This is a genomic window from Pararhizobium sp. (assembly GCF_035497515.1).
GTDB lineage: Bacteria > Pseudomonadota > Alphaproteobacteria > Rhizobiales > Rhizobiaceae > Pararhizobium.
The window spans coordinates 1-51,469 of sequence record NZ_DATJDJ010000126.1 but is presented as its reverse complement, the minus strand read 5'-3'; the positions used below and the strand labels follow the sequence as shown (position 1 = coordinate 51,469).

Genomic DNA, 51,469 nt, shown 5'->3' with positions numbered 1-51,469 from the left:
GAAGTCCGATGGCGGGGTAGCTCAGGTGGTTAGAGCAGCGGAATCATAATCCGCGTGTCGGGGGTTCGAGTCCCTCTCCCGCTACCAACATTCTCTCAGTTGAATGCATTCAAATGATCGGGCGAGCGGCTATTTCAGCCTTGCCCGCCGCTATTGTTTGTCCGACATTGTCGGCATGATCGACTGGACCTATTTCCAATCACATTTCGACTGGCTCGGCCATATCGCTGAAGCTCTCGTCATGGCGGGGCTTGTCGGGCTGGCGGCGATGCTGCTGTATGAACGACGCGTTGCGATCCTGGTCGGGCTTGCGTTTGCGGGCGGCCATTTTCATGGGCGTGAAAAGCGGGATTACGAAATCAGTGTCGATATGCCACCGCCGCATCTGGATGGATATGCGATGTGGCGATGGTCATGGGATCAGATGACGGATTTCTGGCCGGCTGCCTTTGTGGTTCTCGTGCTTTCAGTCCTGCTTTACAGGCGGTGGTTCCCGGTGCGCTAGACGGTCAGAATTCCTTTCTTCGGGAACATCTTTCTCCTTGGTGCGTTGCAGTGCAACCAACGAAGGAGAAAGACATGGCCGAAGCCACGACCAACAAGGATATCGAATCTCTGCGCGCCGAGGTCTCGCGTTTGACCAAGATCGTCACCGCGCAGGGGGCCCAGGCTTTTTCGGATGTACGCCATGGCGCCGCCAATGCCGTCGATGCGGCAGCGCCGGCCGCCAAGAAGGCGGCTGACGTTGCCAGGGCCGAAGGAAACGCGATCGCGCAAACGGCGCGCGAGCATCCGGCGGCGACCGGCAGCGTGCTGTTCGTGGCCGCTGCGATCGGGCTTGGGATCGGCTATATTCTCGGCGCCGCTTCCCAGCCTGAGCCGATCATCCGCCGGCGCTACTGGTAATGTCTCATGACGGAACCCAGGCTGAAACCCAGGCAAAAACGCGGTGAGCCTTATTCTCTCGAGGAGTTCCGGCGGAAATACGATTTGAGCGAAGAGGAGGCCCGTACGCTCCATGAGCGCTTCGGCCCCTCATCGATCGAACTCGACCTGCTGATGCTGGCAAAAGGCAAGCCGCCTGTTCAGTGACGGGAACCAAACCGTCACTCGCGTGTTTACCACCTGTCGAAGCGAAGCCCCCTCAGCGCTTCGACGTTACTGATGCCATTCCCCCATGCGCGTCGGTTTAAAGCCAAGATCTCTCTCAGAGATTTTGGCTTTTCTTTTGGCCTCAACCGCATCACCCATGCGGAACATTTCGCCCGTTCGGGTGTTCGTGCCAATGGCCGGATGATGAAAAGGACAGACTCATGTCAGATCGTGAAACCAGGATCAGGGAGCGGGCGCACAGCCTATGGCAGGAGGCGGGCTCGCCGGATGGGCGGGAGAATGCGCATTGGCTTCAGGCGGAGCATGAGATCGATCATGGCACCGTCGATGGCGGCGGGATCGAGCCGGACGAACGGCCGAACCTCGATGCGATGCGGGAGGCCGCCCGGCAGCGTAGCGACGGTTATGTCGTGGATGCGGATCTGGAGGATGCCGACCAGCGCGAGGCGGCGCCGGGGACGCGCGAGCAGCCGTGATTGATCCAGGGTGGCCGAAGGACGAGGGATGGACCCGCAAAATGCCAGGGTTCCTGGAGGACCGTTGCTACCGCGTGAAGAAATAGAACACGGCGCCCCAGAACATCAGGCAGAGAAGAAAGGCAACAATGAGAGCCTTCAGTCGCAGCGTTGGCGAGAAGGGACGCTTTTCTGCTCCCAGTTCCCGGTGGTCTTCCGCGAATGCCGAATAGGCGTTTCTTGACTGGTCCCGCATCATGCGTTCCTCTCATGGTTCGCAAAAAGCATACCGCGAGCCGGTTAAGTCGCGGTCGAGAAAAAGCTTAAAGTTTGAAACATCGACATTGCCGGCGGTTCGATGCTCGCCGGCAGCGTTCGGAAAATTCAGGCGAAACGCTAAGAATGCAGGATCTTTTCGATCATCGTGGTGAAATCGCCGCGTATGCCGCCAAGCTCATAGACGCCGGTTTCCTCCACCTGCCGGCAGACGAAATTAACACGGGCTTCATCGTAATCGAGCGCCTTGAGCAGCGTTTCCCGCAGGCCGACCGTCGTCAGCAAAGTCGGTTCGCGCAGCAGTTCTCCCTGCCGCCAGGCGCTCATTTTGACGGTGACTGGCATCATGTGGTGATTCTCCCCGTTCCCCGGCGCTTATGGCCAAGGAAAAACGCACCGTCGATCCCCAGGATTCGGGATGCCGCCCCCTGGAAAAGCGGGTTTTCGGTCGGGTCTTGTTTGCAGCGTTAGCCTTCGCTCAGCAACTCCATCCCGCCGGTCAGCCGGTCCATCAGGCTGCGGCGCACGCGGCCGACATCGCGCAGCGGCGGCTCGCCGAATTGACGGGCATATTCGCGGCTGAATTGGGATTGGCTTTCATAACCGACCTGATGACCGGCCGAACCGGCGTCCAGCATGTCCTCCAGCATCAGTCGGCGCGCCTCCTGCAGCCGTAGCTGCTTCTGGTACTGCATCGGGCTCATGGCGGTGATCGCCTTGAAGTGATGATGCAGCGAGGAGACGCTCATGCTCACCCGGCTCGCCAGGTCCTCGATCTTCAGCGGCAGGGCGTAATGCTCTTTCAGCCAGACGCAGGCACGGCTGATCTGGTGCGACTGGCTTTCGGTTACCGCCATCTGGCGCAGGCGACCGCTTTGCGGCCCAGTCAGAAGCCGGTAGATCATTTCCTGCTCGATCAGCGGCAACAGCGCGGGGATATCGTCTGGCCGGTCGAGTAGCCGCAACAGCCGGATGGCGGTATCCTCGAGTTCGGGCGTCACAGTGCTCACTGCCATGCCGCGCGCCGCGGTGGTGCTGTTTCCGTCCGTCGCATGGTCGAGCATGCCGGCGATCCGGTTGGTGTCGATCTGGAAGGTCATGCTGAGGTAGGGTTTGTTGTCCGATGCTTCGACGATCTGGGTGGTGACCGGCAGGTCGATCGAGGTCAAAAGATAGTCCGTACCGCCATAGCGCAAGACGTCGTTGCCCAGAACCACCTGTTTCGCACCCTGCGCGATCAGCGCCAGGCTCGGCTTGTAGGCGCTACAGGCTTTCATGCCGATTGCCGAACGCCGATGGACACTGAGGCCGGGGATAGCGGTCGGATGATCGCCATCTTCCGTGGCGTAACGGGCAATGAGGCCGATCAGTTCCTGACTGCGATAGGTTCTTGAATTCGTCATAATCGAAAGCCTTTCCAGTCATTTAGAATTCATTTGGCGTTTCCGGATTTAGTCATTCGATGCAGGATTTCAAAATGCGATTTCTCTCTTTTGCAGGATTGTACAAGAATCTTGCAGGATCGCTCTAACGCCTTTTCTGCTGCTGTTGCATAGTGCACTCGGGGCGAGGCCGATCGTGCTTCCACGTCAAACCCCGTTTCACAGAATTAAAGGAGTAACCCATGGCCCTGGCAAGAGGATATGCGGCGACGGATGCGTCGAAACCGCTTCAGCCCTTCAGTTTCGAGCGGCGCGAACCCAATGATGACGATATCGTCATCGACATCAAGTTCTCCGGCATCTGCCATTCCGACATTCATCAGGTCCGAAACGAATGGGGCAATTCCAGCTACCCCATGGTGCCGGGTCATGAGATTGCCGGCATCGTCACCGCTGTCGGTTCCAAGGTAACGAAGTTCAAGGTCGGCGACCGCGCCGGCGTCGGCTGCTTCGTCAACAGCTGCACCCAGTGCGCGACCCGCGATCTCGATCTCGAGCATTACATGCCCGGCCTGATCGGCACGTATAACGCCTTCGAGGCGGATGGCGTGACGCCGACCTATGGCGGTTATTCCGACAGTATCGTCGTCAAGGAAGGCTATGCGCTGTCGATTCCGGAGAACCTGCCGCTCGACGCTTCCGCGCCGCTGCTCTGCGCCGGCATCACCCTCTATTCGCCGCTGGTCCACTGGAAGGCCGGTCCCGGCAAGAAGGTTGCCATCGTCGGCATGGGCGGTCTCGGTCATATGGGCGTCAAGCTTGCCCATGCGATGGGCGCTGACGTCACCGTGCTCAGCCAGTCGCTCTCCAAAAAGGAAGACGGCCTCAAGCTCGGCGCCGATCACTATTACGCCACCAGCGATGCGGAAACCTTCAAGACGCTGGCCGGCACGTTCGATCTGATCCTGTGCACGGTGTCGGCCGAAATCGATTGGAACGCCTATCTCGGTCTGCTGAAGGTCGACGGCTCGCTGGTCCTGCTCGGCATTCCTGAAAATGCCGTTCCGGTTCACGCCTTCTCGCTGGTTCCGGGCCGCAAGAACATTTCCGGCTCGATGATCGGCTCGATCAAGGAAACCCAGGAAATGCTGGATTTCTGTGGCAAGCACAATATCGTCTCGGAAATCGAGTTGATCCGCATGGACCAGGTCAACGAAGCCTATGAGCGCGTCATCAAGAGCGACGTGCGCTATCGCTTCGTCATCGACATGGCGACGCTGTAAGAGCGAAGGCCTGATAGCGATCCTCCCCCGGAAAGCGGGGGAGGATTTTTGCCTTGTGGACCGCGCGATTGCGGTGATCCCGACGGATATCAGTTGGCTTCCGTCAGCACTTCGGTGCCGGAGCCATCCTTGCCGGTAATGGTCCATTTGCCATCAAGCGTGCCGTCGCCGTTGACCTTGTAGACGACGAGACCAATCGCGTCGCCGAGCATATAGGCGGCTGCGAACGCATCGCCGTTCAGCATGCAGACGCCGGATGATTTCGAGCCGCCCGTATCCCATTCGATGACGCAGGTCGTGTCGCTCGCCAGCGTGATTTCCACCGTGCCCTTATAAGGCGATCCGTCCAGGTTGGTGCCCTCAAGAGTATATTTCCCGGCATTGACGGTCTGTGCGTTCGCAGTCGAGACGGCCGCGAACGAAAGCATGGCGGCAATCATGAATTTCCGCATTGAACCCCTCCCCAAAAGCGCCCTATCATCGAGCAGCGGCGGGACCCTAAGCGGAATTCTGGTGGTTTGAAAGGGGTGTTGGACATACAGCCCAACATTGGTGCAAAAGCATTTTCGACTGTCAAGCCAGCGGCAGCGGCCCGTCGTTCTTGATCTCTTCCATCACCGCGTAGGTTCTCGTTTCCTTGACGCCCGGCAGCGCCCAGAGCACGTGGCCGAGGAAGTTGCGATAGGCGGCCATGTCCTCGAAACGGGTCTTGACGAGATAGTCGAAGCCGCCGGCCACCATGTGGCATTCGAGCACGGAGGGGGCCTGCTTGATGGCGGCGGCGAACTTGTCGAAGACCTCGGCCGTCGTCTTGTCGAGCATGACCTCGATGAAGACGAGCAGGCCGAAGCCCAGCTTGTGCGGATCGAGCCGCGCACCGAAGCCGGAGACGTAACCTTCCTTCAGCAACCGGCGCAGCCGTTCGCTGGTGGCCGTCGGCGAAAGGCCGATGCGGTCGGCCAGTTCCAGGTTGGTGATGCGCCCGTCAGCCTGGAGAATGTTGAGGATCCGCCGGTCGATCTTGTCTATCTCGTGCATGGCGCGATCCTCATCTCATCCGTCGGTCTGCGGGATCAGGCGGCCAGCCGCGTTTCGGCGAGCTTCACCCAGTACGAGATGCCGTGCGGGATCGCTTCGTCGTTGAAGTCGTAGGCCGGGTTGTGCAGGCCGGCGCTTTCGCCATTGCCGATGAAGATGAAGGCGCCGGGGCGGGCAAGCAGCATGTAGGAAAAATCCTCGCCGCCCATCATCGGATCGAGATCGCCCGAAACCTGGTTTTCGCCGGCGATATCGGCGGCAGCCGCCAGTGCATAGGTTGTCTCCTGGCGGTGATTGACGGTGACGGGATAGTTGCGGCCGTAGTGGACCCTGGCCTTGGCACCGTAGGCGGCGGCAAGGCTTTCGGTGATCTGCTTGATGCGCTGTTCGGCAAGATCGCGCACTTCCGGCATCAGCGTGCGCACGGTGCCGGCCAGAATGGCCTGTTCCGGGATGATGTTATGGGCAAAGCCGGCATTGAACTTCGTCACCGACACGACGACGGACGCCAATGGGTCAACGGTGCGCGCGGCGATGGTTTGCAGAGCATTGACGATCTGCGAACCGATAACGATCGGGTCCACAGTCTTATGCGGCTGGGCGGCGTGGCCGCCGCGGCCATCGATGGTGATGGAAAATTCGTCGGTCGATGCCATGATCGGGCCGGGGCGCGTGCCGAACGCGCCGAGCGGCATGCCCGGCATGTTGTGCATGCCGTAGACTTCGGCGATCGAGAAACGCTCCATCATGCCGTCCTTGACCATCTCGTTGCCGCCACCGCCACCTTCCTCGGCCGGCTGGAAGATCACAGCGACCGAGCCCTTGAAGTTGCGGGTTTCCGAAAGATATTTTGCCGCCCCCAGCAGCATCGCTGTGTGACCGTCATGGCCGCAGGCGTGCATCTTGCCGGCCGTTTTCGACGCCCAGGGCTTGCCGCTGGTTTCCGTCATCGGCAGCGCATCCATGTCGGCGCGCAGGCCGATGGTGCGGCCTTCGCCCAGATTGCCCCTGATCAGTCCGACGACGCCGGTGCGGCCCAAGCCCGTCACGATTTCGTCAACGCCGAATTCCTGCAGTTTCTTTTCGACGAAAGCTGCCGTATTTTCGACGGCGAACAGCAGTTCCGGATTCGTGTGGATGTGGCGGCGCCATTCGGTCACTTCGTTTTGAAGTTCGGCTGCGCGGTTCAGAATGGGCATTGTTCGTTCCTGTCGGTCCATTGCGGGCATGGGATACGGGATCTTTGGCATCGACATGTTAAGAATGGTCTTTGCCATCACCTCGCCATATAGGTTAAATAGCCGGACGATACGAGGCAATTCCCGAAATTTCGAGGTTTGATTGTGGTGACAACTGGAATTCGTATGGGTGGCAAGGTGAAACTCCTGGCCGTTCTGGCAGGTGCGGGAGCGTCGCTTCTGGCTACTGTCCTGCCGGCGTCTGCCAACCCGAAACTGGTTGTCGACGTCAATTCGCTGAAGGTCTTCGAGCAGCAGGAAATCTACCAGAAATGGTATCCGGCCTCGCTCACCAAGCTGATGACCGCCTATACGACGTTTCGTGCGCTTAAATCCGGCCAACTGACGCTGGAATCACCGGTGGTGATGTCGAAGAACGCGGCCGGTGAACCGCCGAGCAAGATGTTCTACAAGCCGGGCCAGGCCCTGACGCTCGACAGCGCGCTGAAGATGATGCTGATCAAGTCGGCCAACGATATCGCTGTGGCGATCGGCGAAACCGTCGCAGGCTCGGAGCCGGCATTCATCAACATGATGAATGCCGAGGCCCAGCGCATCGGCATGTCGTCCTCGCATTTCGTCAATCCGAACGGCCTGCCGGCGCCGGGCCAGTATACGACGGCTCGGGACCTGGCTGTTCTGGCGATCACCATCAAGCGTGAATTTCCGCAATACGCGCCATATTTTGCCTATGAAGGTTTTACCACCGGGAAAAAGAACTACCCCAACCTCAACATGCTGATCGGCCGTTTTGACGGCGCCGACGGCATGAAGACCGGCTTCATCTGCGCCTCCGGTTTCAACCAGGTCTCTTCCGCCACCCGTGGTGGCCGCAGTGTCGTTTCAATCGTTCTCGGCGCCGACAGCCTCGGTGGGCGCGCGGATGAATCGGCCCGTCTCCTGCAACTCGGCCTGACCTCCAGCGGCGGCGGCAAGCCCGGCCTCGGGCAGATCGCTCCCTATGGTGAAGGCCGCGAGATCGTCGCCGATGTCAGCAAGGAAATCTGTAATCCGAAGGCCGCCAAGATACGCTCGGAAAACAAGGACGAGGTCGGCCGCCAGAAACTGCAGTCACCCTATATTCACGAGATCAACCGGCCGCTGAACCTCGTTGCCGCAGGTCTCATTCCCGGTACCGCGAAGGATAAGGCCGCGACAGGACAGGGCGAAGTCGCCAATGTGCCGATCCCGGTTCCCCGCCCCGTATTCTAAACCCAGCATGATCCGATCGGATAGTCCATGAGCCCTGTTCTCAATGCCGTGCCGGTATCGATCCTCACCGGCTTCCTGGGGGCTGGAAAGACCTCGCTTCTCAACCGGCTGCTGAAGGACCCGGACCTCACCGATACCGCCGTGATCATCAACGAATTCGGCGCTGTCTCGCTTGACCACCTTTTGGTGGAAGCCTCCAGCGACGGCATTATCGAACTGTCCGATGGCTGCCTGTGCTGCACGGTGCGGGGCGAACTGGTGGATACGCTGGCCGATCTGATGGACCGGATGCAGACCGGCAAGATCAGGCCGCTGAAGCGCGTCGTCATCGAAACCACCGGCCTTGCCGATCCGGCACCCGTGCTGCAATCGGTCATGGGCAATCCCATCATTGCACAGAGCTTCCGGCTGGATGGGGTTGTCACCGTCGTCGATGCGGTCAACGGTCTTTCGACGCTTGATCATCACGAGGAGGCGGTCAAGCAGGTTGCCATGGCCGACCGGCTGGTAATCAGCAAGATCTCGCTGGCGACGCCGGATGCCGTCATCTCGCTGAAGGCGCGTCTGCGCGAACTCAATCCGCGTGCGCCGATGATCGATGGCGACCTGCCGGAAGCGGGCAAGGCCGAACTCTTCCATTGCGGCCTCTACGATCCCGCCACCAAGATCGCCGATGTCGGCCGCTGGCTGCAGGACGAGGCGGCCGCTGATCAAGACCACGATGACCACCACCATCATCACGACCATGATTGCGGCCACGATCATCATGGCGATCACCACCATCACGACGCCAACCGCCACGGCGCGGATATCCGTTCCTTCAGCATCGTGCACGATAGGCCGATCGATCCGATGGCGCTGGACATGTTCATTGATCTCCTGCGCTCCGCCCATGGTGAAAAGCTGCTGCGGATGAAGGCGATCATATCGATGTCCGACAATCCCGACAAGCCGCTGATCCTGCACGGGGTGCAAACTGTCTTTCATGCACCGCAGCGCATGGCGGCCTGGCCGGATCCGTCCGACCGCCGCACGCGCATGGTATTGATCACCAAGGACCTGCCCGAAGCCTTTGTCCGCGACCTGTTCGACGCCTTCACCGGCAAGCCGAGCATCGACCGCCCGGACCGGCAGGCGCTGGAGGACAATCCCCTGGCGGTGCCGGGACTGCGGATGTAGCCAGCCGGAACCGGCGCGGGCATGGTTTTCTGATCGGGAGAGGGCAGCTATGCTGTCTTCAGTCTATGCCTTGCGAATGACGAAGCGGTGTCCGGTGGCGAGCGTTTCGGATCGCTCCAGGCTGTGGCCGTCTTCGTTGCAAAAATGCGGGATGTCGATGATCGCCAGAGGATCAGTCGTTTCCACGGTGATCAGCGTGCCGGGGGACAGCGTCAGCATGCGCTTGCGCGTCCTCAGCACCGGCAAGGGACATTTCAGCCCCTTGAGGTCATAGATCAGGCTGGTTTCCTCGGGCATCAATTGCCCCAGATTTTCCAGAACGGACGTTTCTTCGGCTGTTCGGTCACGCCCTGCTCCAATGCGGGCGCGGCTTCCGTTGCGGCAACGTCCTGGGCCGCTGCGGCGGTGGCCGGCTTCGTGGCCGTTTCGGTCTTTGCCTTGGCCGTCGCGACGGGGTTCTGTTCCACGCTCTGCTGTCGAGCGGCCGTATCTACTGGCGCAACGGCTACCGGTGTGGTCGTCGGCGAAGCCTTGTCCTTGGAAAACAGGCTTCCCCAGAAGCCCTTCTTCGCCGGCGGGGCCCGTTCAACGGATGCCTGCTCAACCGCTGCGGCGTCCTGTGCTGCTGCGGCCGGTTTCGCATCCGCTTCGGCGGCCACGGGCCTGCCCTTGGCTACTGTCACCGGCTGTTGCGCGGCTGTTCCATCAATATTCTGACCGGCGGGGTTCAATTCTTCCGGGGTTGCTGGCTCCAATCTCTGGACCTGTGAGCCATTTTTGGAGAACAGGCTCCAGAAGCCGGTCTTCGCCGTGGTCACCTGCTCGGTGGAGGCCTGCTCGATCGGACGCGGCAGCGGGTTCTGAACCGGAACCGGCACACTCTTGCCACCACGCGTGCTTTTTTCCAGTTCTGCGGTCTGGAGTTCGATCGCCTTCTTGGCTTCAGCGAGTTCCGCGCGACGGGCTTCGAGTTTCGCGAGGTCCTCGGCCTTCATCAGCTTGCCGGCGTCGATGGAGCGGCCGGTCGGCGCATAGGCGAGCTCCTTGCCGACACGATCCTTGGCGACGATCGCCTTGCGCTCGCCTTCGCTCGGTTCGTACCACACCATGCCGTCATATTTCTTCAGGGCCTTGGTGTAGTCGTCATCGTATTTCTTGTTGTAGTTCGCCAGTGCCACCTGCATCGTCGATGGCGTCGACATGGCGGGGCACTGTCCGGCGGGGGTGAACTTGCCATCCGTCTGCTGGTTGAAGACATACTTCTTCTCGCAGATATTCACTTCCGGCGGCCGCTTGGTGATCTCGAACTGGTCATAGCCGGTCTTCAGCATCTTCCAGAATTCGATATGCGGGCTGTTCTTGTGGCGGGCCATGTTTTCGGCTGTCATGCGGAAGGGCAAGGCCTGCAACTGGATCGACTGCTGGCCGCCCTTGTAGGCGTCACGCGCCAGCGCGAAAATTTCCTGCATCTGCTCGTCGGTCATCGAGTAGCAGCCGGACGACGAGCAGGCGCCGTGAATCATCAGGTTCGTGCCACGGCGACTGTTCGCCTGGTCGTAGCGGTTGGGATAACCGGTGTTGATGGCGAGATAGTAGCTGGAGTTCGGGTTCATCTGCCCGGGGGTGATCGGATAGAAGCCTTCCGGCGCCTGCCGGTCTCCTTCCTTGATCTTCGGACCGAGTTTGCCGGACCAGGCGCAGATCTTGTATTCGCGCAGCTTGGCAAAGCGATTGGTCGCATCGGCTTTCCAGATTTCGAGCGCGCCTTCCTCCTTGAAGATGCGGATCATGATCGGCGACGTCTTCGGCATGTTGGCCGAATGCATGTTCGCGACGATCCTGCCGGAAAGCTCGTAGGTCGTCTTGTTCCTGACGCTCCTGATATCGACTTCGGCCTTGTCGAACGTGTCGAGTGTCTCGTTCGTGCAGCCCGAGAGCATTGCGGCAAAGGCGGCGGTGGCAACGAGATGTGTCAGACGCATCAGCAAAGGCCCATCAAGAAAACGATCGAACGCGGAATTTCCCCGAAGGCGGACCGCAGGGAATCAATACGTCCTTATACTTCACAAAATATTAACCTTGCAGAGCCGCCTTGTCCCAGTCGTTCCAGAGCGCAGGAATATGGCCAAGGTTGGACGTGCCGTGCAGTTTGCAGCGTCCAACCGGTGGAATCCGTAGAATATGTTTAAAGCTGGCGGCCTATGTTCAGATATTTCTGCCGGCGATCGGAGCGCAACTGCTCGCCCGTCCGACCGGAAAGCTCTTTCAGTGCGTCGGCGATGACCGTGCCGGTCTTCTCGATGACGGCTTCGGGGTCACGGTGGGCGCCGCCGACGGGCTCGGTGATGATGCCGTCGATGATCCCCAGCGACTTCAGGTCTTCCGCCGTGATCTTCATGTTGGTCGCGGCTTCCTTGGCGCGGGTCGAGTCGCGCCAGAGGATGGAGGCAGCGCCTTCCGGCGAGATGACGCTATAGATCGCATGTTCCAGCATGTAGACGCGGCTGCCGGTCGCAATCGCGATGGCGCCGCCCGAGCCACCTTCGCCGATGACGACGGAAACGATCGGAACCTTCATGTTGAGGCACATTTCCGTCGAGCGGGCGATGGCTTCCGCCTGGCCGCGCTCTTCCGCGCCGATGCCGGGATAGGCGCCGGCTGTGTCGATCAGCGTGATCAGCGGCAAGCCGAAGCGATCGGCCATTTCCATGACGCGGATCGCCTTGCGGTAGCCTTCCGGACGGGCGCTGCCGAAATTGTGCTTGATGCGCGACTTGGTGTCGTTGCCCTTTTCCTGGCCGATGACGGCGACCGGTGTGCCGCGGAACCGCGCCAGACCGGCCTGGATCGCCTCGTCATTGGCAAACTTGCGGTCGCCAGCCAGCGGCGTGAATTCCGTGAGAAGGCTGGCTGCATATTCCTGGAAATGCGGGCGCTGCGGATGGCGCGCAACCTGCGTCTTCTGCCAGGGGTTCAGCTTGGAATAGATTTCGGCCATCGCCTCGCGGGCGCGCACTTCCAACCGCTCGACCTCGTCTTTGGTGTCGATACTCTCGTCTTCGCTGGCAATCTTCTTCAGCTCGTGAATCTTGCCTTCGAGATCGGAGATGGGTTTTTCGAAATCGAGATAATTGTGCATGTGATGCGTTTCCGATCATATTGCGCTAGTGTTCGCGGACATGATGAGCCAAGTCGACGCGAAGGGTTCTGGCGCTCCTAATCCTGTTTTTTCGCCTGTTTGGCAAGGGGGTGATGGTTCTGGACCAGCTGATGCAGCCGCTCTTCCAGTACATGTGTATAGATTTGTGTCGTTGAAATGTCCGAATGTCCAAGAAGTTCCTGGACCGCGCGCAGGTCCGCGCCATTGGCGAGCAGGTGGCTGGCGAAGGCATGGCGCAGGACATGCGGTGAGATTGCCGCCACACGGATGCCGGCGCGGGCGGCCAGATCCTTGAGATCGCGGGCAAAGACCTGGCGTGGCAGATAGCCGGCCTTGCCGGACGACGGGAAAAGCCAGGGGCTTTCCGGCGGCGGTGCCTTCTGCGCGGCATTGTCGCGCGCCATCGCCGCTCCGTAGGCCTGCAACGCCCGGATCGCCGAATGCGACAGCGGCACCAGCCGTTCCTTGTTGCCCTTGCCCTTGATGACGAGGAAACGTCCGTTCTGCACCAGCACCGAGGCCGGCAGGGAGACCAGTTCGCTGACCCGCATGCCGGTCGCATAGAGAAGCTCGATCAGCGCCTGCATGCGCAGCCGCGCCACGGGATCGGGACCACCGGCCGCCGCCTCCTGTTCCGCTTGGCCGATCAGCTTCGACACATCGTCGATGCCGAGAATCTTTGGCAGGGTGCGCGCTTTTTTCGGTGCATCGAGAATGCCGGTGGGATCGTCGGTGCGCAGGCCTTCGGCATAGAGAAACTTGTAGAATTGCCGGAGCGCCGACAGGCGGCGCGCCTGCGATGATGCCTTGAAGCCCCGTTGCGCCAGATGCGAGAGATAGGCGCGCAGATCGTCCGATCCCGCCTCGGTCGGCTTGATGCCGCGCTGCTTGAGAAACGAGTAGGCGTCTTCCAGATCGCGCTCATAGGACAAAAGCGTGTTGTTGGCCGCGCCGCGTTCGGCGCTCATCATCTCCAGGAAGGATTCCATATGGGCGGCGGAAAGGTCGATCATGGCGTCTTGTTGACCCTTTCCGAGGGGATGCGGATCGTCACGTCGCGCTCGACGGGATCGACGAACGTCACCAGTGCCACCATGGTTCCGTAAATCACCCCGGCAACAAGGACACAGATGAACAGGAACCGGAATAGGGTGGGCATTTTCAAATCCTCGACTGGTCGTCACTATGACCACGGCCGTTTGCAAGTGCAAGAACGGCGGTTTTGCGGCAGGCTTCCATGTCTCATCTATGCGGCTATGTCTTGACGCTTCCCGCTGATTTGTCGATACCGGAACAGAATGGGGAAATTGTAACTGCATGAGCGACGTGATCGAATCGGTTTCGGAGGCGCTGATCAGCCAGGCGAAGGCCGCGCTGGGGCGACGGAACCTCGTCTTCGTCGGTCTGATGGGGGCCGGCAAATCGGCGATCGGCCGGTTGACCGCGACGGCGCTCGGCGTTCCCTTCGTCGATTCCGACCATGAGATCGAGCGCGTCTCGCGCATGACGATCAGCGAACTCTTCGCGGCCTATGGCGAAGACGAATTTCGCGCGCTGGAAGCGCGGGTGATCAAGCGGCTGCTGCATTCCGGCCCGCGCATCGTCTCCACCGGCGGCGGCGCCTATATCAACGAGCGTACCCGCAAGCATATCAAGCGCCATGGCCTGTCCGTCTGGCTGAATGCCGAACTCGACGTCCTGTGGGAACGGGTCAACAAGCGCGATACAAGGCCACTGCTGAAGACCGAAAACCCCAAGCAGACGCTCGAAAACCTCATGCACGCCCGCTATCCCGTCTATGCGGAAGCGGATCTCACCGTGCTGTCCCGTGACGTCAAGAAAGAAGTGATGGTGGAAGAGGTTCTCGCCGCCCTCGTCAACATGCCGAAGAAGTGAAGCCATGACCGCTGCCAGCCCGTCCGCCGCCCAGAAAACCGTTCGGGTCGACCTGGGGGATCGTTCCTACGACATCCTGATCGGCCCGGGGCTGATCGCCACCGCTGCCGCCGAGATCGCCGGCCGGCTGAAAGGCCGCCGGATGGCTGTCATCACCGATGAGAATGTTGCGCCGCTCTACCTCCATCCGCTGATGGCGAGCCTCAAGGCAAAGGGTATCGACGCGGTCTCGCTCGTCCTTCCCGCCGGTGAAAAGACCAAGAGTTTCGAACATCTTATCCCGGTCTGCGAAGCGATCCTCGGCGCGCGCATCGAGCGCAACGACGCCGTGATTGCGCTGGGCGGTGGCGTCATCGGTGACCTCACGGGCTTTGCCGCCGGCATTGCCCGGCGCGGCTCGCGCTTCATCCAGATCCCGACCTCGCTTCTGGCGCAGGTGGATTCCTCCGTCGGAGGCAAGACCGGCATCAACTCGCCGCATGGCAAGAATCTGATCGGTGTCTTCCACCAGCCGGACCTCGTGCTGGCCGATACCGACGTACTCGACACGCTGAGCCCGCGCGAATTCAGGGCCGGTTATGCGGAAGTCGCCAAATACGGACTGATCGACAAGCCGGACTTCTTCGCCTGGCTGGAAAAGAACTGGCGGGCGGTGTTCGCGGGCGGAGACGCCCGCATCGAGGCGATCGCCATCAGCTGCCAGGCGAAAGCCGATGTGGTCGCCGCCGACGAGCGTGAAAACGGCCGCCGCGCCCTCCTCAATCTCGGTCATACCTTCGGTCATGCTCTGGAAGCGGCCACACAGTACGATGGCGCGCGGCTGGTGCACGGGGAGGGCGTGTCGATCGGCATGGTGCTGGCGCATCAGTTCTCTGCGCGCATGAACCTCGCGAGCCCCGACGACGCGACGCGGGTCGAGGCCCATTTAAAGACCGTTGGCCTGCCGACGCGGATGAACGATATTCCGGGTGGCCTGCCACCGGCTGAAAAGCTGATGGATGCGATCGCCCAGGACAAGAAGGTGAAAAGCGGCAAGCTGACCTTCATCCTGACGCGCGGGATCGGCCAGTCCTTCGTCGCCGACGATGTGCCGGCCAATGAGGTGTTGCGGTTTCTGGAGGAAAAGCATCCGGGATGACCAACGAGACATTTGCGGTTTTCATGGCGGATTATGCGCCGGGTGTTCTGGTCATCCTGCTGATGATCGTGTTGTCGGCTTTCTTTTCCGGTTCAGAAACAGCACTGACGGCGGCATCGCGGACGCGCATGCATACGCTGGAGGGCAACGGTGATGAACGCGCCGGTCTCGTCAATCGCCTCATCGAACGCCGCGACCGGCTCATCGGCGCGCTTCTGATCGGCAACAACCTTGCCAATATTCTTTCGTCGTCGATCGCCACCAGTCTCTTCCTGCATTTCTTCGGTGATTCCGGCGTCGCCTATGCGACATTGGCGATGACGGTGGTCCTTGTCATCTTTGCCGAGGTGCTGCCCAAAAGCTGGGCGATCGCGTCACCAGACCGATTTGCCCTTGCGGTCGCGCGCGCGGTGAATGTGGTCGTTCTGGTCGTCGGCCCGGTTTCGAGCCTCGTCAATTGGATCGTCAGGAAGATTCTCGGTCTGTTCGGGATCAATCTTTCGTCGGAAACCTCGATGCTGACTGCGCATGAGGAATTGCGCGGCGCGGTCGATCTGCTGCATCGTGAGGGCTCGGTGATCAAGGCGGACCGCGACCGGCTCGGCGGCGTTCTCGATCTCGGCGAACTCGAAGTTTCCGACATCATGATCCATCGAACCTCGATGCGCGGCCTCAATGCGGATGACCCGCCCGAGGTCAATGTTCGCGCGGTTCTTGAAAGCCCCTATACCCGCATGCCGGTCTGGCGCGGATCGACCGACAACATCATTGGCGTCGTGCATGCCAAGGACCTGCTGCGCGCGCTGGCCGAGCCGGATGTCGAGCCGGAAAATCTCGATATCAGCCGAATCACCCAAAAGCCCTGGTTCGTGCCCGAGACAACCAATCTCAAGGACCAGTTGAACGCCTTCCTGCGCCGCAAGGCGCATTTCGCCGTTGTGGTGGATGAGTATGGCGAGGTGCAGGGACTGGTGACGCTGGAGGATATTATCGAGGAGATCGTCGGCGACATCTCCGACGAACACGACCTTGAAATCCAGGGTGTGCGGCAGGAAGCCGATGGTTCGATCGTCGTCGATGGGAGCGTACCGATCCGCGATCTCAACAGGGCGCTGGACTGGAACCTGCCGGATGAGGAAGCGACCACGGTCGCCGGCCTCGTCATCCACGAATCGAAGACGATCCCGGAGGAACGTCAGGCCTTCACCTTCTATGGCAAGCGCTTCACCGTCATGAAACGTGTGAAGAACCGCATCACGCAGCTTCGGATCAGGCCGGCGGAAGATGTGGTGATGCCTCCGCCCCCCAAGAGAGGCGAAGGCATGTGAGGCAGGCGGCAGTTTAGTGTTCAGCGGCTGCCGATAATGCCGCCCAGCGCGCCGCCGAGCAGGCCGCCGGCGAAGGCCGCACCCGCCGGGTCCATGCCTCCGCCATTGTTTTGGCGCTCGACCGGACCTTCCAGAACCGCACCATCATCGGCCTGCTGATGACGCTTGACGCGCTGCTGGCTGGCCGCTTTCTGGCGGATTTGGGCCTTGCGCAGGGACGCTGCGAGAGCGGCGGCCTTGTCGGCTTCGTATTGCGCCCTGATCTGCGGCATCATCGGATCCGTCTGGACGACGAGGAAAAGATGCTGCTGCTGGGTCAGGTAGGACGTCTCGATCAGACCGTTTTGTTTCTGCCAAGCGCCGATGGCAAGGCGGGATCTCGCACCAAGCGCACCATCGGCGCCGCCGGTGACGTGGCCGAGCGCGCCCAACCGCAGCTGAAGGTCGACCCGGCCTTCCTTGTCGAGATCGAGTGCTGCTTCCGTTTCAGGGGTGCCGACGCTCGTCTTGACGTCATCCGGCATCGCCACGGCGGTGCGGACCTGCGAGGCCGAGGCCGTTGCCTCGCCGACCGGGGCGATGGAAGCGACTTCGGTGGTTGCCTCGGTCTTCAACTGGTCGAGATTGAGCTTGGCGAGCGTGGCGAAATTGCCGCTCGGATATTGCTGCAGGTAGAGTTCGTAATGCGCCACCGTATTGCGCTTGGAGGCTTCATCCCAAAGCTTCTGCTCCACCGTCCAGTTGACGTCGTTACCGCCGGTCGCGGCGACTTCCGACGTCGGCGTGACCGTGTTCTGCTCGATGGCGATACCGCGATCCCCCGCGTTGCCGCCGATAAAGACTTCGCGGGAGAGCGAGGCATTGTGCCAGGGATGCTGGGTGCCGCCGGTCGCTTCGGAGACATCGGCACGCACCCGGGTCAGCGCGCTCTGGATTTCGAGACCTGGCGTCGTCAGGTGCTTGGCAAGAGCCGTTGTATAGGGGCTGTTGACGCCCTTTCCGTCCAGCGCCACGGCGCCAGGATCGGTGGAATAGGCAATCAGCAGGCCGCCGGAGTTCGAAGTCTGGCCGTTCGTCTGGACCGGTGCCAGGCCGCCTGTCGCGCCCGAGCGGCTGGCCGGCAACGCCTTGGCCAGCGAACGGGCCAGCGGATTGTCGCGGCAGGCGTCGAGAATGACGATGCTGACGGCCGGGTCCGGCGGCAGGGCTGCGAGCAGCTTGTCGATCTGGATCGTGCGGGTCTTCAGTTGTGCCGCCGTTTCGAGCTGCCCGTCGATCGGCACGATATAATTCTGCCCATCGACCTGAAGGCCGTGGCCGGCATAATAGATGAGGGCGATCTCGGCGTCGTAGGCCGCTTCCGTGAACTGGTCGACCAGATTGGCCATGCCGTTCTTGTCGAGGTCCTCGCCCTCGATCACGGTGAAGCCCGCCGTGCGCAACGTTTCCGCCATCAGCTTGGCATCGTTCTTTGGATTGGGCAGCTCGACTGCGTGCTGATAAGCACTGTTGCCCATGACCAGCGCGACTTTCTTGGGCGTCGCTGCCGATGCCTGATCGAATGATAGAAACGCGGTGATCAATACCGCGACAAGCCCAAACCTCCTGAGCATATCCTTGACCCCAAAAAACAGGGCGGCCTGACAACCTGTAGTCGGCATCGCCCGAAAGATGAAAATTTTCTGTATGTCGTATTATTTGACGGACCATGCGATCCGATTATTCTCCGCCTGCCTAAATTGTAGTTGCAGCAGTAAAAATCGTCAATTCTGCAACGCAGCAAGTACTGGCAGGTTCAGTTCAGTAGTGGCAGATTATTACCACTGTTGTTCACCATCGGGTTGTTTCCCCGGGAACAGCCGGCTCGACGGCCAGCGCATGCAGTCCTTCGTCGAATTCGGCCTTCAGGAGATCGTTGATGGCCCGGTGGCGGGCAACCCGGCTCATGCCGGTGAAGGCGCTGGAAACGATGCGCACCCGCATATGGGTTTCGCCGGTGCCGTTCATGTCGGGATGGTGCCCGGCATGCAGATGGCTTTCGTTGATGACGACCAGGCGCTCGGGGGAGAAGGCTGTGTTGAGTTTTGTTTCGATCCGGCTTTGAAGCGACATGTTTTGGCCCCGTTTCTCTGGCTTTTCCGCGGAGCTTGATCTGTTAACCGAGACCTGTCCGCGGATGACTTTTTGCGCGGTGCAAAATAGCCCCACAAAGCCTGCAACATTCTGATTTGTCAATTCTTGTCGTGGCGCCTGCCACGCCCCATAATTAGCGCCATGAAACTTGATTCAAAATATTTCGACGGGATCCGGACGCGCCGTAAGGTGAGCCAGAAACCCGAGCCGATGGCACCCAAATGCCAGTGGGACGGGTGCGAGGAGAATGCCGTCCATCGCGCGCCGGTGGGGCGCAACGCGGAAAATGAATTCTTCATGTTCTGCTTCGAGCACGTCAAGGAATACAACAAGGGCTACAACTACTTTTCGGGGCTTTCCGACACGGAGATCGCGCGCTACCAGAAGGAAGCGATCACCGGCCATCGTCCGACCTGGACGGTGGGTGTCAACAAGAATGCCAAGAATGCGCCGCAGCAGTCGCAGCAGCGCTCCGGTTCGGCCGGCGCCCAGGCCCGCATGCGCGACCCCTTCGGCTTCGTCGAGCAGGCACGCGCCCGCACCTCCCGCCAGGAGCCGCGGCTGCGCAAGCTGAAGACGCTTGAGGCCAAGGCCTTCGAGACGCTCGGCCTGCATGCCAATGCGACGCCCGCCGACGTGAAGTCGGCCTACAAGGAGCTTGTAAAAAAGCATCACCCGGATGCAAATGGCGGAGACAGGGGATCGGAAGAGCGTTTTCGCGCCGTGATCCAGGCATATCAATTGTTAAAACAGGCTGGCTTCTGCTAGGAACCCGTTTTATTACGGTCACACATTTATAAAGGCATAGACGGGATGCCCGCCGCCAGGCGAAAGAGGGCTTCCGTGCTGGAGACATGATGAGCAAGGTAGACCTCGATATTTCCAACCTTCCCGATACGACAGTTTCCGTCCGTGACGTCTTCGGGATCGATACCGATCTGCGCGTGCCGGCCTATTCCAAGGCCGATGCCTATGTGCCGGATCTCGACCCGGACTACCTCTTCGACCGCGAAACGACGCTCGCCATTCTTGCCGGCTTTGCGCATAACCGCCGTGTCATGGTGTCGGGCTATCACGGCACCGGCAAATCGACCCATATCGAGCAGGTCGCGGCCCGCCTCAACTGGCCGTGCGTGCGCGTCAATCTCGACAGCCATGTCAGCCGTATCGATCTCGTCGGCAAGGACGCCATCGTCGTCAAGGACGGCATGCAGGTCACCGAATTCAAGGACGGCATCCTGCCCTGGGCCTACCAGCACAATGTCGCTCTGGTCTTCGACGAATATGACGCCGGCCGACCGGACGTGATGTTCGTCATCCAGCGCGTGCTGGAATCTTCCGGCCGCCTGACCCTGCTCGACCAGAGCCGCGTCATCCGCCCGCACCCGGCCTTCCGCCTGTTCGCGACGGCCAACACCGTTGGCCTCGGCGATACGACCGGCCTCTATCACGGCACGCAACAGATCAACCAGGCGCAGATGGACCGCTGGTCGATCGTCACCACGCTGAACTACCTGCCGCATGACAACGAAGTCGATATCGTTGCCGCCAAGGTCAAGGGCTTCACCCAGGCGCGCGGCCGCGACACCGTCTCGAAGATGGTCCGCGTCGCCGACCTGACGCGCGCTGCCTTCATCAATGGCGACCTGTCGACCGTCATGAGCCCGCGCACGGTGATCACCTGGGCCGAAAACGCCCATATTTTCGGTGATATCGCCTTTGCCTTCCGCGTCACATTCCTCAACAAGTGCGATGAACTCGAGCGGGCACTGGTGGCGGAACACTATCAGCGCGCCTTCGGTGTCGAGCTGAAGGAAAGTGCCGCCAATATCGTGCTCGAAGCCACGGCCTGATCCATGGCAGGCCGGGGCGACAATTCGAAAGCAAGGCCTGCGGGGATCGTCGATGTCGAGCCGTTCCGCCGGGCGCTCACCGGCTGCATCCGCTCGATCGCCGGTGATTCCGAAATCGAGGTGACCTTCGCCAACGAGCGTCCGGGCATGACCGGTGAGCGCATGCGCCTGCCGGAAATCTCCAAGCGCCCGACGCGCCACGAGCTTTCGGTGACCCGCGGGCTCGGCGATTCGATGGCGCTGCGCAAGGCCTGCCATGATGCCCGCATCCATGCCACCATGTCGCCGCAGGGCGCCGAGGCGCGGGTAATGTTCGACGCGGTCGAGCAGGCGCGCGTCGAAGCGGTCGGATCGCTGCGGATGAGCGGTGTGGCCGACAATCTGAATTCGATGCTGCACGACAAATATGCGCGGGCGAATTTCGGCAATATCGACCGGCAATCGGATGCTCCGCTGGAAGAGGCGCTCGCGCTCATCGTGCGCGAAAAACTGACCGGCCAGAAGCCGCCGGCATCGGCCGGCAAGGTTCTCGATTTCTGGCGCGATTTCATCGAGGAAAAAGCCGCCAGAGACATGCAGAACCTCTCGGCTGCCGTCAACGACCAGCAGGCTTTCGCCCGCGTCGTCCGCGACATGCTGACCTCGATGGAGGTCGCCGAGAAATATGGTGACGACGAGGTCGAGCCTGACGACCAGGACACCCAGACCGACGAAGACCAGCCGCGCAGCCAGGAAGAGGACGAAAACAGCTCCGACGAAGATGCCGGTGCCGACGCTGCTCCCGCCGACGAAAACGAATCGGCGCAGGAGCAGATGGAAGACGGCGAGATGGATGGCGCCGAGATTTCCGAGGAGGAAATGTCGGATGATGGCGAGGACGACAGCGAGACGCCGGGCGAGGTCAAGCGCCCCCATCACCCCTTCGACGATTTCAACGAGAAGGTCGATTACGGCGTCTTCACTGAGGAGTTCGACGAGACCATCACGGCCGAAGAGCTTTGTGACGATGTCGAACTCGATAGGCTGCGGGCGTTTCTTGACAAGCAATTGGCCCACCTGCAGGGCGCGGTTGGCCGCCTTGCCAACCGGCTGCAACGCCGGCTGATGGCGCAGCAGAACCGGTCGTGGGAATTCGACCTCGAAGAGGGCTATCTCGACCCGGCGCGGCTGACGCGCTTGATCATCGACCCGATGCAGCCGCTGTCCTTCAAGCGTGAGAAGGATACCAACTTCCGCGATACGGTCGTGACGCTTTTGATCGACAATTCCGGCTCGATGCGCGGCCGGCCGATCACGGTTGCCGCCACCTGCGCGGATATTCTGGCCCGCACGCTCGAGCGCTGCGGCGTCAAGGTCGAGATCCTCGGCTTCACCACCAAGGCCTGGAAGGGCGGGCAGGCGCGCGAGCGCTGGCTTGCCCGCGGCAAGCCGCAGACGCCGGGCCGTCTCAACGACCTGCGTCACATCATCTACAAGTCGGCCGACGCTCCCTGGCGCCGGGCGCGCCGCAATCTCGGCCTGATGATGCGCGAGGGCCTGCTCAAGGAAAATATCGACGGCGAAGCGCTGATCTGGGCGCACAACCGCCTGCTGGCTCGGTCCGAGCAGCGGCGCATCCTGATGATGATTTCGGATGGTGCGCCGGTCGATGATTCGACGCTGTCGGTCAATCCGGGCAATTATCTGGAACGCCATCTGCGCGCCGTCATCGAGCAGATCGAGACCCGCTCGCCGGTCGAACTGCTCGCCATCGGCATCGGTCATGACGTGACGCGCTACTATCGCCGCGCCGTGACCATCGTCGATGCCGATGAACTGGCAGGCGCCATGACCGAGCAACTGGCCTCGCTGTTCGACGACGCGAGTTCGCTGCGGGGGGCTGCCTCCGCGCGGCTGCGTGCCGGCCGAAGGGTTTCCTGAACGGGGCGGCGGCTTTTGCCCCGATTCGGTTTTGACAGTGTTATTTCCCTTTTCCGGAAGCGGCTCCTTGCCGTTCCATCCACACCCGGTCGGCCGGAAGGAATGCGTTTGAAAGCGACCTCGATTCTCGCCTCCGTCCTGATGCTGCTCTGGGCACCCCTGCCTGCCACGGCCGCATCCCCAGCGCATCAGGAAATCGCTCCAGTGAAGAGCCGGCAGATCGAGAGCTTCAAGTTCTCGTCTCAACAGAAGCGGTTCGGAAAGCTGGAATTCATCGGCGGCATCGAAATGTCCTCGACCAATCCCTTGCTCGGTGCGATCTCCTCCATCCGCTTTCGGCCGGACCGGAAGTCCTTCCTTGCAGTGATGGATACCGGCCATTGGGTGGAAGGGGCTATCGAGCGCGACGGCAAGGGCCGCCTGTCAGGCGTCACCGACCTGACGATCACCTCGATGATCGATCACAAGGGTCGCTCGGAACAGGTCAAGGAGCGCATGGACTGCGAGGGGCTCGCACTGCGCGACGGACAGGTTCTGGCCTCCTACGAGCGGATCCACCGCGTGGAGGCTTATCCGGATCCGGGATTTGCGCAGTCGCGTCCGGTGGCGAAACTGCCGATCCTCATTCCCCTGAACGAGTTGCGCAGCAATCGCGGGCTTGAGACCATCGCCGTCTCGCCGAAAGACAGCCCGCTCGCCGGCGGAACGGTGGTCGTGTCAGAACTCAGTTTCGACAGTGCCGATCATATCCTCGCAGCCGTGCTCGATGGGCCGCGCAAGGGCATTTTCGGTGTCGTGCAGAAGGACCCCTTTGCCATCACCGACGGTGCTTTTCTGCCGAACGGCGACCTGTTGCTGCTGGAGCGCCGCTTCTCCTTCGCTGAGGGTATCGGCATGCAGATCCGCCGCTTCAACGCCGATGACATCAAGCCGGGCGCTGCCATCGATGGCGAGGTCTTGATGAAAGCGGATATGGGCTACCAGATCGACAATATGGAAGGCATGGACGTCATCGTTCAGCCGAACGGCGACATCCATGTCATCGTCGTGTCCGACGACAACCACTCGATCCTCGAGCGCAACCTGATGCTGGAATTCAAGCTGGTGGAGTGAAGTGCGGGCTTAGCAGGCCATTTGCCTGGAATAAGCTCGCTTCCTCTGTCACTCCGTGACGTCTCCCCCACAAGGGGGGAGATTGGCCGAAACGCCGCACTCTCATCAAAAAGATAAAGCCGCCTAACGGGTGTCGTGAGGAAAAAGAATGATCTCCCCACCTGTGGGGGAGATGTCAGCGCAGCTGACAAAGGGGAGCGAGTTTGCTCTGCCCCCCTAAGAGCCGCTTCAAACGCTGGCCTTCACACCCGGCATCGGACGGATGATGCTCATCAGTGCGCCGTAGGGCAGCAGCATGACCAGGCCGACGATGATCTTGACGCCGAGGTCTCCGAGCGCCCAGGAGATCCAGCGTGGTGCTTCCGTTGCCATGACGCCGAAGATCGGCGCGTTCTCCAGCGCAAAGCCGTCATTCGGGCCGAAGAAGACGAAAAACGGCGCGAAGGCGAAGGAGAAGAAGATCATCGTGTCGAGAGCCGAGCCGAACAGCGAGCCGATCAGCGGTGCGCGCCACCAGCTCTGGGTGCGCAGCTTGTTGAACACCGAGATATCGAGCAACTGGCCGAGCAGGAAGGCGGAGCCCGACGCGATGGCGATGCGCGGCGTGGCGACGAGAACCGACAGCACGATGGCGACGGCGAAGCCGGCGATCACCACTTTGCGGGCAGTACGCGGTCCGAACTGGCGGTTGGTGAGGTCTGTCACCAGGAAGGCGATGGGATAGCTGAAGGCGCCCCAGGTCAGGAGATCACCCAGTTGCATGCCGGCGATCGAGCCGGGCAGGGGATACTGGACGAGGACATTGGAAGCGACGACCACGAGGGTCATCAGCGCGACATAGAGAAGGAAAGTACGATTCGTCAGCATTTTTTTATCCTGGGGTATGCCACCAGTTGGAGGGATCGGGTTCGCGGTATGTCCGCGAGCGGTTTATTGAAAGCACACGAGAAAAAGGCTCGCCGGTTGCCCAGGCAAGCCTTTCAAATCGCATTTCGCAAGCTCGCTGATTAAGCGGCGACTGCGGTTTCAGCCGTCTTCTTGACGATCTGGCGACGCAGCAGGCGGGCGCGCATCGACAGTTCGACTTCGCTGGCCTTGATCAGGAATGCGTCGAGACCACCGCGATGTTCGACCGAGCGCAGGGCAGCAGCCGAAACGCGCAGGCGATAACGCTGGCCGAGCACGTCGGAGATCAACGTCACCTGGCACAGGTTCGGAAGGAACTTGCGCTTGGTCTTGTTGTTCGCGTGGCTCACATTGTTGCCCGACTGGACGCCCTTGCCGGTCAATTCACAACTACGGGACATGATGCACCTATTTTTTCTTTTCGCCTTCGGTCCATGCGTTGGCGGACTATCAAGCCCAGGCCGCATTCCGTTGGCCATGATTGGAAAGTTGCGGTTCTATAGTCAGCGAGAGCCGCGCAGTCAAGCCAAACCTTCATTTTCCGGGAAAACTCTTGGGTGCCACGGGCATTCCTTGAGCCGGATCCATCGATTTGATCTGATCTTGCCGCCACCTATACATCTTGCGCGCAAGCAATTCCACTTTGTTTCGCATTGGTTTAAGGCTTGTGGCAAAAGCGGGCCGCGAGGCGCAGAAATGCCGCAAACCCGCCGTATCGCTGGCTTTCGTTTGGACGAATTGAAAAGGGCATTCCGGAATGAACCTGCGCATCGGTGTCTCGGCGCTTCTGGCTTTTGGCGTTGCAACGTTGTCCACAGGCGTGGCCGATGCAGTCGAGGTCACGCACAACACGGACTACAGCATTGCTCTCGCCGGCCTGCCCATCGCCAAGGCGTCGTTCCATACCGAGCTGAAGGCCAATCGCTACACGATATCAGGCACGATGAACTCGGCCGGGCTTGCCGATCTCTTCGCCGAAACGTCCGGCCAGACCTCGGTTTCCGGTACTGTCGGCCGCGACCGCCTGAGCGCGTCGGAATACAAGGTCCGATACCGGACCGGCAAGAAGGGCCGCGATATCGACGTGCAGTTCCGCAACGGTGACGTGACCTCGGCCTCGATGAAGCCGGCGCGCAAGATTCCGAAGAACTGGGTGCCGGTGAGCAAGGCCGACATGCGCAATGTCGTCGACCCGCTGTCGGGGCTGATCTTTCCGGCGGATACCCGTGTCTGCCCGAAAAGCGTGCCGGTCTTCGATGGCGAATCGCGCATGGACCTGAAACTGTCCGCCAAGGGCACCAAGCCATTCAAGACCGAAGGCTTCCAGGGCGATGTCATCGTCTGCGGCATCAAGTTCGTGCCCAAATCCGGCTATCGCAAGGGTCGTGACGACGTCGATTACCTGCGCAAGCTGGAAACGATGGAGATCTGGTTTGCCAAGGCCGAGTCGGTCAACGTATATGCTCCGGTCTATGTTCGGATTCCGACCAGCTACGGCGCAGTGACCATCTGGGCGACGCGTTTCGGCAGCTGACGGTCCGCCACGACCGGAGGCAATGGAATGAACCTCAAGGCAACGCTGATCGGCTTTTCGGCCATTCTCATGTGGTCGCTACTCGCTTTGCTCACGGCCGCCTCCGGCACCATGCCGCCGTTCCAGCTGTCGGCCATCTGCTTTTCCATCGGCAGCGTTCCCGGTATTATCGTGCTGCTGTTGAAGCCAGAACGACTGACCCTGCTGCGGCAACCCGCCAAGGTCTGGATCGTCGGCATTGCCGGCCTGTTCGGCTATCATTTCCTCTATTTTACGGCGCTACGAAATGCGCCCGCCGTCGAGGCAGGGTTGATCGCCTATCTCTGGCCGCTGCTGATCGTCGTCGGCTCGGCGCTTCTGCCGGGCGAGCGCCTGCGCTGGTATCACCTCGCTGGTGCCATTCTCGGCCTTGCCGGCACGGTCCTGATCGTCGCGCGCAATGGCGTTGAGTTCGATGATGCTTATACGCTGGGCTATGGCGCGGCGCTTGCCTGCGCCTTCACCTGGTCGGGCTATTCCCTGCTGACGCGGCGATTCGATGCCGTCTCCACCGATGTCGTCACCGGCTTCTGCATGGCGACGGCGGCACTGTCCTTTCTCTGCCATCTCGGGTTGGAAACCACTGTCTGGCCGGAGACGGCGACGCAGTGGCTCGCGGTTGCAGGTCTCGGCCTGTTGCCGGTCGGTGCGGCCTTCTATGCCTGGGATTTCGGCGTCAAGAACGGCAATATCCAGCTGCTCGGCGTCGCGAGCTATGCCGCGCCGGTTCTTTCAACGCTGGTGCTGATCGCCTTCGGTTTCGCCGAGCCGTCCTGGCGCATCGCGCTCGCCTGCCTGTTCGTCACCGGCGGCGCTGTCCTTGCGGCCAAGGACGTGATCTTCCGCAACCGCTCCGTCGCGACCCAGCCTGCCGGGTAGGATCAGGTTTCCGGCGGCTGCCAGTCGGCCGGCGCCATCTCGAAGGCCGAGAAGTCGAAGCCGGGCGAGACCGTGCAGCCGACCAGCGACCAGCTTCCAAGCGAGGTTGCCGATTGCCACCGATCTGCGGGCACGATGGCCTGCGGCCGTTCGCCCAAAGCGATGTTCGACCCGAGCGTTAAGGTTTCCGCCGGCCTGCCATCCCCGGCGATGCTGAGCGACAGCGGTGCGCCTGCATAGAAGTGCCAGACCTCGACGGCGTCGCGCACCCGGTGCCAGTGGGATCGGTCACCCCTTTCGAGGAGGTAATAGATCGCTGTCGAATGACCGCGCGAGCCGCCTGCCTCGTCCTTGAAGGTCTGGATATACCAGCCGCCTTCCGGATGGCGCTCCATCTTTAGTGTTTCGATGATCGCCTGCGCCGACAGCGGCAATTGAACGTCCATCAGAAATTGTCCTTGCGCTTGCGAATTTCGGCGAACACCTCGGCGTCCGTCGCACTCTCCATGCCCAGATGCGCCCGTATGCCGGCGTCCTGGGCTCGCAGGAACGGATTGGTGCGCTTCTCCAGCCCCAGCGTCGTCGGCGCGGTGAAGCCGTCCTGGGCGCGCAAAGCCTCGATCTCGGCGGCGCGGCTCTTCAAGGCGGCATTGTCCGGATCGACGGTCACCGCGAAACGGGCGTTGGACAGCGTGTATTCATGGCCGAAATAGACCGTGGTGTCGTCCGGCAGCGCCATCAGCTTGGTCAGGGAAGTCCACATCTGTGCCGGCGTGCCCTCGAACAGTCGGCCGCAACCAAGCGCGAACAGCGTGTCGGCGGAAAACAGCAGCTTGTCGTCGGGAAAGTGGAAGCAAATATGCCCGGCCGTATGTCCCGGCGTCTCGTAGACATGCACCTTGTGGCCGGCGAATTCAAAATCGCCGCCGTCACCGATCGTCATGTCGAGGCCCGGAATCTTGGCGGCCTCGTTCTCCGGCCCGATGATGGTGGCCTCGAAACGGGCCTTCAGCGCCAGATTGGCCTCGACATGGTCCTGATGGTGATGGGTCGTCAGGATATGGGTCAGGGTCCAGCCCCGCCGCTTCAGCGCATCGAGGATCGGCTGCTCCTCCGGCGCGTCGATCGAGGCGGTGGCGCCACTTTCCGGATCATGGATCAGCACGCCGAAATTGTCGGTGCGGCATGAAAACAGTTCGATTTCGAGATTGGTCATGACGGGGAGTTCCTGCGGCGGGCGGGTCGGTTACCGCGAATGTAGTGATCGCCGCCTTGAAGTCCACCCGTTGAGAGATAACATGATGGGTATGCACGCAGATATCGTCGACCTCCGCCAGTTCTATCATTCCCGCCTTGGGCGCTTTGCCGAACAGTCGATCAGCATGGCGCTGTCGTCACTCTGGGCGCGGCTGCCGGAAGAGCGGCTGGTGGGTCTCGGTTATGCCGTGCCCTATCTCGATCGTTTCCGGGCCGATACCGAGCGCACCTTCGCCTTCATGCCGGCAGGGCAGGGGGCGGTGAACTGGCCGGTGGCGGAACTCTCTTCCACCGCGCTGATCTTCGACGAGGAACTGCCGCTGCCCGATTCGTCGGTCGACCGGGTGCTGATGGTCCATTCGCTGGAATTTGCCGAAAATCCGCGCGAGACGATGAAGGAACTCTGGCGGGTGCTGGCGCCCGGCGGCCGGCTTGTCATTGTGGTGCCGAACAGGCGTGGCGTCTGGGCGCGCATGGAACACACGCCGTTCGGATCCGGCCGGCCTTATTCGCGCGGGCAGTTGACCGCGCTTTTGCGCGAAACCAACTTCACGCCCGGCGCATCGGCCGACGCGCTGTTTTTTCCGCCCTCGAAGCTGAAAATGGTCCTGAAGATGCGCCGCGCCTTCGAGCGGGTCGGCCGCTCGCTCTGGCCGATGTTTTCCGGTGTCATCATCGTCGAGGCGCAGAAGCGGCTCTACCAGGGCCTGCCCGTCGCCGCTCGCGCCTCCCGCCGCGTTTTCGTTCCGGTGCTGGCACCACAGGGCGTGCCGACGACGCGTGATCTGGGGCGGTAATCACTGCCGGCTGAGGGGTGAAGCCACACGCGAGAGCAAAGAGGCGATGCTCACTCGACAAAATCCGCCATCCCCTTTATTGGCAGGACGTCATTTTCCCGCCGTCGAAAGCTGATCCCATGAGCGCAGATCTCCAAAACCCCACGCCACGCCCCGGTATCCTCGATATTGCAGCTTACGTGCCGGGCAAGGAGCATGCGCCGGGTGTCGCCAAGGTCTACAAGCTCTCGTCCAACGAGACGCCGATGGGGCCGAGCCCGAAGGCTATCGAGGCGTTCCAGAAGGCGGCTTCCAAGCTGGAAATCTATCCGGATGGCCAGGCAATCGAACTGCGCGAGGCGATCGCCGCGGTTTTCGGTCTGAACACGGCCAACCTGATGTGCGGCAACGGCTCCGACGAGCTTCTGGGGCTGCTGTGCCATGTCTATCTCGCGCCAGGCGACGAGGCGATCATCACCGAGCACGGCTTCCTCGTCTACAAGATCCAGATCATGGGCGCCGGCGCTACGCCGGTCACCGTGCCGGAAGCCGATTGCCATGTGACGGTCGACGCCATTCTTGAGGCCGTGACGCCGAAGACCAAGATGGTCTTCCTCGCCAATCCCGGCAATCCGACCGGCACTTATGTTCCCGTCGATGAAGTCCGCCGCCTGCAGGCCGGCCTGCCGAAGAATGTCATCCTGGTCCTTGATGCGGCCTATGCGGAATATGTCCGGCGCAACGATTACGAGGCGGGTCTTGAACTTGTGTCGTCCAACCAGAATGTCGTGATGACCCGGACCTTCTCGAAGATCCACGGCCTTGCGGCGCTTCGGATCGGCTGGATGTATGCGCCGCTCGCCATCATCGACGCGCTGAACCGCGTGCGTGGTCCGTTCAACATGAACGCACCGGCGATAGCCGCCGGCGCCGCCGCGATCCGCGATCAGGCCTTTGCCGCTGCCGCCGTCGAGCACAACCTGACCTGGCTCGGCAAGGTCACGGGCGCCCTGTCGTCGGTTGGCCTGCGCGTCACGCCGTCGGTTGCCAATTTCGTGCTGATCCATTTCCCCGATATCGATGGCAAGCGGGCGCCGGATGCCGACGAGTTCCTGACGAGCCGCGGCTATATCCTGCGGGCCGTGCGGGGGTATGGCCTGCCGAATGCGTTGCGCATGACCATCGGCTCGGCCGAAGCCAATGAGGGCGTCATCGCCGCGCTCACCGAGTTCATGGGGCAATCTTGATGTCAGGTGGCGTGATGGCAAAGCAGTTCGAGACCATCGCGCTGATCGGTATCGGCCTGATCGGCTCCTCGATCGCACGCGAGATCAAGGACAAGGGCCTCGCCGGCTCCGTGACAATCTCGACGCGCAGCGAAGCGACGCTGAAGCGGGCGCAGGAACTGAACCTCGGCGACCGCTACGTGACATCGGCGGCCGAGGCCGTCAGGCAAGCCGATCTGGTGATCGTCTCGGTTCCGGTCGGCGCATCCGGCGCGGTTGCGGCCGAAATCGCTGCCAATTTGAAGCCGGGCGCTATCGTCACCGATGTCGGCTCGACCAAGGGTTCGGTCATCGCCCAGATGAAGCCGCATATGCCGGAAGGCGTTCATTTCATCCCCGGCCATCCGATCGCGGGTACGGAATATTCCGGACCGGACGCGGGCTTCATAGGCCTGTTCAAGGGCCGCTGGTGCATCCTGACGCCTCTGCCGGAGACCGACGAGACGGCCAAGTCCAGGCTGCGCACCTTCTGGGAAGCGCTCGGCTCGATGGTCGACGACATGGATCCCGAGCATCACGACAAGGTGCTGGCGATCGTCTCCCACCTGCCGCACATTATCGCCTACAATATCGTCGGCACCGCCGACGATCTCGAAGCCGTGACAGAATCCGAAGTCATTAAATATTCCGCCTCCGGGTTCCGCGATTTCACCCGTCTCGCGGCCTCCGATCCGACCATGTGGCGCGATGTCTGCCTGCACAACAAGGACGCGATCCTAGAAATGCTGTCGCGGTTCTCGGAAGATCTTGCCTATCTGCAGCGGGCGATCCGCTGGGGCGACGGCGACAAGCTGTTCGACCTCTTCACCCGCACCCGCACTATTCGCCGCTCGATCGTCCAGGCCGGCCAGGACACCGACATGGCCGATTTCGGGCGGCATGCGATGGATCAGAAATAGGCGGTTGGGCTCACTTGGGCTTCAGAGCTTCATCGGCCACTTATGCGCGGATGCATGACGGTCAGGATGTCGATGGTTGACCCCACTCGATAAGGCACGATGTCGGAAATATCGGGCAGCACCAGTTCACGGGTGCCAGGGATGCGGCCCTCTGCCATCCTTCGCGCGACGCATGGTCCTTGATGGCCCGCATGGCCATGTATGCCCGCACGGCCATGGATGAGCGGGAGCGGTCAAGTTTTTCGACCAGTTGGTCGAGCTTGGTTGCGATGTCATCTGTAACGCGAACCGTGAATGCAGCCATGATCAGACCTGCGTGGTTCCCTGTGATTGTTCGTGAACTAAATATGTTCGTCAGGGTTCGATGAGGGCTCCTGCTGATGTCCCTCAAATCGCCGGCAGTTCCCCGATCGGAAAAAACGCCAGAAATGCGATCCCGTCGCGGACGTTGAGCTTCACCGTCGCCTCGTTCTTGCCGTCCGCAAGGGCAGTCAGCATGTTGGCGATGTTGTTGATCATGACGGTGCCGTCCTTGTCGGCGAAAACCTTGACGAGGTTCTGGCGCCAGCCCTCGATATTCTTCATGGTGACGCTGAACTCGCCGGAGATCAGGCCCTGATCGTCGATGCTGAACGGGCCGGAGGCGGTGGTGACCATGCCGTTGCCGAGATCGAGCGTCAGGGCGCGCATCTCGCCCTTGGCTCCATGCAGGGCGCCGGACTGCAGGCCGCCGGCATTCATCAGGGCGGCGCGGCCGACGAGCGTCAGGTCGGCGGTGCCGTTGACCGGCGGCAACAGGCTCGGGCCGCCGTCGATCTTTCCATCGAACCCGTCGATGCTGAAGGCTGCGTCGAGATCGTCGCCATTCTGGCGCAGATGTATCTCGCCGTGCTGGGCAGCGAAGGCCAGCTTGTGGGTTTCGCCGGGGAACGCGTCCTCTTCCAGTGCTGGAAAGACAGCGGTTCCGCTCAGTTTGTCATAGGTGATCGAGGTGCGATCGAGGCTGGACAGTGTCGCCTCTACGCTGGCATGCAGCAGATCCCAATCGGCTGAAAACGAAATGCCGGGCGAGAAGCGCACTTCCGCCGGCCCGTCGAGTTCGATGACGGCATGGCCCGGCCGGTAGACCTGGGCGGCCGAGCGCAGTGCACCGAACGTCGCCGATGCTCCCCGAACCGTGTCGTCAAGGCGAACGGTGTCACAGAACAGGCCGATACGGAAAGGGAAACCACGGATATCCATGTCGACGCATTCGGCCGTGCTGCCGGCGTTGTCCTGGGCGAGATAAGAAGCCAGCCGGCTTTCGATCCGGTTGGCGGCAAAGAACCAGAGGCCCGTATAGAGCAGGATGAACAGGAGAATGCCGATGCCCAGCCGCCTGATCTTCCGGGCTCCGGTCGTGGGGGCGGCAAGTTCCGTGGCCGTCATGAAATGCTCCAGCGGTCATCGTCTCTGACGCTGCGGCACCAGGACTGGGTCTTAAAATCAGGGCGATCCGGCAGTCGGCCGTCAGGAATTCGATTCCGATTCCGGGGCTTCTGCGCTAGAAAGCTCAAGAGTGCGAATGAGCCGCTCCACATGCCCCTCATTTGCGGCGCATGGATGGCGGGATGTGAATGGCAGTGGATATGGACGATTTTTGGGTCTTTGGCTACGGTTCGCTGATGTGGAATCCCGGCTTTGCCTTCGAAGACAAGATGATGGCAAGGACTTTTGGCTACCGGCGCTCGCTCTGCGTCCGCTCCTGGGTGCATCGTGGAACGCAGGAACGGCCGGGTCTCGTGCTCGGTCTCGATCGTGGCGGCTCATGCCGCGGCATGGCGTTCAAGGTGGCAACCCGTAACAAGAATGCCGTCGTCGATTACCTGCGCGAACGCGAATTGGTGACGCAGGTCTACAGGGAACGAACCATGCCGGTCGTGCTCGCTGACGGCCGCCGCGTGTCGGCGCTCGCCTACATCATCGACCGTGCCCATGCGCAATATGCCGGCCTGTTGAGCCCGGAGGAAGCCGCGGCGACAGTCTTGGTTTCCCATGGCAAATCGGGCGCCAACACGGATTACGTCGTCAACACCGTCGCCCATCTGAAGGAGATGGGCATCCGCGATCCCTGGCTGGAAGCGGTCGTTGCGAAGATCGGACCCGCTGACCCTCAGGCCTGAACACCCAGTTCCTTCAGCCGTGTTATGGCTGTCGGCGGCAGCGGCAGGTGCGGGTTGTTCTTCACCGTTTCCACCAGCAGCGCATCGCTGGCGCTTTCCATCACCCCGACCAGCGTTTTCAGGAAGACGTCGGGATCGAGCCCGGGGCCGATGGGCGGCAGGATCTGCACCTTGAAATGACCGGGATAGCGTAGGAACTTGCGGCGCGGCCAGAACAGGCCGGGATGCATCACCACCGGCACTACCGGCGTGGCGAGATCGCGGTAAAGCCGGGCGATACCGTATTTGTAGTCGGGCGGTGCGCCGGCCGGCCGGCGGGTGCCCTCGGGATAGATGATCAACTGCCGGCCGGTCGCCATTTCCTGCTTGGTCCGCTCCATGACGGCCGCCATGACCTTGCCGCGAGCGCCGCGATCGACGGGCACCATGCGTTGCTTCTGCACATACCAGCCGAACAGCGGGATCCAGACGAGTTCGCGCTTGAGGATGAAGAAGGGATCGGACAGCCAGGGCAGCAGCGCATAGACATCCCAGAACGACTGGTGCTTCGGCGCGAAGATGTAGCCGCCCTTCGGGATGTTCTCCAGCCCCTCGATCTCGAACGTCGTGCCGACGATCACCCTGAACAGCCAGTGATTGCTGCGCGCCCAGTTCTTCGGAACGAACCATGATGTCTTGCGGGGAGCGAGAAAATAGAACGGCGTCATCACGATCATCTGAAGGATCAGATTGATGTAGAACACGATGTTGAACAGCACGGAACGCAGGATGATCATCGGCGGGCTTTCGCAACGAAACAGGTCATCCGTGCCCTACACGAATATTCCAAAGGAAAACAGTCTGGCGGCAAAGATTGCGGTCGGCCGCCCCAAGGAAAGGGTTCAGTTCTTCTCGTTTCTGAGCCCGCTTGCGGTATGCGCGCCCAGTGCGTCGCGCAAGGTCGCGATCGTCAGCTTCAGATATTCCGACAGGATGGTCTTCAGCACCATCGGATTGCGCAGCCAGTTGGTGCTCTTCAGGTCCGAGTTGACGACGGGATAGGCGATAAAATCGATACCCTGATTGGCGCGGCGCAGTTCCAGCAGGCTGCGCGGCATGTGGTAATTGTTGGTGACGACGAGGATGCTGCGATATCCGTTGTCGCGGATCCAGCTGGCGGTTTCGTTGGCATTGCCGATCGTGTCGATCGCGTCGTAACCGATATCGACGCAGCATTTGAAAAGGTCGGCCGAACTCTGGGTGTTGCGGCGGATCTGGCCGCGGGTGGTCGACGGGTGCACGCCGGAAATCAGCAGGCGCTTGCCGGCGCCGGTCTTCAACAGGTCGACGGCTTGGTCGATCCGTTGAAAGCCGCCGGTCAGGACGACGATGGCGTCGGCCTTGGGATTGGCGGGCGGCTGCAGCGAGGCGACCGTGTCGGCGAAATAGAGGAAGCCGGCTGCTGCGCATCCTGTAACGAGAAGCAGGACATAGAAGGTCAGCCGCACCAGCCGGCGGCGAAAGCTGATATGCCTTCGCGTCCGGGTGCCCCGCTGCCGCATGTCGCTGCTTTCGGTCATTCCTGCTCCGGATGCTTTGCCAGCCAAACTGATTCCTGGATAGAGTCAGATTGCGGCAAGGGGTGGGTGCAAGGCAAAGCAATCATGGCCGTCAGCTCTGGTTGCCGTCGATGCGGGCCGGATCCGAGCGGATCAAGTCGATCTCGTAGATCGTCCGCATGACCGTGAAACGTGCCGTCAGCGTGGTCAGGAGCGCGATGACGACCATGATGGCGGCAATCCCGAGATAGCCGGTATAGCCGATGGTGAAACTTCCGAACATCGCCGTTGTCTGGTCGCTCTCCGGCGTCGCCAGCGAGCGCGACTGCCAGAAGCTCGCCACGGCGAAGCAGAGCGCGGCCAGAATGCCGCCGGCGCCCGCGCCCTTGAGGCTGATTTTCAGGAAATGCTTCTGGAATTCGGAGGCGACGAAACCCGCCTCGGCGCCGACGAAATGCAGCACCTCGACGATATGGCGATTGCCCGACAGCGTGCCGCGGGTGGCGAAGATCACGGTCAGTACCATTGCCGAAAAGACGAGGACAAGCACGCCGGTGCCGATCAGCGCCGTCGTGTGCGCCATGGCCACCAGCCGATCGACCCAGGTGCGGTGGTCGTCGAGATAGGCCTGCGGGATGGCGTCCGTCAGCGCCTTGCGCATGGCGGTGAAATCCGGCGGGTTCTGCTCGTCGATCGTGATGATGACGAGACGCGGAACGGGCAGGTCGTCGATATCGAGACCTTCGCCGAGCCACGGCTCCAACAGACGGGACGTTGCAGCCTTGTCGACGATGGTGCCGTTCGTGGTGCCGTCGAAGGTCAGCGCCAGGTCGCGGGCGTCGGCGAGCGCCTTTTCCATGTCGAGCTTTTCGTCGGGCTTGATCTGGATGGTGATCTCGCGGGAGATCTGGCTCTGCCAGCTCTGCGCCGTCGCGCGCACCATGCTGACCGCGCCGAGCGTCAGGCAGGCGAGGAAGGCCATGATGGCGATGACCAGCATCAGGGCATTGCCGGAGACATTGGCGGGCGGCACGATCGGTGCGGTCGGGCGTACGCGCAACGAAGCCTTGCGCTCCGTCGGCGCTGGTGGCTGCGAGCGATCGGTGACGCGGGCCTCACTCATAGATGTCGAGCCGCCCCTGCGAAAGGATCATCCGCCGCGCCTCGACCTGATCCATCAGCGACAGGTCGTGGGTGGCGATGACGACGGCGGTGCCGAGCCGGTTCAATTCCAAAAAGAGATTGAGAAGCCGGCGCGCCATCGGCGGATCGACATTGCCGGTCGGCTCGTCGGCGAGCAGGATTTCGGGCCGGTCGATGAGCGCGCGGGCAATCGCGGCACGCTGCTTCTCGCCCCCTGACAGCACCGGCGGCAGCACGTTGATGCGCTCGCCGAGCCCCACCCAGCCCAGCAGTTCGAGAACGTCGGCGCGATAGGAGGTTTCGTCCTTGCCGCGCACGCGCAGCGGCAGGGCGACATTCTCGTAGGTGGTCAGGTGATCGAGCAGGCGAAAATCCTGGAAGACGATGCCGACCCGGCGGCGCAGCATCGGGAATTCGTCGCGCGGAATGGTCGAGATGTTGCGGTCGAACATGCGGATCAGGCCGCGCGTCGGCTGCAGCGACAGGAACAGCAGCCTGAGCAGAGTCGTCTTGCCGGCGCCCGATGGGCCGGTCAGGAACTGGAACGATTTCTTGGGAATGTCGAAGGTCAGGTCCCGGAGGATTTCCGGACCCATTCCATAGCGCAATCCGACATTTTCAAAATGAATCAACGGTTAAGTCCAGCTTCTCGTCAGGCATGCCTGCCACGCGTCCGCGGCGGGCTGATGGCCGTGCCGCGCGACGCAACGCAGCACCGCTGTTACAGCGTCAACATGGTTAAACAGTGGTTAATTTTCCATGAAAACACGCCGGTCCGCGAGCGTCATTTTCGAAGCATTAACCATTTAGGTTTACGTCTGGGAAAGGTTTGTTTCAATGCCCGAATCTAGCCTGCGAGGCTCACGGGCATTCTGGCGCGGTCGATATGGCCGCGAGAGGAGAGACCATGAACGCTTCCCGGTCCCGCGGTGCCGCCCGCCAGATGGATTTCCTGCCGCCGGATCGCCCGGCACGCACAGCTCCCGCCGCATCCAGGACCCGCGCCGTCGAGATCATCGACGCGGAGTTCGAGACAGTCACGGTCAACAACCGGCGCGGACCTTATCCGATCTTCAACGACAACAGCCGGGCAGGGCCACGTCTGGACGTTCGTCCGACGGCGGTTGCCGTGTCCCAGGATGGTTTCTTCTCCCGCGCTCTCAGCCGCTTCGAGCGCAGGCTGCAGGTGGCGTCTCCCAAGGCCTTTGCGGTGCTGGTCACCTGCCTGTGCGCGCCGGTTTTCCTGCTGGCGCTCGGAATGCCCCAGCCGCAGCCCGCGGTCGCCTCGTCGCCGGCGCTGTCGATCAACAGTGTCACCACGGCGCTGAACGATGCCAATGGCATGAAGATCCTCTCCGTCTTCGGTGCTGTGGAAAACAACACTGATGTACCGAAGGCCGTGCCGACGATCCTCGTCGATGTCATCGCCAACGGTCACCGCAAGACCGCCAGCCGAATCGAATCCGGAGTGTCGGTTCTGGCTCCGGGCGAAAGCCGTCCGTTTTCCACGCGCCTCCTACACACAGGTGGAAAACTGCCCGAGGTGGCCGTTTCCTTCGGCGGAACGGGTGATTCGACGCCCTGACTGTGCTAAGCGGCTAGGTTCCGGAGGCATCAAATGCAGTCTCCCCTGAAATTCGTGGAGACATCCGTATGCCCGTCGTTCGTGGAAAAAATATCGATCCGCTCTATACCGCCGAAGTCATCTCGACGCGAAACATCGCCATGGCGCAGGAGATCGCCAAGGGGCCGCTGGACGACCTCTTGGTCATCGCGGTGCTCAAGGGCTCGTTCATCTTCGCTGCCGATCTGATCCGCGCCATGCATACGGTCGGTCTTGCGCCGGAAGTGGAGTTCATCACTCTCTCGAGCTATGGCACCGGCACGGTTTCTCAGGGCGTCAAGATCATCAAGGATATCGACAGCGACGTGCATGGACGCGATGTCCTTTTGATCGACGATATCCTGGAATCCGGCCGCACCCTGCTTTTCGCCAAGGAGCTGATGCTGGAGCGCGGCGCCAAATCGGTGACCATCGCCGTCCTCCTCGACAAGAAAGTCAAGCGCCAGACCGATCTCGAGGCGGATTATGTCGGCTTCGAATGCCCGGATTATTTCGTCGTCGGCTACGGCATGGACGTCGCCTATGCCTTCCGCGAACTGCCCTTTGTCGGCGTTGTCACAGGCGACGCCTGATCGCACTGTTCCGGAATGGCACGGTTTGGCGCTGGGGGGCTGTGGACAGCGTCTGATCTCGCAATTCGCGTTTACGGAATACAAAGGATCGTCTGGTGTTTTGGGGCCTGCAGCGGCGTGCTGTGAGTCGCGGACCGGGCCTTCAACGGCGATCGTCCCGGCGGAGTTGTTGCCGAACCGGAGGCCATGATGGCGAAGATCCTGATTACCGAAGATGAAGATAGCCTGCGCCGCTTCGTGGCCCGCGCCCTGCAACTGGACGGCCACCAGACCGTCGAAGCCGCCGACGGCGCCGAAGGCCTCGCCTGCCTGCAGGATGGACCGTTCGACTTGCTCTTGTCGGATATCCGCATGCCCGTCATGGACGGCATCGAACTCGCCCTCCAGGCCGCCGACGCCTTTCCGGCGCTCAAAATCCTGCTGATGACCGGCTACGCCGAACAACGCGAACGCGCCGACAACCTCACCGGCAAGGTCATCGATGTCGTGTCGAAGCCGTTTACGTTGCCGGATATTCGGAAAGCGGTTGCCGTGGCGCTGGCGGCTTGAGGGTATTGCCTATAAATCCGCGTTTGCAGAAACTTACCCCCTCTGTCACTTCGTGACATCTCCCCCACAAGGGGGAGAACATTCTTTTCCCACCTCTCATGTCAGGGACGTCGGCGTCGCCGACAGAGGGGGCTGGGTGCGGCATACGCCATTGGGCGCAAAGCTCGTCCCCTCAAAATCCTCACCGAATATCCAGCAACCTCTCCAGATACTGCCGCTCCGTCTCCGGTGACGTATTCGTGCCAAGGCGTCTGCGGATTTCGTCGAGGATCTCTCGCGCCCGTTGGGTGTCGATCTCGTCGGGCACTTTGACCTGATCGCCGAAATCCGGGCCGGCGTTCTGCTGGCGGCGGCCGAGCGGGTCGCGGCCGTTCTGGCCGTATTGCGGCACGCCCTGACCCTGGCCGGGGCCTTGTCCCTGGCTCTGCATCTGCTGCATCATGTCCTGTGCGCCATCGCGGAGTGCCTGCAATGCGCGGCCCTGGCTGCCGACGGCCTGTTCGCCCTGGCCCTTGCCGAGCGCGCCGGCGGCGCCCTTCATCTCGCGACCGGCCTCGCCGAAGCCCTTGCCGGGCTTGATGCCCATGCCTTCCAGACCTTTCTGCAGGTCGCCGAGTTGCTTGGCCAGAGCGTCCTGCTGCGCCTGCATGTCCTTCAGCGCCTGCTTCAGTTCCTCGGCCGTCATCTTGTCCATCGGATTCTGCTCAGCATTCTCGTCGCGCTGCTGGCCGGGCTCCTGCGGCATCTCCTGGTCGAACAGTTCCTGGTCCTCGCCATCGAGCGGATCGCCGCGCTGCATCCGGTCACGCAGGGCTTGATCATATTTGAACGTCTCGTCCATCAGCCGCTGCTGCTCCTGCATCAGCTGGCCGAGCTTGTCCATCTGCTTGCGCATCTCGCTGTTTTCCTGGCCCTGCTGCTGTTGCTGCTGCATCCGGCCGGCCTGGAGATTGTTCATCATGCGCTGCATTTCCGACAGCAGCTGGCGCGCCTGATCCTTGGCTCCCGATTTCGCCAGGTTCTCGATCTGGTTCATCATCTTTTCCAGATCCTGCTGGCGCAGGACATTGTTCTGGTTCGGATTGGCGGCAACTTGTGGGTTCTTCGCGGCCTGTTTGGCCAGCGCCTCCATGTAGTCCTTCATGGCGTCGCGCAGTTCCTGCATCAGCTTGGCGATCTCCTCGTCGGAGGCGCCGCGCTCCAGCGCTTCCGAAAGCTTCTGCTGGGCGTCGCGCAACTGCTTGTCGGCCAGCGCCATGTCGCCGTCCTCGATGCCGAGCGCGATTTCCCAGAGGTAACTCGCCGCATCGCGCAGCATGTCGTCATTGCGCGACAGCGCCATACGGGCGCGGGCGGATTGCAGCAGCAGGAAATGCGTGAGGTTGGGGATCGTCTCGTCCGGGCGCACCATCAGCGCATCGTTGAGTTCGATCGCACGCGGCAGATCCAAGGCATTCAGTGAAAACACCTGTCGCTGCTCGGCGACGGCGCCCGCCAAGGGCTCGAAGAAGGGGCGGGCCGGCAGGATCATGTCCTGCGGCACGCTGCGGCCTTCCTGTCCGGCGGCATCCTTGGCAACGAGCGTGACGCGCACGCGTTTGCCGGACAGCGGATGTTCCGAGAGATTGCGGCTGGTCAGCCCCTTGGCTTCGCGCACATTGCGCTTGGGCAGGTCGAGGCGGTATTCCGGGAGGGGATAAAGCGGCCGCGCATCCGCCGCCGGCTTGTCGAGCGGGGTGATTTCGGCCCATGCATCCTGGATGCCGTAATCGTCCTTGGCCGAGAAGCCAATTTCCAGCGCTGCAGCCACGGTCGTGCGCGGCAGGCCGTCGAAGGCAATGTCGGGCACGCTGTCGGGAATGACCGTGAAGGCCCATTTTTCACCGGCGACGGAAAGCGTGCCGTCCTTGGTGATCTTCAGGAGATGCGTGTCGCTGCCGGGCTTGGCGGGATCGGCAGCCACCGTTTCCGTGGCAGTCTTGCCGGCATCGTCGGGCTTTCGTCCCTGCGCCGCGATCACCAACGGCTCGGCCGCGCCGTCTTCCAGATAGGTAACCGGCGTATCCTCGCCGCCGCTGGTGATGCGCACGGTCAATTCGCTGAATTGCGGGATGCGCAGCGGCTCGGTGCCGGCGGCTATGGGCTCGGCGCCCTGGCGTCCGGTCAGGAAGACCGGCGCCCGGCCGGTATAGCCAGGCGGCGTCACCCAGGCATCGATGCGGGTGTCAGGCGTGGTGACCGCGGGCTGCGGCGGATAGAAGGCATCGGAAATCATTCCGGCCTTGTTGGAATGGGAATAGGCGAAGGCGAGACAGGCGAGAAGCACCGGCACGGCGCGCAGGCCATGGCGGTCGGTGCGGGCAATATCCGGGCGAGGCGGGCCGGCCTCCAGCGTGCCGATCAGCCGCGCCATCCGCGCCTGATGTTCCTGCCACAGGGCCTGGCCGAAGGCGCCGCTGGTGGCGGGTTCGTCGTCCTGCACGCGGATTGCCTGATGTGGCAGGTTGTTGCGCTCCTCCAGCATGCGGTCGGCTTCGGCAATGCCGGGCACGCGGACTCGAAGGAGCGGAACGATGAAGGCGACAAAGGCGGCGGCGAACACAATGAGAGCGGCAATATGCAGCCACGTCGGCGCGACCCGGAAGAAACCGAACCATGCTGCCGAGACGAAGAGGAGGGCAATGACCAGCAGCGGCAGCGCGCGCGGCGTGGCGCGCTCAGTCAGCAGCACGATACGGGCAAGCGTTCGCTTGATCGCAAGGCTTCCCGCAAAGCCAGCCGCTTCTTTCGAAGCATCGCGCCGGATGTCCGTCATCCGTTTCCTTTCAGCGTTTCACTCGCTGCAAAGGATAGCACTCTTTGTGGCGAAGACGAGGGCGACAACGCAAACGTGATCGATTTCGACCGTCGAGCTCGCCGCTATCAACAATGCGGAGGGCGGAAGGCGGGGCGTTGTTATTCCAGCCAATCCGGCACCGAATCCAGCCCGATCAGCTCTTCATAGGTCTGGCGCGGGCGAATCACATGGAAGCGGTCGCCGTTAACGAGGACTTCCGGAACCAGCAGGCGGGTATTGTATGTGCCGGCCTGCACCGCGCCATAGGCGCCGGCCGTGCCGACCGAGATCAGGTCGCCGGGCTTCGGCATCGCCATTTCCCGGTCGAGCGCCAGGTAGTCGCCGGTCTCGCAGACCGGGCCGACGATATCGGCCTTGATGCGCGGCGCGTTGGCGGCGGAAATGCGCACCGGCTGGATCTCGTGATAGGCCTCGTAGAGCGTCGGGCGGATCAGGTCGTTCATGGCGCCATCGACGATGACGAAGGTCTTCGACCCGCCGTCCTTCACATAGATCACTTCGGTCACCATGATGCCGGCATTGCCGACGATCAGGCGGCCGGGCTCCATGACGATCTTGCAGCCGAGTTCGCGCAACTGGTCCTTGACGATCCCAGCATAGGCATCCGGCAGGGGTGGGGGGCTGTTGTCCAGCTTGTAGGGCACACCGAGACCGCCGCCGACATCGACGTGGTCGATCGTATGACCATCGGCGCGCAGCGTATCGACCAGTTCGCGCAGCAGCTTGAAGGCATCGGCAAACGGCTGCAGCTCGGTGATCTGGCTGCCGATATGCATGTCGATGCCGGTCACCTGAATGCCGGGCAGGGTGGCCGCATGGGCATAGACGGTGCGGGCGCGCTCGTAGGCGATGCCGAACTTGTTTTCTTTCTTGCCGGTCGAAATTTTGGCATGGGTCTTCGCATCGACATCGGGATTGATGCGGAAGGAGACATGCGCCTTCTTGCCTTCGCGCACGGCGCGGGCGTTGAGGATCTCCAGTTCCGGTTCGGATTCGACGTTGAAGCAGTAAATGCCGGCGTCCAGCGCCAGGTCCATTTCGGCAACGGTCTTGCCGACGCCGGAGAACATGATGCGGCTTGCCGGGATGCCGGCCGCCAGCGCGCGGCGCAGTTCGCCGCCGGAGACCACATCGACACCGGCGCCCAGACGACCAAGCGTCTTCAGCACCGCCTGGTTGGAGTTGGCCTTCATCGCATAGCAGACCATCGCGTCGATATCGGAAAAGGCTTGGGAAAAGACCTTGTAGTGCCGCTCCAGCGTTGCCGTGGAGTAGCAGTAGAACGGCGTGCCGACCGCCTTGGCGATGTCGATGACGGAGACGTCTTCCGCAAACAGGATGCCGTCGCGATATTCGAAATGGTTCAAGGGAGCGCTCTGTCACAGGAGGGGATCGAGGAGAAAGGGCTTGCCCGGCGCTTCATCCTTCGTTTCGACGGCACCCGGTGCCGCCTTGGTGTTGATCGGCTGGGACGAACCCGGACGATCAAGGTCGCCTTTTCGGCCGCAGCCGGACAGTGTCAGGCCGGCAACGGTGAGGGCAACAAGCACGTAAGTTGTTTTCTGTAAGCGCATGGATGGTTCCCGGTCCGGGCCATCAGGCCCTTCGTGCAAAATTCGTCAGAACTCATATCGGCTTTTCAAGGCGCTGTGCACCCCGAATCGTGTCGTCAGTTCCGTGCGCGCCACCAGGCGATCTGCTTGCGCACCTCGTTCGGCGCCGTGCCGCCAAAGCTCTGGCGGCTGGCGACGGAGGCTTCGACGGTCAATACGTCGAAGATCTTGTCGGTGATGGCCGGGTTCAGCGCCTGCAGTTCCTCGAGCGTCAGTTCCGATAGTTCGCAGCCCTTCTTCTCCGCCAGTGCCACGGCATGGCCGGTGACATGGTGGGCATCGCGGAACGGCAGGCCCGCCTCGCGCACCAGCCAGTCGGCAAGATCGGTCGCGGTGGAATAGCCGGAGCCGGCGGCGGCCTTCATGCGGTCAGCACGGATGGTCATGTCGCGCACCATGCCGGTCATGGCGGCAATCGCCAGTTCCAGGCTCTCGGCACTGTCGAACACCTGTTCCTTGTCTTCCTGCATGTCCTTGGAATAGGCGAGCGGCAGGCCCTTCATGACGGTCAAGAGCGCGATCAGCGAGCCGTTGATGCGGCCGGTCTTGGCGCGCACCAGTTCGGCGGCATCGGGGTTCTTCTTCTGCGGCATGATCGAGGAGCCGGTCGAGAAAGCATCCGACAGCCGGACGAAACCGAATTGCGGCGTCGACCAGATGACGATCTCTTCGGCCAGGCGCGACAGGTGCACGGCGCAGATCGAGGCCAAAGCCAGGAATTCCAGCGCGAAATCGCGATCCGACACCGTGTCGATCGAGTTGCGGGTCGGGCCGGCAAAGCCGAGCGCCTTGGCGGTCATGTGGCGATCGATCGGAAAGCCGGTGCCGGCAAGTGCCGCCGCGCCGATCGGACTTTCGTCCATGTGCTCGATGGCGTGGCGCACGCGCGAGCGGTCACGGCCGAACATCTCGACATAGGCCATGCAATGATGGCCGAAGGTGACGGGCTGGGCGGTCTGCAGATGCGTGAAGCCGGGCATCACGGTTTCCGCATGCTCCTCGGCGCGGTCGAGGAAGGCGGCGATCAGATCGGTCAGCATCTTCTCGCACTTCTGCAGCTCTTCCTTGACCCAGAGGCGGAAATCGAGCGCCACCTGGTCGTTGCGGGAGCGGGCGGTGTGCAGGCGTCCGGCCGCCGGGCCGATCAGCACTGCGAGACGCGCCTCGACATTCATATGGATGTCTTCGAGGCGGCGGGAGAATTCGAACTGGCCACTTTCGATTTCTGACAGGATCGTGGTCAGGCCGTGAACGATCTTGTCTTTATCATCGGTCGAAATGATGCCTTGATGCGCCAGCATGGTCGCATGCGCTATTGAGCCGCGGATGTCCTGGGCGAAAAGCTTCTTGTCGAAGCCGATCGAGGCATTTATCTCCTCCATGATCGCCGCCGGTCCCTGAGCGAAGCGTCCGCCCCACATCTGGTTGGAGCTTTTGGTTTCGGAAGTGCCGTCAGCCATGAGAATGCCCGCCCTGGAGTATGACCCATTTGGAAAATGAGATGACAGACCAGAAGAAGCGCTTTCCCCCTGGCAAATTCGTGGTGATCGCGGCCCTTGCCGGGCTGATCGCCGGTGCGGCAGTCGTATACGTCAGGGAAAGCGGGTCTGGCAATGGTGCCGCCGTCGAAACCGCTGATGCGAAGGCCTGCGAGGCCTCAAAAGACAAGGTCGCAGCCATCACACCGTTCCTGAAAGGCCAGGTCGCAGCCATGGCGCCGGTCAGCGAGCCGCGCCCGATCGCCGGATTGAACTTCAAGGGCAAGGACGGCAAGGACCTGACGCTCACCGATTTTGGCGGCAAAACCGTGCTGCTCAATCTGTGGGCGACATGGTGCGTGCCCTGCCGCGAGGAGATGCCGGCGCTGAATGCCCTGCAACAGTCGGCCGGCAGCGACAGGTTCGAAGTCGTCGCCGTCAACATCGACATCGGCGACGACGAAAAGCCCAAGGCTTTCCTTGATGAGACCAAGGTCCACGACCTCGGCTTCTACCGGGATTCCTCGATGGGCGTCTTCAACACGCTGAAGAGGGAAGGGCTTGCCTTCGGCCTGCCGGTCACCCTCCTGATGGATGACAAGGGCTGCCTGATCTCCTCGATGAACGGCCCCGCCGCCTGGGACAGCGACGATGCCAAGGCACTGGTCAAGGCGGCGATCACGCCGGCACGCTGAACGCGTCGATCGCTGTCTTACTCGATCGTGTAAATCCGCTGCCGGATGATGCCAATATGACCGTCGGAGTCGATTTCGCCGGCAAATTCCGGCGCGGCATCGAATTCGATGGTTTCGCCGTCTCCGGTCGTCGCCAGCACACGGCGCGAATCCGGCCGGTCGATAATCTCGGTGATCCTTGCGGGAATGCCCGGGCCAATGGCCTGCCAGGAGACGTCGCGCGGGCGAAAAAGGATTTCCGCTGGTCCATCGGCGAGGGCGGGTGCGTCGAAGGTTGTTCCCCCAACCTGCGCCTTGCCGTCTGCAATGGTTGCCGACAGCCGGTTGGTGTCGCCAAGGAATTTCATCACGAAAGCGCTGGCCGGGTTGCGGCACACTTCTTCCGGCGTACCATTCTGAACGATCTTGCCCCCATTCAGGATGACCACGCGGTCAGCGAGGTCGAGCGCCTCTTCCTGGTCATGGGTGACGAACAGCGTCGTGATGCCCAGCGTCTTGTGGATCTCGCGCAGCCAGCGCCTGAGGTCGCGGCGCACATTGGCATCCAGTGCGCCAAAGGGCTCGTCGAGCAACAGCACCTTCGGATCGACCGCAAGTGCGCGCGCCAGCGCCACACGCTGGCGCTGGCCGCCGGAAATCTGGGCCGGGAACCGTCCCGACAGCCCCTGCAATTGCACCAGCGTCAGCAATTCCTCGACGCGAGCCTTGATCTGCTGCTGCGTCCGGCGTGTCTTCGAAACTTTCATGCCGAAGGCGATGTTTTCGCCCAGCGTCATATGTGGGAAGAGCGCGTAATGCTGGAACACGAAGCCGACGCCGCGATCGCGCACCGGAATGTCCGTGGCATCCTGCGCGCCGAAATGGATGCTGCCGCTGTCGACATAATCGAGACCGGCCACCATGCGCAGGATCGTGGTCTTGCCGGACCCGGATGGACCGAGCAGCGCAACCAGTTCGCCGCTCTCGATATCCAGCGACACATCGCGCACGGCGCGGAAGGTGTTGAAGGTCTTGACCACATTGTCGAGGCGAATTTTCACTTGGGGCTCTCCGCAGGGGATGAAACGAGGCCTGGCCGGCTGATGCGGCCCGCGCCCTGGCGTTCCAGCAAGACCTTGGCAATCAGGGTGACGATGGCCAGCACCGCCAGGATGGAGGCGGCGGCGAAAGCGCCGACGGCGTTGTAGTCGTGATAGAGCAGTTCGATATGCAGCGGCAGCGTGTTGGTCTCGCCGCGAATGTTGCCGGAGACGACGGAAACCGCGCCGAACTCGCCCATGACCCGCGAATTGCACAGGATCACGCCGTAGAGCAGCGCCCATTTGATATTCGGCAGGGTTACGGAAAAGAACGTTCGCCAGCCGCTTGCACCGAGCGATGTCGCGGCTTCCTCCAGATCCCGCCCTTGCGCCTGCATCAGCGGAATGATCTCTCGGGCAACGAAGGGCGCGGTGACGAACATGCTGGCAAGCACGATGCCCGGAAGAGCAAACAGGATCTTGACGTCGGCGGATTGCAGCGCCGGCCCGAACAGGCCCTGCAGGCCGTAGACGAAGAGGTAAGCGACACCGGCGACGATTGGCGACACGGAGAACGGAATTTCGATAACGATCAGCAGCAGCCTGCGACCCCGGAAGTCGAACTTGGTGATCGCCCAGGCGGCGGCGACGCCGAATGCGGTGTTGATCGGAACCGCGATCAGGGCCGTCAGTGCGGTCAGGCCGATGGCGCTCAGCGTATCCGCGTCGGCAATGGCGGCGCCGAAGAAGGCAACGCCTTTCGAGAAGGCTTCGATGCCGATGACGGCAAGCGGCGCGACGATGATGAGACAGGCAACGATGACGACGATGCCGATCAATGCGTAGCGGACAAGCGGCGCATCGCCGACGCGTGGCGCGGTTCCGGGTTTGCGTGCCGTCATCTCAGCCTCTCTCGGAATAGCGCAGGGCGCGCGCCTGCAGCAGATTGGTGACCGCGAGCATCAGGAAGGCGGCCAGCAGCATGACCGAGGCGATCGCCGCCGATGCCGGATAATCGTATTCCTCGAGCCGAATGAAGGCGAGAAGCGCCGTGATCTCCGTCTCATAGGGCTGATTGCCGGCGATGAAGATGATGGCGCCGAATTCGCCGAGGCTGCGGGCGAAGGAGAGCGAGACCCCGGCCAGAAGTGCCGGCGCCAGAAGCGGCAGCATGACGCGCAGAAAGATCGACAGATCGCCGCCGCCGAGCGTCTGTCCGGCCTCCTCGAGAGCCGGGTCCAACTCTTCAAGGACCGGCTGCACCGTTCGCACGATGAAGGGTAGGCTGGTGAACGCCATGGCGATCATGATGCCGAGCGGCGTATAGGCAACCTTGACGCCGATCTGCGACAGGGCACCGCCGAACCAGCCATTGCTGGCGAAAAGGGTCGTCAGCGCGATCCCGGCAACGGCCGTCGGCAGCGCGAACGGCAAATCGACGACCGCATCGAGCAACCGGCGGCCCGGAAAGCGATAGCGCACCAGAACCCAGGCGAGCGCCAGGCCGAAGATGAGATTGAACAGCGTCGCGCCCAAGGCACAGAGAACGGTGACGCGGTAGCTCGCGACCGCACGCTCGGAAGAAACGATGCGCCAGTAATCTTCCGGTCCCAGGCTCGCTGCCTTGAAGATCAGCGCGCCGAGCGGCAGGACGACAATGATCGATACGTAGACAAGGGTCAGCCCCAGGGAAAGCGGCAGTCCCGGCAATATGCGCCGTCTCACATTCAACACCTTCTGCAAACGCCAAATCGGCGGATGGCCTGCATCCGCCGATTCAGCATGACAATTGTAACGCCCTGTTAGCGGCTGCCGTAAAGGCTGTCGAGCACCGCGCCTTCGGCGAAGTGATCCTTGGAAATCGCCTTCCAGCCACCGAAGACGTCATCCACGTTGACGAGCCGGATATCCGGGAACTGGTCCTTGAATTCGGCTGCGATCGTCGGGTCGTTGACCCGGTGGCCGAATTCGGCGGCAACCTTCTGGCCTTCCGGCGTGTAGAGGAAATCGAGATAGGATTTCGCCAGGTCACGCGTGCCGCGCTTGTCAACGACCTTGTCGACGATCGCGACCGGGAATTCCGACAAGAGGCTGACCGACGGCACGATGCTGGTGAACTTGTCTTCTCCGTATTGCTTGGCAATGCCGCGCGTTTCGGCTTCGAAGGTGATCAGCACGTCGCCGATCTCGCGCTCGACGAAGGTCGTGGTGGCTGCGCGGCCGCCGGTGTCGAAAACGGGGACGTTGTCGAAAATCTTGGCAATGAATTCCTTCACCTTGGCGTCGTCGTTCTTGAATGCTTCCTTGGCATAGGCGGTTGCCGCGAGATAGGTGTAGCGGGCGTTACCCGAGGTCTTCGGGTTGGGGAAGATGACCTTCACATCATCACGGACAAGATCATTCCAGTCCTTGATATTCTTCGGGTTTCCGGCGCGCACCAGGAAGGAAGGGAAAGAATAGAACGGCGAGGCGTTGTTCGGAAAGTCCTTCTGCCAGTCTTCCGAGACGAAACCGTTCTTGGCGAGGAAATCGATGTCGGTGACCTGGTTGAACGTCACCACATCCGCTTCCAGCCCTTCGGCGATCGCGCGGGCCTGCTTGGAGGTGCCGGCATGCGACTGGTCCACCGTAACGCCGGGATGCAGCTTGATGAAGGCTTCGTTTTCGGCAGCGAACAATTCGCGCGAAACATCGTAGGATGCGTTCAGCAGCTTGGTTTCCTGTGCCTGGACGGAGAAGGGCGCGCTCAGGGCAAAAACGGCTGCGCCGATCAGCAGAAGGTTTTTCATGAAGGTGTGAACTCCCGGTGTGTTTCATGATCTGTGACCAGGAAACTACAGGGCAGGCGCTGCAAATCCGAGGCATCCGGGTTTATGGCCAGGGACAGGCGGAAAATAAAATTGCGCCAAATTTCGATCAAGAGGAATTGAACACTGCCGAGTGGTACGCGGCGGCATTGAAAGTCTTTGATATCAATATGGTAGAAGACGAATATAAACGCCGGTCCTTACCGGGTCGGGACCGGCACTTCGCCGCGATAGTCGTAGAAGCCGCGTCCGGATTTACGGCCGAGCCAGCCTGCCTCGACATATTTGACCAGCAGCGGGCAGGGGCGATATTTCGAGTCCGCCAACCCGTCATGCAGCACCTGCATGATCGACAGGCAGGTGTCCAGCCCGATGAAGTCAGCGAGTTGCAGCGGTCCCATCGGATGGTTGGCGCCGAGCTTCATTGCCGTGTCGATCGCATCGACGCTGCCGACGCCTTCATAGAGCGTATAGATCGCTTCGTTGATCATCGGCAAAAGGATGCGGTTGACGATGAAGGCCGGGAAATCCTCGGCGACGGTGACCGTCTTGTCCAGCGTCGCGACGAACTGCTTGGCGGTCGAAAACGTGCCTTCTTCCGTCGCAATGCCGCGCACCAGTTCAACCAGCTTCATCACCGGCACCGGGTTCATGAAGTGAATGCCCATGAAGCGTTCCGGCCGGTCGGTGGCGGAGGCAAGCCGGGTGATCGACAGCGACGATGTGTTGGTGGCGAGAATAGCGTCGGCCTTCAGGGCAGGACAGACCTGGCCGTAGATCTTGCGCTTGACGCTTTCGTCCTCGGTCGCCGCCTCGATCACCAGGTCCATCGGCGAGAGGTCGTTGACATCGGCGGAGCCCTTGATCAGCGACAGCGCCTTCTTGCGCTCCTCGTCGGTCAGTTTGCCGGAGGAGACCTGGCGGGCCATGTTGCCGTTGATGGTGGCAAGCCCGGCTTCGACCCGGTCGGCCGAAATGTCGTAGATGTGCACCTTGTAGCCGGCCGCGGCCGATACCTGGGCAATGCCGCAGCCCATTTGTCCAGCGCCAACAATTCCGACATTCTTGATCATCGAGCAGTTTTTCCATCTTCAATCCGGAAGGGCGGTCGCGCTTCCGGTCAGGCACAGGCCATGTGTCGCCCCTCAGGGCAACATCTTCGGATGCCAGTGATAAAGACAACGCACCGAATTTTCCAGCCTTTATTCACACTTGCGATGATCGCATTGACCGGAAAAATCATGTCCTGAACATGAAAACGGCCGCGTCTGTGCGCGGCCGTTTCGTGGATCCTGCCGGGGAGGGCTCAGAGGGCCTTCTGCAACTCCGGCAATATGACGAAGAGATCGCCGACGAGGCCGTAGTCTGCGACCTGGAAGATCGGGGCTTCCTCGTCCTTGTTGATGGCGACGATGACCTTCGAGTCCTTCATGCCGGCCAGATGCTGGATCGCGCCGGAAATGCCGACCGCGATGTAGAGCTGCGGTGCGACCACCTTGCCGGTCTGCCCGACCTGCCAGTCGTTCGGCGCATAACCGGCATCGACGGCAGCACGGCTGGCGCCGACGGCGGCACCGAGCTTGTCGGCGACCGGCAGGATCACGTCCTGGAATTTTTCCGAGGAGCCCAGCGCCCGGCCGCCGGAGATGATGATCTTCGCCGAGGTCAGTTCCGGACGATCCGACGAGGACAGCGCATCCTTGACGAAGGTCGAGAGACCGGGGTTTGCTGCCGCCGCGATGCTCTCGACCGAAGCCGAACCACCTTCCGCCGCAGAGGCGAAGGAGGCGGTGCGAACGGTGATCACCTTCTTGGCATCGCTCGACTGAACCGTCTGGATGGCGTTGCCGGCATAGATCGGCCGTTTGAACGTATCGGCCGAGATCACTTCGGTGATCTCGGAAATCTGCGCCACGTCGAGCAGGGCGGCCACCCGCGGCAACACGTTCTTGCCGGTCGAGGTGGCGGCCGACAGGATCGTGTCGTAGGAACCGGCCAAGGATACGATCAGGGCTGCGAGCGGCTCGGCGAGGTTGTTGGCGAGGTCGTCGCTGTCGGCCAGCAGCACCCTGGAAACGCCGGAAAGCTTGGCGGCGGCGTCAGCGGCGGCCTTGGCGCC

Annotated in this window: 55 protein-coding genes, 1 tRNA gene and 2 pseudogenes; 25 read left to right on the top strand and 33 right to left on the bottom strand. The window is 61.7% G+C overall.

The genetic code is table 11. The features are described from left to right. Window positions 1-10: 10 nt before the first annotated feature. From VL202_RS13585 to VL202_RS13565, 5 genes are all read left to right on the top strand, one after another. Window positions 11-87 (top strand) — tRNA-Met (locus VL202_RS13585). An 88-nt stretch (window positions 88-175) separates the two neighbouring features. Next, entirely contained in the window at window positions 176-505 is a 330-nt protein-coding gene (locus VL202_RS13580; protein ID WP_325464645.1) for a hypothetical protein, read from the top strand. Between the two features lie 74 nt (window positions 506-579). After that, the gene (locus tag VL202_RS13575; RefSeq protein WP_325464639.1) at window positions 580-906 is read left to right on the top strand and encodes a hypothetical protein; all 327 of its coding nucleotides are present in this window, start codon (window positions 580-582) and stop codon (window positions 904-906) included. 6 nt (window positions 907-912) lie between these two features. Next, window positions 913-1,092 carry a hypothetical protein gene (locus VL202_RS13570; protein ID WP_325464638.1) on the top strand — a complete coding sequence of 60 codons (180 nt, stop codon included), beginning with the start codon at window positions 913-915 and terminating at the stop codon, window positions 1,090-1,092. A gap of 221 nt (window positions 1,093-1,313) precedes the next feature. After that, complete coding sequence (locus VL202_RS13565) at window positions 1,314-1,589, top strand: DUF2934 domain-containing protein (RefSeq protein WP_325464637.1); 276 nt, start codon at window positions 1,314-1,316, stop codon at window positions 1,587-1,589. A 67-nt stretch (window positions 1,590-1,656) separates the two neighbouring features. Here the strand turns inward: VL202_RS13565 and VL202_RS13560 are convergent, their stop codons facing one another. The 3 genes from VL202_RS13560 to VL202_RS13550 all read right to left on the bottom strand — a co-directional run bounded on the left by VL202_RS13560 (window position 1,657) and on the right by VL202_RS13550 (window position 3,247). Continuing rightward, window positions 1,657-1,824 carry a hypothetical protein gene (locus VL202_RS13560; protein WP_325464636.1) on the bottom strand — a complete coding sequence of 56 codons (168 nt, stop codon included), beginning with the start codon at window positions 1,822-1,824 and terminating at the stop codon, window positions 1,657-1,659. 140 nt (window positions 1,825-1,964) lie between these two features. Then, window positions 1,965-2,192, bottom strand: a complete 228-nt coding sequence (locus VL202_RS13555; protein WP_325464635.1) for a hypothetical protein — start codon at window positions 2,190-2,192, stop codon at window positions 1,965-1,967. A 119-nt stretch (window positions 2,193-2,311) separates the two neighbouring features. Beyond that, a complete protein-coding gene (locus VL202_RS13550; protein ID WP_325464634.1) occupies window positions 2,312-3,247 on the bottom strand; it encodes an AraC family transcriptional regulator in 936 nt (311 codons plus the stop codon). A gap of 221 nt (window positions 3,248-3,468) precedes the next feature. Here VL202_RS13550 and VL202_RS13545 point away from each other — a divergent pair, with 221 nt between their 5' ends. After that, entirely contained in the window at window positions 3,469-4,509 is a 1,041-nt protein-coding gene (locus tag VL202_RS13545) for an NAD(P)-dependent alcohol dehydrogenase (protein ID WP_325464633.1), read from the top strand. 89 nt (window positions 4,510-4,598) lie between these two features. Here the strand turns inward: VL202_RS13545 and VL202_RS13540 are convergent, their stop codons facing one another. The 3 genes from VL202_RS13540 to VL202_RS13530 form a co-directional block, all read right to left on the bottom strand. Then, complete coding sequence (locus VL202_RS13540) at window positions 4,599-4,961, bottom strand: hypothetical protein (protein ID WP_325464632.1); 363 nt, start codon at window positions 4,959-4,961, stop codon at window positions 4,599-4,601. 121 nt (window positions 4,962-5,082) lie between these two features. Next, window positions 5,083-5,547, bottom strand: coding sequence for an Lrp/AsnC ligand binding domain-containing protein (locus VL202_RS13535; RefSeq protein WP_325464631.1), 465 nt, complete (start codon window positions 5,545-5,547; stop codon window positions 5,083-5,085). A 35-nt stretch (window positions 5,548-5,582) separates the two neighbouring features. Further along, window positions 5,583-6,746, bottom strand: coding sequence for a M20 aminoacylase family protein (locus VL202_RS13530; protein ID WP_325464630.1), 1,164 nt, complete (start codon window positions 6,744-6,746; stop codon window positions 5,583-5,585). Window positions 6,747-6,911: 165 nt separating this feature from the next. On the opposite strand from VL202_RS13530, the gene VL202_RS13525 reads away from it, so the two are divergent. Together VL202_RS13525 and VL202_RS13520 are read left to right on the top strand one after the other, a co-directional pair. Continuing rightward, complete coding sequence (locus VL202_RS13525) at window positions 6,912-7,997, top strand: D-alanyl-D-alanine carboxypeptidase family protein (protein WP_325464629.1); 1,086 nt, start codon at window positions 6,912-6,914, stop codon at window positions 7,995-7,997. A gap of 27 nt (window positions 7,998-8,024) precedes the next feature. Next, entirely contained in the window at window positions 8,025-9,176 is a 1,152-nt protein-coding gene (locus VL202_RS13520) for a GTP-binding protein (RefSeq protein WP_325464628.1), read from the top strand. A gap of 63 nt (window positions 9,177-9,239) precedes the next feature. Here VL202_RS13520 and VL202_RS13515 read toward each other — a convergent pair whose 3' ends face one another. From VL202_RS13515 to VL202_RS13495, 5 genes and pseudogenes are all read right to left on the bottom strand, one after another. Beyond that, entirely contained in the window at window positions 9,240-9,473 is a 234-nt protein-coding gene (locus tag VL202_RS13515) for a sulfurtransferase TusA family protein (RefSeq protein WP_325464627.1), read from the bottom strand. A 257-nt stretch (window positions 9,474-9,730) separates the two neighbouring features. Then, a pseudogene (locus VL202_RS13510) lies at window positions 9,731-11,158 on the bottom strand (L,D-transpeptidase family protein); the annotation flags it as partial. 203 nt (window positions 11,159-11,361) lie between these two features. After that, window positions 11,362-12,315, bottom strand: a complete 954-nt coding sequence (locus tag VL202_RS13505) for an acetyl-CoA carboxylase carboxyltransferase subunit alpha (RefSeq protein ID WP_325464626.1) — start codon at window positions 12,313-12,315, stop codon at window positions 11,362-11,364. Between the two features lie 77 nt (window positions 12,316-12,392). Continuing rightward, the gene (gene xerD / locus VL202_RS13500; RefSeq protein ID WP_325464625.1) at window positions 12,393-13,349 is read right to left on the bottom strand and encodes a site-specific tyrosine recombinase XerD; all 957 of its coding nucleotides are present in this window, start codon (window positions 13,347-13,349) and stop codon (window positions 12,393-12,395) included. After that, complete coding sequence (locus VL202_RS13495) at window positions 13,346-13,495, bottom strand: hypothetical protein (RefSeq protein WP_325464624.1); 150 nt, start codon at window positions 13,493-13,495, stop codon at window positions 13,346-13,348. Before VL202_RS13495 ends, xerD begins: the two co-directional genes overlap by 4 nt. A gap of 158 nt (window positions 13,496-13,653) precedes the next feature. Between VL202_RS13495 and VL202_RS13490 the strand changes: the two genes are divergently transcribed. The 3 genes from VL202_RS13490 to VL202_RS13480 are packed head-to-tail and all read left to right on the top strand — an operon-like array spanning window position 13,654 to window position 16,698. Beyond that, complete coding sequence (locus VL202_RS13490; protein WP_325464623.1) at window positions 13,654-14,232, top strand: shikimate kinase; 579 nt, start codon at window positions 13,654-13,656, stop codon at window positions 14,230-14,232. A 4-nt stretch (window positions 14,233-14,236) separates the two neighbouring features. After that, the gene (gene aroB, locus VL202_RS13485) at window positions 14,237-15,370 is read left to right on the top strand and encodes a 3-dehydroquinate synthase (RefSeq protein ID WP_325464622.1); all 1,134 of its coding nucleotides are present in this window, start codon (window positions 14,237-14,239) and stop codon (window positions 15,368-15,370) included. Further along, the gene (locus tag VL202_RS13480) at window positions 15,367-16,698 is read left to right on the top strand and encodes an HlyC/CorC family transporter (RefSeq protein ID WP_325464621.1); all 1,332 of its coding nucleotides are present in this window, start codon (window positions 15,367-15,369) and stop codon (window positions 16,696-16,698) included. The genes aroB and VL202_RS13480 overlap by 4 nt, the downstream gene beginning before the upstream one ends. 20 nt (window positions 16,699-16,718) lie before the next feature. On the opposite strand, the gene VL202_RS13475 is transcribed toward VL202_RS13480, so the two are convergent. Both VL202_RS13475 and VL202_RS13470 read right to left on the bottom strand, forming a co-directional pair. Then, window positions 16,719-18,311, bottom strand: a complete 1,593-nt coding sequence (locus VL202_RS13475) for a caspase family protein (protein ID WP_325464620.1) — start codon at window positions 18,309-18,311, stop codon at window positions 16,719-16,721. A 217-nt stretch (window positions 18,312-18,528) separates the two neighbouring features. Continuing rightward, window positions 18,529-18,810: a BolA family transcriptional regulator gene (locus tag VL202_RS13470; RefSeq protein WP_325464619.1), complete on the bottom strand. Its 282-nt coding sequence runs from the start codon at window positions 18,808-18,810 to the stop codon at window positions 18,529-18,531. 153 nt (window positions 18,811-18,963) lie between these two features. Here VL202_RS13470 and VL202_RS13465 point away from each other — a divergent pair, with 153 nt between their 5' ends. The 4 genes from VL202_RS13465 (at window position 18,964) to VL202_RS13450 (ending at window position 23,717) form a co-directional block, all read left to right on the top strand. Next, window positions 18,964-19,599 (top strand): J domain-containing protein, encoded by a 636-nt coding sequence (locus tag VL202_RS13465; RefSeq protein ID WP_325464644.1) that lies wholly within the window; start codon window positions 18,964-18,966, stop codon window positions 19,597-19,599. An 89-nt stretch (window positions 19,600-19,688) separates the two neighbouring features. Next, window positions 19,689-20,684 (top strand): cobaltochelatase subunit CobS, encoded by a 996-nt coding sequence (gene cobS, locus VL202_RS13460; protein ID WP_325464618.1) that lies wholly within the window; start codon window positions 19,689-19,691, stop codon window positions 20,682-20,684. A gap of 3 nt (window positions 20,685-20,687) precedes the next feature. After that, a complete protein-coding gene (gene cobT, locus VL202_RS13455; protein WP_325464617.1) occupies window positions 20,688-22,604 on the top strand; it encodes a cobaltochelatase subunit CobT in 1,917 nt (638 codons plus the stop codon). Window positions 22,605-22,745: 141 nt separating this feature from the next. Then, entirely contained in the window at window positions 22,746-23,717 is a 972-nt protein-coding gene (locus VL202_RS13450) for an esterase-like activity of phytase family protein (protein WP_325464643.1), read from the top strand. Between the two features lie 228 nt (window positions 23,718-23,945). Here the strand turns inward: VL202_RS13450 and VL202_RS13445 are convergent, their stop codons facing one another. Both VL202_RS13445 and rpmB read right to left on the bottom strand, forming a co-directional pair. Continuing rightward, the gene (locus tag VL202_RS13445) at window positions 23,946-24,584 is read right to left on the bottom strand and encodes a queuosine precursor transporter (RefSeq protein ID WP_325464616.1); all 639 of its coding nucleotides are present in this window, start codon (window positions 24,582-24,584) and stop codon (window positions 23,946-23,948) included. Between the two features lie 140 nt (window positions 24,585-24,724). After that, the gene (gene rpmB / locus VL202_RS13440; RefSeq protein WP_325464615.1) at window positions 24,725-25,024 is read right to left on the bottom strand and encodes a 50S ribosomal protein L28; all 300 of its coding nucleotides are present in this window, start codon (window positions 25,022-25,024) and stop codon (window positions 24,725-24,727) included. Between the two features lie 356 nt (window positions 25,025-25,380). Here rpmB and VL202_RS13435 point away from each other — a divergent pair, with 356 nt between their 5' ends. Further along, window positions 25,381-26,157 (top strand): DUF3108 domain-containing protein, encoded by a 777-nt coding sequence (locus VL202_RS13435; protein WP_325464614.1) that lies wholly within the window; start codon window positions 25,381-25,383, stop codon window positions 26,155-26,157. Window positions 26,158-26,184: 27 nt separating this feature from the next. Then, window positions 26,185-27,075: a DMT family transporter gene (locus VL202_RS13430; RefSeq protein ID WP_325464613.1), complete on the top strand. Its 891-nt coding sequence runs from the start codon at window positions 26,185-26,187 to the stop codon at window positions 27,073-27,075. Between the two features lie 2 nt (window positions 27,076-27,077). Here the strand turns inward: VL202_RS13430 and VL202_RS13425 are convergent, their stop codons facing one another. Together VL202_RS13425 and gloB are read right to left on the bottom strand one after the other, a co-directional pair. Beyond that, window positions 27,078-27,521, bottom strand: a complete 444-nt coding sequence (locus tag VL202_RS13425) for a cupin domain-containing protein (RefSeq protein ID WP_325464612.1) — start codon at window positions 27,519-27,521, stop codon at window positions 27,078-27,080. Beyond that, window positions 27,521-28,291: a hydroxyacylglutathione hydrolase gene (gene gloB / locus VL202_RS13420; RefSeq protein ID WP_325464611.1), complete on the bottom strand. Its 771-nt coding sequence runs from the start codon at window positions 28,289-28,291 to the stop codon at window positions 27,521-27,523. The genes VL202_RS13425 and gloB overlap by 1 nt, the downstream gene beginning before the upstream one ends. Window positions 28,292-28,382: 91 nt before the next feature. Here gloB and VL202_RS13415 point away from each other — a divergent pair, with 91 nt between their 5' ends. From VL202_RS13415 to VL202_RS13405, 3 genes are all read left to right on the top strand, one after another. Further along, complete coding sequence (locus VL202_RS13415) at window positions 28,383-29,129, top strand: class I SAM-dependent methyltransferase (protein WP_325464642.1); 747 nt, start codon at window positions 28,383-28,385, stop codon at window positions 29,127-29,129. 119 nt (window positions 29,130-29,248) lie between these two features. Further along, window positions 29,249-30,355, top strand: a complete 1,107-nt coding sequence (hisC, locus tag VL202_RS13410) for a histidinol-phosphate transaminase (RefSeq protein WP_325464610.1) — start codon at window positions 29,249-29,251, stop codon at window positions 30,353-30,355. Between the two features lie 11 nt (window positions 30,356-30,366). After that, complete coding sequence (locus tag VL202_RS13405; RefSeq protein ID WP_325464641.1) at window positions 30,367-31,293, top strand: prephenate/arogenate dehydrogenase family protein; 927 nt, start codon at window positions 30,367-30,369, stop codon at window positions 31,291-31,293. A 145-nt stretch (window positions 31,294-31,438) separates the two neighbouring features. On the opposite strand, the pseudogene VL202_RS25975 reads toward VL202_RS13405, so the two are convergent. Continuing rightward, window positions 31,439-31,600 (bottom strand): annotated as a pseudogene (locus VL202_RS25975) (ribbon-helix-helix protein, CopG family); the annotation flags it as partial. An 80-nt stretch (window positions 31,601-31,680) separates the two neighbouring features. Further along, window positions 31,681-32,721, bottom strand: coding sequence for a DUF2125 domain-containing protein (locus tag VL202_RS13395; RefSeq protein ID WP_325464609.1), 1,041 nt, complete (start codon window positions 32,719-32,721; stop codon window positions 31,681-31,683). Between the two features lie 188 nt (window positions 32,722-32,909). Between VL202_RS13395 and VL202_RS13390 the strand changes: the two genes are divergently transcribed. Further along, on the top strand, window positions 32,910-33,455 hold the full coding sequence (locus VL202_RS13390) for a gamma-glutamylcyclotransferase (RefSeq protein WP_325464608.1): 546 nt from the start codon (window positions 32,910-32,912) through the stop codon (window positions 33,453-33,455). Here the strand turns inward: VL202_RS13390 and VL202_RS13385 are convergent. From VL202_RS13385 to ftsE, 4 genes are all read right to left on the bottom strand, one after another. Then, entirely contained in the window at window positions 33,446-34,231 is a 786-nt protein-coding gene (locus tag VL202_RS13385; protein WP_325464607.1) for a 1-acyl-sn-glycerol-3-phosphate acyltransferase, read from the bottom strand. The genes VL202_RS13390 and VL202_RS13385 overlap by 10 nt on opposite strands. Before the next feature lie 105 nt (window positions 34,232-34,336). Further along, complete coding sequence (locus VL202_RS13380) at window positions 34,337-35,014, bottom strand: YdcF family protein (protein ID WP_414692857.1); 678 nt, start codon at window positions 35,012-35,014, stop codon at window positions 34,337-34,339. Window positions 35,015-35,105: 91 nt separating this feature from the next. Then, window positions 35,106-36,116, bottom strand: coding sequence for an ABC transporter permease (locus VL202_RS13375; protein WP_325464606.1), 1,011 nt, complete (start codon window positions 36,114-36,116; stop codon window positions 35,106-35,108). Further along, window positions 36,109-36,768, bottom strand: coding sequence for a cell division ATP-binding protein FtsE (gene ftsE, locus VL202_RS13370; protein ID WP_325464605.1), 660 nt, complete (start codon window positions 36,766-36,768; stop codon window positions 36,109-36,111). Before ftsE ends, VL202_RS13375 begins: the two co-directional genes overlap by 8 nt. A gap of 275 nt (window positions 36,769-37,043) precedes the next feature. Between ftsE and VL202_RS13365 the strand changes: the two genes are divergently transcribed. The 3 genes from VL202_RS13365 (at window position 37,044) to VL202_RS13355 (ending at window position 38,881) form a co-directional block, all read left to right on the top strand. Further along, complete coding sequence (locus VL202_RS13365; protein WP_325464604.1) at window positions 37,044-37,721, top strand: hypothetical protein; 678 nt, start codon at window positions 37,044-37,046, stop codon at window positions 37,719-37,721. A 68-nt stretch (window positions 37,722-37,789) separates the two neighbouring features. Next, the gene (hpt, locus tag VL202_RS13360) at window positions 37,790-38,332 is read left to right on the top strand and encodes a hypoxanthine phosphoribosyltransferase (protein ID WP_325464603.1); all 543 of its coding nucleotides are present in this window, start codon (window positions 37,790-37,792) and stop codon (window positions 38,330-38,332) included. Window positions 38,333-38,521: 189 nt separating this feature from the next. Further along, window positions 38,522-38,881, top strand: coding sequence for a response regulator (locus tag VL202_RS13355; protein ID WP_325464602.1), 360 nt, complete (start codon window positions 38,522-38,524; stop codon window positions 38,879-38,881). 181 nt (window positions 38,882-39,062) lie between these two features. On the opposite strand, the gene VL202_RS13350 is transcribed toward VL202_RS13355, so the two are convergent. The 4 genes from VL202_RS13350 to argH form a co-directional block, all read right to left on the bottom strand. Beyond that, window positions 39,063-41,696: a TIGR02302 family protein gene (locus tag VL202_RS13350; protein ID WP_325464601.1), complete on the bottom strand. Its 2,634-nt coding sequence runs from the start codon at window positions 41,694-41,696 to the stop codon at window positions 39,063-39,065. 140 nt (window positions 41,697-41,836) lie between these two features. Next, entirely contained in the window at window positions 41,837-43,105 is a 1,269-nt protein-coding gene (gene lysA, locus VL202_RS13345; RefSeq protein WP_325464600.1) for a diaminopimelate decarboxylase, read from the bottom strand. Window positions 43,106-43,117: 12 nt separating this feature from the next. After that, entirely contained in the window at window positions 43,118-43,312 is a 195-nt protein-coding gene (lptM, locus tag VL202_RS13340) for an LPS translocon maturation chaperone LptM (protein ID WP_325464599.1), read from the bottom strand. A 95-nt stretch (window positions 43,313-43,407) separates the two neighbouring features. After that, window positions 43,408-44,811 carry an argininosuccinate lyase gene (gene argH, locus VL202_RS13335; RefSeq protein ID WP_325464598.1) on the bottom strand — a complete coding sequence of 468 codons (1,404 nt, stop codon included), beginning with the start codon at window positions 44,809-44,811 and terminating at the stop codon, window positions 43,408-43,410. Between the two features lie 41 nt (window positions 44,812-44,852). Between argH and tlpA the strand changes: the two genes are divergently transcribed. Beyond that, entirely contained in the window at window positions 44,853-45,524 is a 672-nt protein-coding gene (gene tlpA, locus VL202_RS13330) for a thiol:disulfide interchange protein TlpA (RefSeq protein WP_325464597.1), read from the top strand. A 17-nt stretch (window positions 45,525-45,541) separates the two neighbouring features. On the opposite strand, the gene VL202_RS13325 is transcribed toward tlpA, so the two are convergent. The 6 genes from VL202_RS13325 to VL202_RS13300 form a co-directional block, all read right to left on the bottom strand. After that, window positions 45,542-46,564 carry a sulfate/molybdate ABC transporter ATP-binding protein gene (locus VL202_RS13325; protein ID WP_325464596.1) on the bottom strand — a complete coding sequence of 341 codons (1,023 nt, stop codon included), beginning with the start codon at window positions 46,562-46,564 and terminating at the stop codon, window positions 45,542-45,544. Beyond that, entirely contained in the window at window positions 46,561-47,445 is an 885-nt protein-coding gene (gene cysW, locus VL202_RS13320) for a sulfate ABC transporter permease subunit CysW (protein ID WP_325464595.1), read from the bottom strand. The genes VL202_RS13325 and cysW overlap by 4 nt, the downstream gene beginning before the upstream one ends. Window position 47,446: 1 nt before the next feature. Next, window positions 47,447-48,268: a sulfate ABC transporter permease subunit CysT gene (gene cysT / locus VL202_RS13315; protein ID WP_325464594.1), complete on the bottom strand. Its 822-nt coding sequence runs from the start codon at window positions 48,266-48,268 to the stop codon at window positions 47,447-47,449. Between the two features lie 77 nt (window positions 48,269-48,345). Further along, entirely contained in the window at window positions 48,346-49,332 is a 987-nt protein-coding gene (cysP, locus tag VL202_RS13310; RefSeq protein WP_325464593.1) for a thiosulfate ABC transporter substrate-binding protein CysP, read from the bottom strand. A gap of 218 nt (window positions 49,333-49,550) precedes the next feature. Next, window positions 49,551-50,423 (bottom strand): 3-hydroxybutyryl-CoA dehydrogenase, encoded by an 873-nt coding sequence (locus VL202_RS13305; RefSeq protein WP_325464592.1) that lies wholly within the window; start codon window positions 50,421-50,423, stop codon window positions 49,551-49,553. 233 nt (window positions 50,424-50,656) lie between these two features. After that, a partial coding sequence (locus tag VL202_RS13300) for an electron transfer flavoprotein subunit alpha/FixB family protein (RefSeq protein WP_325464591.1) occupies window positions 50,657-51,469 on the bottom strand: 813 nt, incomplete at its 5' end.

Excerpts from the sequence above, each read along its gene's own strand:
- VL202_RS13580 (WP_325464645.1), top strand. The coding sequence starts at position 176 with ATGATCGACTGGACCTATTTCCAATCACATTTCGACTGGCTCGGCCAT.
- VL202_RS13575 (WP_325464639.1), top strand. The coding sequence starts at position 580 with ATGGCCGAAGCCACGACCAACAAGGATATCGAATCTCTGCGCGCCGAG.
- VL202_RS13570 (WP_325464638.1), top strand. The coding sequence starts at position 913 with ATGACGGAACCCAGGCTGAAACCCAGGCAAAAACGCGGTGAGCCTTAT.
- VL202_RS13565 (WP_325464637.1), top strand. The coding sequence starts at position 1,314 with ATGTCAGATCGTGAAACCAGGATCAGGGAGCGGGCGCACAGCCTATGG.
- VL202_RS13560 (WP_325464636.1), bottom strand. The coding sequence starts at position 1,824 with ATGCGGGACCAGTCAAGAAACGCCTATTCGGCATTCGCGGAAGACCAC.
- VL202_RS13555 (WP_325464635.1), bottom strand. The coding sequence starts at position 2,192 with ATGATGCCAGTCACCGTCAAAATGAGCGCCTGGCGGCAGGGAGAACTG.
- VL202_RS13550 (WP_325464634.1), bottom strand. The coding sequence starts at position 3,247 with ATGACGAATTCAAGAACCTATCGCAGTCAGGAACTGATCGGCCTCATT.
- VL202_RS13545 (WP_325464633.1), top strand. The coding sequence starts at position 3,469 with ATGGCCCTGGCAAGAGGATATGCGGCGACGGATGCGTCGAAACCGCTT.
- VL202_RS13540 (WP_325464632.1), bottom strand. The coding sequence starts at position 4,961 with ATGCGGAAATTCATGATTGCCGCCATGCTTTCGTTCGCGGCCGTCTCG.
- VL202_RS13535 (WP_325464631.1), bottom strand. The coding sequence starts at position 5,547 with ATGCACGAGATAGACAAGATCGACCGGCGGATCCTCAACATTCTCCAG.
- VL202_RS13530 (WP_325464630.1), bottom strand. The coding sequence starts at position 6,746 with ATGCCCATTCTGAACCGCGCAGCCGAACTTCAAAACGAAGTGACCGAA.
- VL202_RS13525 (WP_325464629.1), top strand. The coding sequence starts at position 6,912 with ATGGGTGGCAAGGTGAAACTCCTGGCCGTTCTGGCAGGTGCGGGAGCG.
- VL202_RS13520 (WP_325464628.1), top strand. The coding sequence starts at position 8,025 with ATGAGCCCTGTTCTCAATGCCGTGCCGGTATCGATCCTCACCGGCTTC.
- VL202_RS13515 (WP_325464627.1), bottom strand. The coding sequence starts at position 9,473 with ATGCCCGAGGAAACCAGCCTGATCTATGACCTCAAGGGGCTGAAATGT.
- VL202_RS13505 (WP_325464626.1), bottom strand. The coding sequence starts at position 12,315 with ATGCACAATTATCTCGATTTCGAAAAACCCATCTCCGATCTCGAAGGC.
- xerD (WP_325464625.1), bottom strand. The coding sequence starts at position 13,349 with ATGATCGACCTTTCCGCCGCCCATATGGAATCCTTCCTGGAGATGATG.
- VL202_RS13495 (WP_325464624.1), bottom strand. The coding sequence starts at position 13,495 with ATGCCCACCCTATTCCGGTTCCTGTTCATCTGTGTCCTTGTTGCCGGG.
- VL202_RS13490 (WP_325464623.1), top strand. The coding sequence starts at position 13,654 with ATGAGCGACGTGATCGAATCGGTTTCGGAGGCGCTGATCAGCCAGGCG.
- aroB (WP_325464622.1), top strand. The coding sequence starts at position 14,237 with ATGACCGCTGCCAGCCCGTCCGCCGCCCAGAAAACCGTTCGGGTCGAC.
- VL202_RS13480 (WP_325464621.1), top strand. The coding sequence starts at position 15,367 with ATGACCAACGAGACATTTGCGGTTTTCATGGCGGATTATGCGCCGGGT.
- VL202_RS13475 (WP_325464620.1), bottom strand. The coding sequence starts at position 18,311 with ATGCTCAGGAGGTTTGGGCTTGTCGCGGTATTGATCACCGCGTTTCTA.
- VL202_RS13470 (WP_325464619.1), bottom strand. The coding sequence starts at position 18,810 with ATGTCGCTTCAAAGCCGGATCGAAACAAAACTCAACACAGCCTTCTCC.
- cobS (WP_325464618.1), top strand. The coding sequence starts at position 19,689 with ATGAGCAAGGTAGACCTCGATATTTCCAACCTTCCCGATACGACAGTT.
- cobT (WP_325464617.1), top strand. The coding sequence starts at position 20,688 with ATGGCAGGCCGGGGCGACAATTCGAAAGCAAGGCCTGCGGGGATCGTC.
- VL202_RS13450 (WP_325464643.1), top strand. The coding sequence starts at position 22,746 with ATGCTGCTCTGGGCACCCCTGCCTGCCACGGCCGCATCCCCAGCGCAT.
- VL202_RS13445 (WP_325464616.1), bottom strand. The coding sequence starts at position 24,584 with ATGCTGACGAATCGTACTTTCCTTCTCTATGTCGCGCTGATGACCCTC.
- rpmB (WP_325464615.1), bottom strand. The coding sequence starts at position 25,024 with ATGTCCCGTAGTTGTGAATTGACCGGCAAGGGCGTCCAGTCGGGCAAC.
- VL202_RS13435 (WP_325464614.1), top strand. The coding sequence starts at position 25,381 with ATGAACCTGCGCATCGGTGTCTCGGCGCTTCTGGCTTTTGGCGTTGCA.
- VL202_RS13430 (WP_325464613.1), top strand. The coding sequence starts at position 26,185 with ATGAACCTCAAGGCAACGCTGATCGGCTTTTCGGCCATTCTCATGTGG.
- VL202_RS13425 (WP_325464612.1), bottom strand. The coding sequence starts at position 27,521 with ATGGACGTTCAATTGCCGCTGTCGGCGCAGGCGATCATCGAAACACTA.
- gloB (WP_325464611.1), bottom strand. The coding sequence starts at position 28,291 with ATGACCAATCTCGAAATCGAACTGTTTTCATGCCGCACCGACAATTTC.
- VL202_RS13415 (WP_325464642.1), top strand. The coding sequence starts at position 28,383 with ATGCACGCAGATATCGTCGACCTCCGCCAGTTCTATCATTCCCGCCTT.
- hisC (WP_325464610.1), top strand. The coding sequence starts at position 29,249 with ATGAGCGCAGATCTCCAAAACCCCACGCCACGCCCCGGTATCCTCGAT.
- VL202_RS13395 (WP_325464609.1), bottom strand. The coding sequence starts at position 32,721 with ATGACGGCCACGGAACTTGCCGCCCCCACGACCGGAGCCCGGAAGATC.
- VL202_RS13390 (WP_325464608.1), top strand. The coding sequence starts at position 32,910 with ATGGCAGTGGATATGGACGATTTTTGGGTCTTTGGCTACGGTTCGCTG.
- VL202_RS13385 (WP_325464607.1), bottom strand. The coding sequence starts at position 34,231 with ATGATCATCCTGCGTTCCGTGCTGTTCAACATCGTGTTCTACATCAAT.
- VL202_RS13380 (WP_414692857.1), bottom strand. The coding sequence starts at position 35,014 with ATGACCGAAAGCAGCGACATGCGGCAGCGGGGCACCCGGACGCGAAGG.
- VL202_RS13375 (WP_325464606.1), bottom strand. The coding sequence starts at position 36,116 with ATGAGTGAGGCCCGCGTCACCGATCGCTCGCAGCCACCAGCGCCGACG.
- VL202_RS13365 (WP_325464604.1), top strand. The coding sequence starts at position 37,044 with ATGAACGCTTCCCGGTCCCGCGGTGCCGCCCGCCAGATGGATTTCCTG.
- hpt (WP_325464603.1), top strand. The coding sequence starts at position 37,790 with ATGCCCGTCGTTCGTGGAAAAAATATCGATCCGCTCTATACCGCCGAA.
- VL202_RS13355 (WP_325464602.1), top strand. The coding sequence starts at position 38,522 with ATGGCGAAGATCCTGATTACCGAAGATGAAGATAGCCTGCGCCGCTTC.
- VL202_RS13350 (WP_325464601.1), bottom strand. The coding sequence starts at position 41,696 with ATGACGGACATCCGGCGCGATGCTTCGAAAGAAGCGGCTGGCTTTGCG.
- lptM (WP_325464599.1), bottom strand. The coding sequence starts at position 43,312 with ATGCGCTTACAGAAAACAACTTACGTGCTTGTTGCCCTCACCGTTGCC.
- argH (WP_325464598.1), bottom strand. The coding sequence starts at position 44,811 with ATGGCTGACGGCACTTCCGAAACCAAAAGCTCCAACCAGATGTGGGGC.
- tlpA (WP_325464597.1), top strand. The coding sequence starts at position 44,853 with ATGACAGACCAGAAGAAGCGCTTTCCCCCTGGCAAATTCGTGGTGATC.
- cysW (WP_325464595.1), bottom strand. The coding sequence starts at position 47,445 with ATGACGGCACGCAAACCCGGAACCGCGCCACGCGTCGGCGATGCGCCG.
- cysP (WP_325464593.1), bottom strand. The coding sequence starts at position 49,332 with ATGAAAAACCTTCTGCTGATCGGCGCAGCCGTTTTTGCCCTGAGCGCG.
- VL202_RS13305 (WP_325464592.1), bottom strand. The coding sequence starts at position 50,423 with ATGATCAAGAATGTCGGAATTGTTGGCGCTGGACAAATGGGCTGCGGC.